Annotated in this window: 53 protein-coding genes (1 of these 53 running past the window's edge); 6 read left to right on the plus strand and 47 right to left on the minus strand. The window is 34.0% G+C overall.

Annotated features, from left to right (window positions below):
- Window positions 1-125: 125 nt before the first annotated feature.
- The 3 genes from GW534_RS01460 to GW534_RS01470 all read right to left on the minus strand — a co-directional run bounded on the left by GW534_RS01460 (window position 126) and on the right by GW534_RS01470 (window position 3709).
- Window positions 126-305: a hypothetical protein gene (locus tag GW534_RS01460; protein WP_161919279.1), complete on the minus strand. Its 180-nt coding sequence runs from the start codon at window positions 303-305 to the stop codon at window positions 126-128.
- A gap of 101 nt (window positions 306-406) precedes the next feature.
- A complete protein-coding gene (locus GW534_RS01465) occupies window positions 407-1189 on the minus strand; it encodes an HAD family hydrolase (protein WP_161919280.1) in 783 nt (260 codons plus the stop codon).
- 420 nt (window positions 1190-1609) lie between these two features.
- The gene (locus tag GW534_RS01470; protein WP_161919281.1) at window positions 1610-3709 is read right to left on the minus strand and encodes an ATP-dependent helicase; all 2100 of its coding nucleotides are present in this window, start codon (window positions 3707-3709) and stop codon (window positions 1610-1612) included.
- A 181-nt stretch (window positions 3710-3890) separates the two neighbouring features.
- Between GW534_RS01470 and GW534_RS16085 the strand changes: the two genes are divergently transcribed.
- Window positions 3891-4055, plus strand: a complete 165-nt coding sequence (locus tag GW534_RS16085; RefSeq protein WP_202630790.1) for a hypothetical protein — start codon at window positions 3891-3893, stop codon at window positions 4053-4055.
- A gap of 63 nt (window positions 4056-4118) precedes the next feature.
- Here GW534_RS16085 and GW534_RS01475 read toward each other — a convergent pair whose 3' ends face one another.
- A complete protein-coding gene (locus GW534_RS01475; protein ID WP_161919282.1) occupies window positions 4119-4424 on the minus strand; it encodes a hypothetical protein in 306 nt (101 codons plus the stop codon).
- Window positions 4425-4703: 279 nt separating this feature from the next.
- Window positions 4704-5036: an apurinic/apyrimidinic endonuclease family protein gene (locus GW534_RS01480; protein WP_161919283.1), complete on the minus strand. Its 333-nt coding sequence runs from the start codon at window positions 5034-5036 to the stop codon at window positions 4704-4706.
- A gap of 75 nt (window positions 5037-5111) precedes the next feature.
- On the opposite strand from GW534_RS01480, the gene GW534_RS01485 reads away from it, so the two are divergent.
- Window positions 5112-5657 (plus strand): hypothetical protein, encoded by a 546-nt coding sequence (locus GW534_RS01485; RefSeq protein ID WP_161919284.1) that lies wholly within the window; start codon window positions 5112-5114, stop codon window positions 5655-5657.
- A 14-nt stretch (window positions 5658-5671) separates the two neighbouring features.
- Here the strand turns inward: GW534_RS01485 and GW534_RS01490 are convergent, their stop codons facing one another.
- Window positions 5672-6289, minus strand: coding sequence for a hypothetical protein (locus GW534_RS01490; protein WP_161919285.1), 618 nt, complete (start codon window positions 6287-6289; stop codon window positions 5672-5674).
- A 212-nt stretch (window positions 6290-6501) separates the two neighbouring features.
- Between GW534_RS01490 and GW534_RS01495 the strand changes: the two genes are divergently transcribed.
- Entirely contained in the window at window positions 6502-6663 is a 162-nt protein-coding gene (locus tag GW534_RS01495; protein WP_161919286.1) for a hypothetical protein, read from the plus strand.
- Between the two features lie 164 nt (window positions 6664-6827).
- The gene (locus tag GW534_RS01500; RefSeq protein WP_161919287.1) at window positions 6828-7589 is read left to right on the plus strand and encodes an acyl-[acyl-carrier-protein] thioesterase; all 762 of its coding nucleotides are present in this window, start codon (window positions 6828-6830) and stop codon (window positions 7587-7589) included.
- A gap of 40 nt (window positions 7590-7629) precedes the next feature.
- On the opposite strand, the gene GW534_RS01505 is transcribed toward GW534_RS01500, so the two are convergent.
- From GW534_RS01505 to glgB, 7 genes are all read right to left on the minus strand, one after another.
- Window positions 7630-7905 (minus strand): YqhV family protein, encoded by a 276-nt coding sequence (locus tag GW534_RS01505; protein ID WP_161919288.1) that lies wholly within the window; start codon window positions 7903-7905, stop codon window positions 7630-7632.
- Window positions 7906-7928: 23 nt separating this feature from the next.
- Entirely contained in the window at window positions 7929-8072 is a 144-nt protein-coding gene (locus GW534_RS16300) for a transcriptional regulator SplA domain-containing protein (protein ID WP_161919351.1), read from the minus strand.
- A 215-nt stretch (window positions 8073-8287) separates the two neighbouring features.
- Window positions 8288-10723 carry a glycogen/starch/alpha-glucan phosphorylase gene (locus GW534_RS01515; RefSeq protein WP_161919289.1) on the minus strand — a complete coding sequence of 812 codons (2436 nt, stop codon included), beginning with the start codon at window positions 10721-10723 and terminating at the stop codon, window positions 8288-8290.
- 12 nt (window positions 10724-10735) lie between these two features.
- Window positions 10736-12166: a glycogen synthase GlgA gene (glgA, locus tag GW534_RS01520; protein ID WP_161919290.1), complete on the minus strand. Its 1431-nt coding sequence runs from the start codon at window positions 12164-12166 to the stop codon at window positions 10736-10738.
- A gap of 55 nt (window positions 12167-12221) precedes the next feature.
- The gene (gene glgD, locus GW534_RS01525; RefSeq protein WP_161919291.1) at window positions 12222-13328 is read right to left on the minus strand and encodes a glucose-1-phosphate adenylyltransferase subunit GlgD; all 1107 of its coding nucleotides are present in this window, start codon (window positions 13326-13328) and stop codon (window positions 12222-12224) included.
- Window positions 13325-14485, minus strand: a complete 1161-nt coding sequence (locus GW534_RS01530; RefSeq protein ID WP_281351944.1) for a glucose-1-phosphate adenylyltransferase — start codon at window positions 14483-14485, stop codon at window positions 13325-13327. Before GW534_RS01530 ends, glgD begins: the two co-directional genes overlap by 4 nt.
- Window positions 14482-16395, minus strand: a complete 1914-nt coding sequence (gene glgB, locus GW534_RS01535) for a 1,4-alpha-glucan branching protein GlgB (protein WP_161919292.1) — start codon at window positions 16393-16395, stop codon at window positions 14482-14484. The genes GW534_RS01530 and glgB overlap by 4 nt, the downstream gene beginning before the upstream one ends.
- 256 nt (window positions 16396-16651) lie before the next feature.
- Between glgB and pulA the strand changes: the two genes are divergently transcribed.
- Together pulA and GW534_RS01545 are read left to right on the plus strand one after the other, a co-directional pair.
- Entirely contained in the window at window positions 16652-18766 is a 2115-nt protein-coding gene (pulA, locus tag GW534_RS01540) for a type I pullulanase (protein ID WP_161919293.1), read from the plus strand.
- 145 nt (window positions 18767-18911) lie between these two features.
- The gene (locus tag GW534_RS01545) at window positions 18912-19790 is read left to right on the plus strand and encodes a CAP domain-containing protein (protein WP_246203842.1); all 879 of its coding nucleotides are present in this window, start codon (window positions 18912-18914) and stop codon (window positions 19788-19790) included.
- A 69-nt stretch (window positions 19791-19859) separates the two neighbouring features.
- On the opposite strand, the gene GW534_RS01550 is transcribed toward GW534_RS01545, so the two are convergent.
- From GW534_RS01550 to GW534_RS01715, 34 genes are all read right to left on the minus strand, one after another.
- Window positions 19860-20303: a YaiI/YqxD family protein gene (locus tag GW534_RS01550; RefSeq protein WP_161919294.1), complete on the minus strand. Its 444-nt coding sequence runs from the start codon at window positions 20301-20303 to the stop codon at window positions 19860-19862.
- A 46-nt stretch (window positions 20304-20349) separates the two neighbouring features.
- Window positions 20350-22899 (minus strand): helicase-related protein, encoded by a 2550-nt coding sequence (locus GW534_RS01555; protein ID WP_161919295.1) that lies wholly within the window; start codon window positions 22897-22899, stop codon window positions 20350-20352.
- A gap of 444 nt (window positions 22900-23343) precedes the next feature.
- A complete protein-coding gene (locus GW534_RS01560; RefSeq protein ID WP_161919296.1) occupies window positions 23344-24591 on the minus strand; it encodes a competence/damage-inducible protein A in 1248 nt (415 codons plus the stop codon).
- A 29-nt stretch (window positions 24592-24620) separates the two neighbouring features.
- Window positions 24621-25199, minus strand: a complete 579-nt coding sequence (gene pgsA, locus GW534_RS01565; RefSeq protein WP_161919297.1) for a CDP-diacylglycerol--glycerol-3-phosphate 3-phosphatidyltransferase — start codon at window positions 25197-25199, stop codon at window positions 24621-24623.
- A gap of 140 nt (window positions 25200-25339) precedes the next feature.
- Window positions 25340-26260 carry a helix-turn-helix domain-containing protein gene (locus tag GW534_RS01570; protein WP_161919298.1) on the minus strand — a complete coding sequence of 307 codons (921 nt, stop codon included), beginning with the start codon at window positions 26258-26260 and terminating at the stop codon, window positions 25340-25342.
- A gap of 19 nt (window positions 26261-26279) precedes the next feature.
- Window positions 26280-27056, minus strand: coding sequence for a DUF3388 domain-containing protein (locus GW534_RS01575; protein ID WP_407670429.1), 777 nt, complete (start codon window positions 27054-27056; stop codon window positions 26280-26282).
- Between the two features lie 161 nt (window positions 27057-27217).
- Entirely contained in the window at window positions 27218-27475 is a 258-nt protein-coding gene (locus GW534_RS01580; RefSeq protein WP_161919299.1) for a DUF3243 domain-containing protein, read from the minus strand.
- A gap of 118 nt (window positions 27476-27593) precedes the next feature.
- The gene (gene ymfI / locus GW534_RS01585; protein ID WP_246203843.1) at window positions 27594-28325 is read right to left on the minus strand and encodes an elongation factor P 5-aminopentanone reductase; all 732 of its coding nucleotides are present in this window, start codon (window positions 28323-28325) and stop codon (window positions 27594-27596) included.
- A 146-nt stretch (window positions 28326-28471) separates the two neighbouring features.
- A complete protein-coding gene (yfmH, locus tag GW534_RS01590) occupies window positions 28472-29761 on the minus strand; it encodes an EF-P 5-aminopentanol modification-associated protein YfmH (RefSeq protein WP_161919301.1) in 1290 nt (429 codons plus the stop codon).
- Window positions 29762-29763: 2 nt separating this feature from the next.
- The gene (gene yfmF, locus GW534_RS01595) at window positions 29764-31029 is read right to left on the minus strand and encodes an EF-P 5-aminopentanol modification-associated protein YfmF (protein ID WP_161919302.1); all 1266 of its coding nucleotides are present in this window, start codon (window positions 31027-31029) and stop codon (window positions 29764-29766) included.
- A 306-nt stretch (window positions 31030-31335) separates the two neighbouring features.
- Window positions 31336-32307, minus strand: a complete 972-nt coding sequence (locus GW534_RS01600) for an ABC transporter permease (RefSeq protein WP_161919303.1) — start codon at window positions 32305-32307, stop codon at window positions 31336-31338.
- A gap of 1 nt (window position 32308) precedes the next feature.
- Window positions 32309-33358 (minus strand): ABC transporter permease, encoded by a 1050-nt coding sequence (locus GW534_RS01605; protein WP_246203845.1) that lies wholly within the window; start codon window positions 33356-33358, stop codon window positions 32309-32311.
- A 1-nt stretch (window position 33359) separates the two neighbouring features.
- Window positions 33360-34928: an ABC transporter ATP-binding protein gene (locus GW534_RS01610; protein WP_161919304.1), complete on the minus strand. Its 1569-nt coding sequence runs from the start codon at window positions 34926-34928 to the stop codon at window positions 33360-33362.
- A gap of 328 nt (window positions 34929-35256) precedes the next feature.
- The gene (locus GW534_RS01615; RefSeq protein ID WP_161919305.1) at window positions 35257-35679 is read right to left on the minus strand and encodes a BMP family lipoprotein; all 423 of its coding nucleotides are present in this window, start codon (window positions 35677-35679) and stop codon (window positions 35257-35259) included.
- A 151-nt stretch (window positions 35680-35830) separates the two neighbouring features.
- Window positions 35831-38143: an FtsK/SpoIIIE family DNA translocase gene (locus GW534_RS01620; RefSeq protein WP_161919306.1), complete on the minus strand. Its 2313-nt coding sequence runs from the start codon at window positions 38141-38143 to the stop codon at window positions 35831-35833.
- Between the two features lie 145 nt (window positions 38144-38288).
- Window positions 38289-38504 (minus strand): YlzJ-like family protein, encoded by a 216-nt coding sequence (locus GW534_RS01625; RefSeq protein WP_161919307.1) that lies wholly within the window; start codon window positions 38502-38504, stop codon window positions 38289-38291.
- Entirely contained in the window at window positions 38501-39244 is a 744-nt protein-coding gene (locus GW534_RS01630; RefSeq protein WP_161919308.1) for a ClpP family protease, read from the minus strand. Before GW534_RS01630 ends, GW534_RS01625 begins: the two co-directional genes overlap by 4 nt.
- A gap of 82 nt (window positions 39245-39326) precedes the next feature.
- On the minus strand, window positions 39327-41000 hold the full coding sequence (locus tag GW534_RS01635; protein WP_161919309.1) for a ribonuclease J: 1674 nt from the start codon (window positions 40998-41000) through the stop codon (window positions 39327-39329).
- A gap of 628 nt (window positions 41001-41628) precedes the next feature.
- Entirely contained in the window at window positions 41629-42504 is an 876-nt protein-coding gene (dapA, locus tag GW534_RS01640) for a 4-hydroxy-tetrahydrodipicolinate synthase (RefSeq protein WP_161919310.1), read from the minus strand.
- A 5-nt stretch (window positions 42505-42509) separates the two neighbouring features.
- Window positions 42510-43787: an aspartate kinase gene (gene dapG, locus GW534_RS01645; RefSeq protein WP_161919311.1), complete on the minus strand. Its 1278-nt coding sequence runs from the start codon at window positions 43785-43787 to the stop codon at window positions 42510-42512.
- Between the two features lie 52 nt (window positions 43788-43839).
- Complete coding sequence (locus GW534_RS01650; RefSeq protein ID WP_246203847.1) at window positions 43840-44889, minus strand: aspartate-semialdehyde dehydrogenase; 1050 nt, start codon at window positions 44887-44889, stop codon at window positions 43840-43842.
- Window positions 44890-45085: 196 nt separating this feature from the next.
- The gene (dpaB, locus tag GW534_RS01655) at window positions 45086-45679 is read right to left on the minus strand and encodes a dipicolinate synthase subunit B (protein ID WP_161919312.1); all 594 of its coding nucleotides are present in this window, start codon (window positions 45677-45679) and stop codon (window positions 45086-45088) included.
- A gap of 2 nt (window positions 45680-45681) precedes the next feature.
- Window positions 45682-46581, minus strand: coding sequence for a dipicolinic acid synthetase subunit A (dpaA, locus tag GW534_RS01660; protein WP_161919313.1), 900 nt, complete (start codon window positions 46579-46581; stop codon window positions 45682-45684).
- Between the two features lie 197 nt (window positions 46582-46778).
- A complete protein-coding gene (locus GW534_RS01665; RefSeq protein ID WP_161919314.1) occupies window positions 46779-47033 on the minus strand; it encodes a YlmC/YmxH family sporulation protein in 255 nt (84 codons plus the stop codon).
- 116 nt (window positions 47034-47149) lie between these two features.
- Complete coding sequence (locus GW534_RS01670; protein WP_161919315.1) at window positions 47150-48388, minus strand: M16 family metallopeptidase; 1239 nt, start codon at window positions 48386-48388, stop codon at window positions 47150-47152.
- Between the two features lie 49 nt (window positions 48389-48437).
- Complete coding sequence (locus tag GW534_RS01675) at window positions 48438-49403, minus strand: polysaccharide deacetylase family protein (protein WP_161919316.1); 966 nt, start codon at window positions 49401-49403, stop codon at window positions 48438-48440.
- Window positions 49404-49640: 237 nt separating this feature from the next.
- Entirely contained in the window at window positions 49641-51749 is a 2109-nt protein-coding gene (gene pnp / locus GW534_RS01680) for a polyribonucleotide nucleotidyltransferase (RefSeq protein WP_161919317.1), read from the minus strand.
- Window positions 51750-51940: 191 nt separating this feature from the next.
- Complete coding sequence (rpsO, locus tag GW534_RS01685; RefSeq protein WP_161919318.1) at window positions 51941-52210, minus strand: 30S ribosomal protein S15; 270 nt, start codon at window positions 52208-52210, stop codon at window positions 51941-51943.
- 188 nt (window positions 52211-52398) lie between these two features.
- Window positions 52399-53343 carry a bifunctional riboflavin kinase/FAD synthetase gene (locus GW534_RS01690; protein ID WP_161919319.1) on the minus strand — a complete coding sequence of 315 codons (945 nt, stop codon included), beginning with the start codon at window positions 53341-53343 and terminating at the stop codon, window positions 52399-52401.
- Window positions 53344-53361: 18 nt separating this feature from the next.
- Window positions 53362-54291, minus strand: a complete 930-nt coding sequence (truB, locus tag GW534_RS01695) for a tRNA pseudouridine(55) synthase TruB (protein ID WP_161919320.1) — start codon at window positions 54289-54291, stop codon at window positions 53362-53364.
- Between the two features lie 309 nt (window positions 54292-54600).
- Window positions 54601-54960 (minus strand): 30S ribosome-binding factor RbfA, encoded by a 360-nt coding sequence (gene rbfA, locus GW534_RS01700; RefSeq protein WP_161919321.1) that lies wholly within the window; start codon window positions 54958-54960, stop codon window positions 54601-54603.
- A gap of 16 nt (window positions 54961-54976) precedes the next feature.
- A complete protein-coding gene (locus GW534_RS01705; protein WP_161919322.1) occupies window positions 54977-55255 on the minus strand; it encodes a DUF503 domain-containing protein in 279 nt (92 codons plus the stop codon).
- Window positions 55252-57579 carry a translation initiation factor IF-2 gene (gene infB, locus GW534_RS01710; protein ID WP_161919323.1) on the minus strand — a complete coding sequence of 776 codons (2328 nt, stop codon included), beginning with the start codon at window positions 57577-57579 and terminating at the stop codon, window positions 55252-55254. Before infB ends, GW534_RS01705 begins: the two co-directional genes overlap by 4 nt.
- A 19-nt stretch (window positions 57580-57598) precedes the next feature.
- A protein-coding gene (locus GW534_RS01715; protein WP_161919324.1) for a YlxQ family RNA-binding protein crosses the window boundary here: on the minus strand, window positions 57599-57671 show its final stretch. It continues 230 nt past the right edge of the window; only the last 73 of its 303 coding nucleotides appear in the window; the start codon falls outside the window, past its right edge; its stop codon occupies window positions 57599-57601.

The following is a 57671-nucleotide window of genomic DNA, read 5'->3' on the forward strand; positions in this document are numbered from 1 at the left end:
ATTTTTTCTTTTGTCTTTTCCCTTTTTGTTTTGAAGATCCTTGGGGTAAATCCATAAATTTATTTGCATTAATATTTCCGAATTCTACACCAAACTCAACTCGACTAATTTTTTCACTCGTTTTCTTATTCGATTGGTCTTTCATTATGTTTACCTGCTCTTCCCTTTTTGGAATTTCGATTAAATCCCTTCATTGGGTTTTCTTCTTGGGCAAATTCAGCTGTAAAATCGGTTTCTTGAATATTTTTCTTCGGGGTTTTTGTATGTTTGATGGCTGCATTTCGTTCAGCTTTCCGTTTAGCCATAGGTGATATAATCCTCCTAAGATAAAAGTTGTCACCAATAATATCCCTCTAAATTGAGAAATCATACAAATCCCTTTTCATTTTATTTCATAAGTACTTTCTTATAATTTTTCAATAATTCCAATCAGTTCCCTCAAACGGCTAATTTCAAATGTCGGTTTTACTTCGGTTGCCGTCATTTCATGATGGTTAATCCAGACAGACTTAATTCCTGTGCGATTTGCACCTTTAATATCAGTATTTAAATTATCGCCAACCATAATAACATCTTCACTTGTCAAGTTCATTTTTTGCAGGGCATATTCAAATATACCAGGGTCAGGTTTGCCTTTCCCATAATCTCCAGATATAACAATATGTTCAAAATACGGTACAAGTTCAGGTGTGATTTTTAATTTCGTATTTTGTAAATCCGGTGAACCATTTGTTAATAATAATAAACGGTATTCCTCTTTAACTTGATTTAAAACAGAAAATGTATCTTCATAAACAAACGGTGCTTTTTTACGTTCTTCCGGAAAACGTTCACCTAATTCGTAACCAAAATCTTCATCATCGATGCCAAGTTTTTTTAATCCTTCGGTCCATGTCCTTCTTCGGTATTCGGGTACAATTTCACTTAGTTGACGAAACTCCTTTGTATCATCTTTAAATTCTCCCCATAAACCTTCGAATGGATTAATCCCAATTAATTGTGTAAAGGAATAAGTTTCATAGGATGAATATAGTTTTCGTGCTTCCTCCCGTACTGCTTCTTCTAACTTTTTTGGATCTACTCCGTAACGTTCTTCTGCTACTTCACAAGTTGTTTGAAATGCTGTTGCTACACTTTTTTTGTCCCACAATAATGTGTCGTCTAAATCAAAGAAAATTGCTTTAACCATAGTTAACCTCACTTCTAGCTTTTGTTAAAAGTTTATCCTTTAGTACTGTTTTTGGCAATTAAAAAATGTATTAAATGGCAAATAAGTATATACAATTATCTGTATAAAATTTCATACCTCTTGTCGCTTGACATGGAGCCTCTGCGGGCATGCTTTCTGGCAAAGGGGGCAAGCCACAGGACTTTGCAAGGCATATCAGCCTATCATGCCCGCCACTCCATGTAAAGCGGTAAATATGCAATAATTCATGTATATGCTTAATTGCCAAACACTACAATTCTTAATTGCCATCAACAAGTACTTTATTTTAGCAAAAAGTATGTATGTTGTGTACAGAACTTAATTATTATTACGAAAAAGTGATTAAAGTTTAATTAATTCAAAAAATAGTATACATTTGATATTAAAAAAGCAATAGAGTTATCGCTCTATTGCTTCTAAAAGAAATCTTGATATTTTTGCCTTCTCAGCATGATAATTTAACGGAGCTGACATATATAATTGATTTTTTGCCCGAGTAATAGCGACATATGCCAACCGCCTTTCTTCTTCAATCGCTTCATCTGTTTTACTTAAATTTCCTTCTTTTTTCCTTCGGGTAATTCGATCTTCTTGCGTGTCAGCAAAAAGTGCAGCCTTATGTGGTAAAACATTTTCAACAAAACTAATTAAAAAGACTGTATCAAACTCCAAGCCTTTACTTTGATGGATTGTCATTAATTTTACAACATTTGCATCTTCCGCTGTTCGCATTTCTCCCATTTTTTGATGTGTCAAATTTATTTGATTAATAAATTGAAGATACTCGTTTATTGTTTTATGTTTTTTAGCAGAGTTTTCCAATTCATTTAATAATTCCATGACCATTTCCTTATGAAAGGTTAAACTTTTACGCTTATTCATTTCCAAATATTTTTCATAAGCAAAGACATTTCCTTTACGAATTTGACGAATTGCTTTTTCTGGTGTCATCTTTTTTAAAGACTTTAATTCTAATAGTTTTTCTTGCAATGCTGTAACTTGAAACGATCTTAATCGCTTTTCCATCATTTTAACGACATCTTTTAATTTGTTTGTACTCTGCTTTCCATCAATATACTCCATTGTCTCAATATGTTTTAGACTTCGTTCAACTTCATCTTTTTTCAAATAAAAGACTGAAGCAACTGATAAAATTGCTTCATCTACATTTGGATTTTGTGATAGCCGCAATATATCAACAATTGGCTTTACGAAACTATTGTTATAAAAAAGACTATCATTTCCATATGTGACGAAGGGAATTTTCCGTAATACGAACTCATCATAAATCGCTCGACTCGTAGCATTGGTCCGATAAAGAATCGCAAAATCTTTATACGATTTTTCACCGCTATTTACAAGGGACTCGATTTTGTCGGCGATGATTTCTGCTTCTTCACCAATATTTTTCGGTCGAATAAATTTTGGAAAATTCATTCCTTCTTTCATTGACTTTAAATGTTTTTCGATTTTTTTCTTACTTTTTCTGAAAATTTCATTTCCTAAGCCAACGATTTTACTCGTGGATCGGTAATTAATATCTAATATGACTTGATTTGTATTCGCAAACTCTTTATGAAAGTTTAAAATAAAGTCACTTTCTGCACCACGAAAACCATAAATCGTCTGGGCATCGTCCCCGACGACACATAAATTATTTTGAGGCGCTGCAAGTAATTTCATCAGTTCATATTGAATGTAAGATGTATCTTGGAATTCATCAACTAAAATATATTGAAACTTATTTTGATAATACTTTAATATTTCAGGCTCATACTTTAATAAAAAGTATGTTTCCAACATAAAATCATCAAAGTCAATATATTGATTATTTTCTTTCCAAGCTTCATACCGTTTATAAATTTCTTTTAATTCTTCATCAATCGGTGTTTTTGCTTTAATATCACTCGGTCTTAATATTTGATTTTTCCAATTCGAAATCATCGAAAGAATTGTTTCAGGTTGATAATCATCTTTTAAATTCATATCTTGTAAAATCTTCTTAATAATGACTAGTTTAAATTTTTCATTACTTAAAACCTTACGCTGATCACCTTGTTCACGTAAAATTCTTAAAAACACCGAATGAAAGGTACCAGTATAAAGTTGTCGATTCATATTAGGTGTAATACCGGGTATTGTACTAATTCGTTCTTTCATTTCCGTTGCCGCTTTTTTCGTATATGTTACAAGTAAAATATTTGCAGCTGGGATTTGTTTCACTGTTAACATATAACCGATTCGTGAAACTAGAACCGTTGTTTTGCCTGTACCAGCACCAGCAACAATAAGAAGCGGTCCTTCCGTTAAACGCACAGCAGCAATTTGATTTTTATTTAACTTTATATTTTTCTGCTCAAGTGAACGAAAATAATAGGAATCATGTTTATCATTTTGGACAAGGTCTACCGATGTTAACGGACTACCTTTTTCAGATATTGGTGCGTAGGAAAATACATCTTTTATTTCTTTAAACTTTTGCTCGATCACTTTCTCCACAAATACGTCCTCCAAAAAAACAATATGATTCTATTCTACTATACTTTTTACGAACTTCTAATTGAAAATGAATTATGAATTCTATTAAAAATAATACCTTATCTTACCAACGGATGTTAGTAATAATAGAAAGTATTAAAGAAATAATAAGGAACGAAAGATAAAAAGAAAGGAGCTTATTATGGCAAGAGGTAAAGCTTTTAAACATAAAAAGAAAGGACACCCTGGTCCCCTCCCTAAAGATCATATGACAGATGATAAATCTAGGGAAGCAATCGGAGATGAAGAACTTATTGTGACACAAGAAGCTTTTAAAAACCGGGTTCAAACGAAAGATTTTGGTTAAAAATTACTTTTCAAGATGGTGGGGAGTGTTTTTTCTTCCCACTTATTAGTTTACATAACATTATTATAGTTTTTCTTTTATGTTATTTCTAAGTTCTTGAAGTTCGTTTAATGATAAATTTTTCAATGACTTTTTTATTTCATCTTCAATGTTTTTTCGATTTTTTTCTTGATATTTATCCCACCACTCACGTAAACCTTCTGTATGGTCTAATAAATAGTCAAAATCAATGACTTCTACATCTTCATCCGTTATATAAGTTAAGACGCTTGCCAACATTTGATTAAGTTGCTCTATTTCTTTTTGAAGTATAGCTTCATTTTTATCTATTGTTTTATCGGATAAATTTTCAGATTGTTTTTTTGACATCCTTCCACTCTCCATAAAAAAATAAATTCTTTCTTATATAGTTTAACCAGAATTAAAGTTTAAGACTCAATTCATGCACATTTTTATAAAAAAAGAGTATGTATCCATATATTAGATACATACTCAAAAATCCCGTCTTTTTTATTTCTCTAAATCTATTAAACTCTCCCCAAAAAAATCCCCATTTGCTCGTTTGTGTAAACGATTACAAAACTATTATAACCAAATGTTAACAAATTTGTCAAACCCTATTCAATTTTTCTTCACATTTTTTACTTTTTACCATTGAATTGTAGATGAATTAATTCGACGAATTCCACGAATCGCGGTAAGTTCTTCTATTAAACGAAACATAGCTAAATTTTTTTGTTTAGCTTCAATAATACAGTCGAAATCTTGATTGAATTGTTTAGCCAGTTTTAAAACTGGAAGTACGAAATCTATATCGACAAAATCGGCATGGGATCTAATCTCTTTTTTGGATTTAGGTGAAGATAAATGAACAATAGGTCGCAGATTTCGTTTTGACCACGATTGAAAAATTCGCATTAGATAATCTTCTAAATCTAATCCCTCTTTATTCGCAATATAATGATGGTAATCTAACACCATCTTTCGGATTAAATAAGTTGCGGGGAAAAATTTATTTTTATAAGATTACTTATGGGAGAGGAGGCATTACATTTAATGAATTGGAAAAAAGTACTCGGTTGGGGTTTTGGTATTGTTATTTTTGTAGTTGGAATTATTAGTAGTTCTTATTTTCTTTTATCTTGGGGAGAAAAACCTGCTGAACAAACAAGCACAAATTCCGAGAATCAAGTAGAATCAACTACAATGAATAGTGAAAATTTTGATGAAGTTGTACATACACCAGCTGACCAGTCAATTATAACAATGGCAAATGGTTCAGATGGTCATTCATTTATTGCAAAATATCATAAATTTTATAATGATACACTCGGATGGAACCGAATTCATTCAACAGATTATGACGAACAAGTTAGAGTTGCCAAAGAAATCATCGAACAAATCGATGGTGCACAAATAAACAACGAAAAACTTGCGAATGATTTGGCAACTATAAAAGATTTGGCAGAATCATTAATTTCAAAAGAAAGTCGTCAAACGATGAGAAAATTACATCGATATTTTCACGATTTAGATATTTATTTGAACGGATATGACCGTGCTAGTACGTTCGGCTATACAGAATATAAAGGAGAGAATTAATTACATTTTTAAAATTAATAAATTGGGATCTCATACTCAAGGGATATACTTTCAATTGATTCAACATATTGATCAATTAATTCTCTTCCCTCATCTAATAATTCGTTTCCTTCAACAATTTTGGCTGGGTTTTGATTTTCAATTCCATCTACAAACAGATGAAATGCTTCTAACTGTTTTTCTGCACCACTTATATATAAAGCATGTAAATCATTTAATCTTGGATTCGAAACTTCAATCGAATATAATTCATCGATAAACTCAGTATAAATAGGAATTACTTCATTCTTTAATGCTTCAAGTGTAGTTTCGTCATCTGTATAATTTATTCCTGTAACTTCCTCATATGCTGTAATCGCTTCATCCTCTAAAATCATTGCATATCCTAAATCTACTAATAAATATGTGATTAAGTCATCCTCCATTGTGTCATTTTCCACTATGTCATCATTATCATCTTTATCTCCCTTTTTGTCTCCATCATTATTTCTATCCGTATTGTTTTGTCGGTCTTCTTTAGTATAAAATTGTTCATCTTTTTCATCTATTACCGTAATATCTTTAAAACCAGTTGAACAAGCTGTTAATCCAAGGAGCAATATAACGAAGATTATTAGGAAGTGTTTTTTCAAATTATAACCTCCTTCTTTTCTTAAAACGTATGCAGCGAACTTCGTCCAAAATGCCTCGTTTTAAAATTATATTAAATATACTTATTCATTTAGAGGAAATTCGTGTCTGTGTCTGTACATTAAAAATGGATGATTATAATTACATAACTAGGTAAATAGAATATTTATTAAAAAATGAGTTAACATAACAATATTACTAGGAGGTGAAGTCAATGGCACATGAAAAACATGGACATAATAAAAAAGTGAACAAACAAACTCTTGGTTCTGGAAACGAATATCATGAAACCCATGCAAGTAATGCACCAGGATATGGTGAAAATAGAGATTTAGCAGAGAGTCAAGTTAATCAAGACTCTTCAAAAAATCATTAAACGCCTTATTATAGGCGTTTTTTAATTTACTTTAATCTATCAAATTATAACTCTATCGTATTTTGTAGCTGAGAAGCTTCAGATACAAAATAGCAATGCGAATATATTTTTGTTACTATAATGTTAAAATGTATTCCTGAATGATTCGGAAAGGAAGTCAAATGATGGAACAAGTTAAAGATTTGATTTATAAGTCAAATATTCATGTTGACTTACGGGATGTTGATTTTTCTAGAAAGATGAAACTAAGCAATCTATTTAGTTATTTTCAAGATGTCGCGAGTTTTGCTGCGGACGAATTAGGTTTTGGAATCGAAAGACTTGCGAAGGAATTTGGAGTAGCGTGGGTACTTTTAAAAATACGTGTAGATATTGATCGTTTACCCGACTGGGATGAGGAAGTTACGATTGAAACATGGCCAATTCAACCGAAACGTGTAGAATTTCAACGGGATTTTCTTGTAAAAGATAAAAATGGTAACGTGATTATTCGTGCTGTTTCTGTATGGGTTATTATGGATATTAAAGAAAGACGGTTAAAACGGGCAGATATGATTGGTCTTCGTTATCCTGAATTATCAAGGGAACGTGCAATTGAAACGAGGCTTGGCAAACTGAAAGATTTTGGTCAGTTAGAAGAAGCTTATAAAAAAATTATTGGTTATAGTGATATTGATTTTAATGGACATTTAAATAATTCAAAATATGTTGATTTTATCATGGACTGTTTTACAATCGATGAACATGAAAAATACGAAGTTCAATCTATTGAAATGAATTTTATTAATGAAGCATTGTCAGGTAATACAATCACCCTCTATAAAGATATTTCAAATCGGCAAAATGGAATTGTATATGTTGAAGGAAGAAATGAAAATGACTATAATACAGTTTTTAAATCCGCAGTACGTATAAGAAAAAAATAATTTTTGAGGCTTAACTCCCAACAATGGGAATAGCCTCAAATTACTTGCTATTTACTCCATATAGAATGAAACAAATCCCGATAAAAATCCAAAATATTTTTGATATTGAAATTTTGTCAGCTAATCCAATTAATCCAATTGATGTCGTTAATATTAAAATTAACGGGCCAACAAAGGCCAACATACTATTTACGACTAATGCTTTTTCAATATTATTTAACTTTAAAATAATGATGGCCACTAAAATTTCAATTGTCCCTGAAAAAAATCTTAATAATGACATGCCGATAATGGCTTTATCCAAAAATTGAAACATGTTTGTCCTCTCCCCCTCTAAGACTAAATATATGACTTAGTAGGAAAAAGAAGGACAACTTTTAAACATGATATTTTATCTGGTTGTTCAGGATGGCGAACTACAGCAGCTTCTTGAATATTAGCTACATTTTGTGTATGTGGATTCCGGTAGACGACATATACGATGTCCCCTGGCTAATAGTGCTCATTCGTCTCGAATAAATTCATATCTTCACCTTCCTAAAATGCAAAATACTGTTTTCCCTTTCAACTTTAACTTTATTTTTCCATGAAACAACTTTAATATGAGTTCATGTTTATGGTATTTCTTAAACAAAAAATGGTCTAACTTACAATCCAATCATAAAATTGATTGGGATTGTTTGTTAGACCTTTTTTCCTTACTGTAACCTTTTTATTTTCCAAATATCGTTAACATATTCTTGAATCGTTTGATCGCTTGAGAATTTTCCAGAATGGGCAATATTTATAACACTTTTATGGGTCCAAACCATTTTGTCTCGATATGTTTGGTCAATCAGTTCATGGGCTTCTAAATATGGTTCAAAATCTTTCAATACAAAATAAGGGTCATTATGGAAAAGTATATGGTAATATATATCTTTAAATTCAATGACTTGCTTACCGAATTCACCATAATTTAACATATCCATAACTCTTCTGATGCGATCATCGGTATTATAAATATCTCGTGCATCATATCCACCATGTTCATAATATCTCAACACTTCTTCAGCCGTTAATCCAAATATGAACATATTTTCTTTACCAACAAGTTCACAAATTTCTACATTAGCTCCGTCCAACGTACCTAACGTTAAGGCACCATTCATCATCATTTTCATATTTCCTGTGCCTGATGCTTCTTTACTTGCAGTTGATATCTGTTCACTTATATCTGCTGCAGGAATAATTTTTTCAGCTAAACTTACATTGTAATTTTCTAAAAAGATAATTTTCAGTTTATCCTTTATCTCTGGATCATTATTTACTTTTGTAGCAACGGTGTTAATTAGTTTAATAATTTCTTTTGCAATATGATATCCTGGGGCTGCTTTGGCACCAAAAATAAATGTTCGTGGTGTTATGTTTAAATTCGGATTGTCCTTCAATTCATGATACAAATAAATGATATGGAACACATTTAACAATTGACGTTTATATTCATGAAGTCGTTTAATATGAACATCGAAAATTGATTTTTCATCAACTTTTATGCCCGTTTGATCATAAATATAACGAGCTAATGCTAGTTTGTTTTCCTGCTTTACTAAATGAAACTTCTCAAGGATTGCTTCATCCTTAGAATGTTTCAATAAATGAATTAATTGTTTCGGTCTTTGAATCCATTGATTGCCAATTAATTCGGATATTAAATTAGAAAGTTTCGGATTAATTTGTAATAGCCAACGCCTGTGTGTTATTCCATTTGTTTTATTGTTAAATTTATGAGGCTCAATTTTATAAAAGTCATTCATCACTTTATTTTTTAAAATGTTTGTATGCAACTTGGCAACTCCATTTACTGAGAAGCTTCCAACAATCGCAAGTCGTGCCATATGTATTTTATCGTAAGCGATAACGGCCATACTCGGTATTTTTTCACGCATCTCGGGATAATCGAACCAAAGCCTTTTACAAAAACGTTCATTAATTTCATGAACAATCATATATATGCGTGGTAAAAGATTTTTAAACAAATCAATTGGCCATGTTTCTAATGCTTCTTCCATTATCGTATGGTTTGTGTAGGCAAACACTTTTGTAGTTATCTCCCAAGCTTCCTCCCAGCCAAACCGCTCTTCATCCATTAATATTCGCATTAATTCTGGAATGGCGAGGGTTGGATGGGTATCATTAATTTGAATGACAACTTTCTCATGCAGTCTTGTTAATGGGAGTCTATAGTTCTTTTTGAACTGTTTAATAATACTTTGGATTGTTGCGGATGTTAGAAAATATTGTTGTTTTAAGCGTAACTCTTTCCCTTCTAAACTCGAATCATCTGGATAAAGAAAACCGGAAATTTGTTCGATTGAATGTTGATGATTAAGATCTCTAAAAAACATATCATCTAAACTATCCACTTGGTCATAGTAAATTGGTTCTGCACTCCAAAGCCGTAACGTATTTACAGTATTATTTTGATACCCGACAATCGGAACATCATATGGAACAGCTAATACTTTGTCTGTGTTTTCATATTTAAATTCCAGTGTGCCATCATTTCGTTTAAACATTTGCACATTACCGTGGAATTGAACAATAATCGCTTCATCTTCTCTCCGCGTTTCCCATGGATATGGTTCCGTTAGCCAATTATCGGGAAGTTCGACTTGGTTACCATGAATAATTCGTTGTTCAAATAAACCGTATCGATAACGAATTCCAAAACCATGACCAGGATAATTTAATGAGGCTAAGGAGTCGAGAAAACATGCAGCCAATCTCCCTAATCCACCATTTCCAAGTCCAGCATCCTCTTCTTCCTCTAAAATTTCATCAAGTATAAAACCTAGTTCTTCCATCGCTTCTTCAGTAACTTGTAATAAACCACAATTTAACAAATTATTTCGTAATAACCGCCCTATTAAAAACTCCATAGACAAATAATATAACTGTTTATTACTTTCTTCTTTATACCTTTTGTTCGTTTCTTGCCATTTTTGTCTAATTTCATTACTTACGATTCCTGCTAATGCAAAATACAACTCTTTATTTGTTGCATGTTTAATTGTTTTGCCAAATTGCTTAAAAACCGTTTCGGTCATACGGTTTTTAATCCATTCAGCCGAATAGGACGTATGTGTAGTCAAGGAAGCACCTCCTTATATTGTGATAGTTGACGGTAAAAGTGTTTCATATAACTTTGCATACTCCTTAGCAGAATTTTTCCAACTAAATTGACTTTTATTTACATTTTTCAATAATTGTTGAAAATGTTCAGGTCGGTGATATATTTCAAGAGAGTAACGTAACACATTTAAGAAATCGTGAGCATTGTAGTTTGTAAAACTGAAGCCATTTCCTTCCCCTGTAATCTCATTGTACGGCTGAATTGTATCTTTTAATCCACCTGTTTCACGAACAATCGGGACAGTTTTATATTGTAATGCAATTAATTGGGATAATCCGCACGGTTCAAATTTTGAAGGCATGACAAAAAAGTCTGCTGCAGCATACATTTTTCGTGCGAATTCTTCATCAAAAGTAATTAAGGCTCTAACTTTTTCAGGATAAACATGTTCAACATGTTTAAAGTAATTTTCAAATTGTTCGTTCCCGGTTCCTAAAACGATAAACTGAACATCATTTTGGATAAATTCATCAAAAATATGCATAATTAAATGTATCCCTTTTTGCTCAACTAAACGAGAAATTAAAATATAAAGTGGCTTTTCTCGATCGACTGGTAATTTTAATTCCTCTTGTAAAAGGATTTTATTATCTTGCTTTTTACTACGAGCAGATCGGTAGTTAATTGGGATATATGGATCGGTCAAAGGATTATATTCTTTCGTATCAATTCCATTTATGATTCCATGTATATCTTGTGCACGATGTTCTAAAATGGGATGCAAACCTTCACTATAATAAGGATATTTAATTTCTTCCGCGTAAGATGGACTAACCGTTGTAACTTTATCAGCATGGAAAATCCCAGCTTTTAGGCAATTTAACATACCATTCCACTCCATGCCGCTAATATGTTCCCGTGATAATAAGAAAAAGTCATGAAACGTATCAAGTGGCATCGTACCTTGATATTTAATATTGTGAATCGTTAAGACCATCTTTAAGTTCGGAATTGGTTGGATTATTTTAGCTAATGCAACAGCAATTCCTGCTTGCCAATCATGTCCGTGTAAAATATCAGGTTTAAAATCAAGGGCATTAAGGGCTTCTATTACAGCATGTGAGAAGAAAACAAATCGTTCCCCATCGTCATAATAACCGTAAATTCCTTTTCTCGTAAAATAATAGTCGTTCGCAACAAAATAATAGATAATTCCATTATGCTTTAAAGAATAGATCGTTGTTTCTTGATTCCGCCAGCCTAACTTCACATTAATTGTTGCTACATATTCAACTTTACTTTTCCATTCTTCACTCATTTCATCATAAAAAGGCAAAATGACACGAACATCCATATTTTCATTTTCTTTTAAACTATGAGGAAGAGAGCCAACAACATCCGCCAACCCTCCAGTTTTAATAAATGGTGCACATTCTGATGCGACAAATAGAACTTTTTCCATTTCTCTCTCCTCCCTACTACATAATGTTTTGACAAACCAGATTTAAGTATGAATACTAAATCACTTGTCTTTTCGCAACGACAAACGGTTTATCGGGTGAACCAATTAATTTTTGTCCTCGCGTTATATGAACATCTTTATCAAGGATGACATTTTCTAAATAAACATCCTCTTCAATCGTACATCTTTGCATTATAATCGAGTTTTTCACGGTAGCGCCTGTATGCACTTCAACACCCCTAAATAATACGCTATTTTCAATATCCCCATCGATGACACATCCGTTAGCAAGAATGGAACGATTTACTCGGGCATTCTTTTTATATTGAACAGATGGATTATTTGATAATTTCGTTCGCACAAAGTATTTCTGATAGAATAATTTTTCATAGTCTTCTAAAGAAAGTAAATTCATATTTTGTCGATAAAAACTTTCAACTGAATTAATAAAAGCACTATAACCCCGATAACGATAGTTTTGTATTTTTAATCCGTTAACTCTTTCTGCAATACCATTTACAAAGAAGTTATCTTTATGGTAGGCAATGCAATCATCTACGAGTTCCATTAGCAATTCCTTATTAATTATATAAACCCCTGTAAAAACTAACGGATTATGTTTATCATTCGTTATATTACGGACCCAACCAAGATCATCCGCTTCAACTCGGAAATATGGTTCATGTTCAGGTAAAAGTTCTTCAACTTGTGTTGAAATTAAGGTCACATCAGCCCCACGGTCTACATGAAACTTAAATGCTTCTTTATAATCCGTATTCGTAATAAATTGACTCCCACTAATTAACACATATTCAGCATTACTGCGGTGAAAATAATCTCGATTATTGTGGAAGAATTGTAGATCTCCTCTCGATTTATCGGAAGGGTCATGCCAATCCGGTGGTAAAATAAATAAACCACCGTTTCTGCGATCCAAATCCCAAATTTCACCCGTACCTAAATGGTCAAGTAAGGAGCGGTATTTGCTCCTAACAAATATGGCTACTTCTTCTATTCCTGTATTAACAATATTCGATAAAGTGAAGTCGATTAAACGATATCTCCCACCGAAGGGAATCGACGCTCCGTTGCGGAAATACGTTAATTCATTAAAAAATTGGTGTTCATGATCTAAGTTAATAAGTCCCATCAATCGCTTCATCGATTTTCACCACCAATTACAATAGATTTTTGTTCTAGAATCTCTCGGTTTACAACAATTGGGTCTTCATCACGGGTTGCTACTAGATGAGTTCCGTCTGGGATTGTTGTATTTTCCATAACAATTACTCTATCTAAAACACAATTTTTACCTACTTTTACTCCGGAGTGGACTATTGATTGGGTAATTATCGCATCATTATCAACTTCAACATTATGGAATAAAACAGATTGCTCAATTACACCGCCCAAAATTTTACATCCGTCATTAATAATTGAATTTTTTACTACTGCACGATCACAAATGAATTGAGGAGGAAAATTCGAATTATTCGTATAAATTCGCCAATTTTTGTTATCAAAATCAAGTTCACTATTTTCTTGTAATAAGTCCATATTCGCTTCCCAATAACTCTGTATTGTTCCGACATCTTTCCAATATCCTTCAAATTTATATGCATATAATTTTAAATCATCGTTCAACATTGCTGGAATTATATCTTTTCCAAAATCATGGCTAGATGATCTCTGTTTAGCATCTTTAATTAAATAATTCTTTAACACTTCCCATGTAAATACATAAATTCCCATTGAAGCTAAATTGTTTTTCGGATTTTCAGGCTTTTCTTCAAACTCGTAAATACTTAAGTCATCATTTGTATTTAAAATCCCAAAGCGTGATGCTTCATCCCAAGGTACTTCAATAACTGAAATTGTTGCATCAGCTTTCGTTTCTTTATGTTGATTTAATAGCTTTCGGTAATCCATTTGATAAATATGATCTCCGGACATGACAAGAACATATTTCGGGTTATATTGTTCAATGAAATGGATGTTTTGATAAATGGCATCAGCTGTACCCGAATACCAATCTCCACCATGTTTTGCAGTATATGGTGATAAAACAGTTACCCCACCATCACTACGGTTCATTTCCCACGGTTGTCCATTACCAATATGTTTCGTCAGTTCGAGCGGCGAGTATTGGGTTAATACACCAACCGTAAATATACTAGAATTTGTACAGTTACTTAACGTGAAATCAATAATCCGATATTTTCCACCAAAAGGTACTGCAGGTTTTGCCAAATGATGTGTTAACAATCCTAACCTTTTCCCTTCCCCACCAGCTAACAACATCCCGATACATTCTTTCAAGAGATCTCCTCCTCTTTTTCTACTTCCTTAATTTTTTTATATATTGTAATTGCTAATGGTGGAATTTTTACTTTAATGTGTTGGCTAAACCCATGCCATTTTTTTGGAAAGGTAAAATGTTTACTATCACTGGTCTGACCAGATCCACCATATTGCTTTTCATCCGAATTAAAAATTTCAATATAAGTGCCTTCCTTTGGAACACCAATTTTGTAATCGTAATATACAACTGGTGTAAAGTTACAAATAACAATTAATTCTTCATTATTTTTATTTCGACGAATGAATGCGATAATACTTTGATCAATATTATGCGGGTCAATCCATTCAAACCCCTTCGGATTGTGGTCTAATTCAAAAAGTTCTGAATGTTTTTTGTAAAAATGGTTCAATGATATGAAATATTGAAACATTTGATTGTGTAGTGGATAGTCAAATAAATGCCAGTCTAGCTGTTCTTTATCTTTCCATTCTGCGTATTGACCGAATTCTCCTCCCATGAATAATAATTTCTTCCCTGGGTGAGTATACATATATCCATACAACAAACGGAGATTTGCAAATTGCTGCCATTGGTCACCAGGCATTTTATCCAGTAGTGACTTTTTACCATGTACAACTTCGTCATGTGACAATGGTAGCAAGAAATTTTCAGACCAAGCATACATGAATGAAAACGTAATTAACTGATGATGCCATTTTCGATGGATTGGATCTATTTTCATATATCTCAACATATCGTTCATCCAACCCATATTCCATTTATAATTAAACCCTAATCCACCTAAATAAGTTGGTGATGTTACTAACGGGTAATCGGAACTATCTTCAGCCATCATTAAAAAACTAGGGTCCCGTTCGAAAACAACTTCATTTAATTTACGAATGAAAGCTAATGCTTCTAAATTTTCTTCACCGCCAAAAGAGTTGTAGATTTTTTCTTCCCAATCAGGACGGTCAAAGTTTAAAAACATCATACTGGCGACAGCATCGACACGTAAACCATCAATATGAAATTCCTCCATCCAATAAATCGCATTTGAAATTAAAAAACTTTGTACTTCAGGTCTTCCAAAATCAAAAGCAAGTGTCCCCCATCCATGTTTTTCAGCTTTTTTTGGATCTTGATATTCGTATAAAGGCTGACCATCAAACTTTCTTAATCCATGTGCATCTTTACAAAAATGACCAGGCACCCAATCCATTATGACACCAATATTATGCTTATGACATTCATTTACGAAGTATTTAAAATCATCTGGTGTTCCATAACGTGAGGTTACCGCATAATAACCGGTAATTTGATAACCCCAAGACAAATCAAAGGGATGTTCTAATAATGGTAGTAACTCAATATGTGTAAATCCTAACTTTTTAACATATGGTATAAGTTCATGTGCAAGTTCGCAATATGTAAGAAATTCTCCATCTTTCTTCTTCCATGTTCCGAGGTGAACTTCATAGATGGATATCGGGGAAGTGTATGGATTATACTTCTTTTTCTTTTTTTTCCATTTGACATCCGTCCACTGAAAGTTAGATGCTTTCGAAGTAATTGAGGCTGTTCTTGGTCGTAGTTCGGAACGAAATGCGTAGGGATCTGCTTTTAAAATCAATTCATCATCGGGTGTTACAATTGCATACTTATAATTTGAGCCTATAGGTATATCGGTGAAAAAGCCGACCCAGAGTCCTTCATTCGTTATTCTTTGTAATGGGTGACTTTCTGCATTCCAATCGTTAAAATCACCGACAACAGAAATATTTTTTGCATGTGGTGCCCAAGTTGAAAATCGAAATCCAGATTGACCATTCCAATTTATGAAATGGCAACCTAATATTTTATAACTATAATAATTTGTACCTTGATGGAATAAATAGATGTCTGTTTCTGAAATATTATAGTACAAATAATCCCACCTTCCACACAGAAAACATTCATGTAAAATTATTATGATTACTGTAAATTATATATGTTTTCCCAGTTATTTCAACATTTAGTATTCGACAAATTTATGTTATAAATCGAATTTTGTCAAAACTTTTTTTATTTTATTACCAATCTATTTTTATTATATAAAATAAATGTAAACGAATTGCAAATAGTGTGATAAATTTATTTTAAGATAATAAACCGTGAAAACGTATATAAACGAGGTGTAATTAATGAAACAACCTGTTGCTTGGATCGACGATGTTCATATGATGAGTGTATTGTTAGGTGACTTGACACATTTGACTATTGAAGATAATTTGCCTGTAATTTTTTGTAAAGAAAAAAAGATTCCCGTAAAGGTAAAAAAAATGATGAGTGATAAAATCGTTCAACTTTATTATGATGAAGCGCTTCCGTTAGGTGAAGAATTGTATTTAACTTGGATGAACGCGAAAATTCCAATTTATGCCGGTGCAATTGTAAGAACTCCTTGGTTTGAAGAACATTATACAAATAATGATGTGCAATTGGGAGCTACTTGTAGTAAAGACGAAACAACTTTTACTGTTTGGGCCCCTACTTCTACTTCTGTAAAAGTTATAATAAATGAAAAAAGTTTTCCAATGAATAAAAAAGAAAAAGGGATTTGGACAATTACTATTCCAGGTGATTGGCATGGGTTTTCATATGAATATGAGGTAAATGTAAATGGAAAGGTTAACCGAGTGATTGATCCTTATGCGAAATCAAGTTTAGCGAATACAAAAAGAGGAGTCATTGTTGATCTTTCACGTACATTTCAAAAAATTGAAAGTCGTCCTTTTAAAGGGAATTTACAAAATGCGATAATTTATGAACTATCGGTAAGAGATGCAACAATAAATAATAATAGTGGTGTAGTTAATAAGGGAAAGTTTCTCGGTTTAACAGAAAAAAATACAACGACAAAAAATGGTTTTTCAACAGGGCTAGACTATTTTTCACAATTAGGAATAACTCATATTGAACTGTTACCAATTAATGATTTTGCAAGAGTTGATGAAGAAAACCAGAAAAAAGATTATAACTGGGGTTATGATCCCCTTTTATATCAAGTACCAGAAGGAAGTTATGCTACATGTGTGAAAGATCCGATTAAAAGAATTAATGAATGTAAAAAAATGATTCATTCTTTCCATAAGTCTGGAATTGGTGTCATTATAGATGTCGTATTTAATCATGTTTTTATTAATGAAACAATTGAAGAGACAAATTTTGAAAAATTAGTACCAGGTTATTATTTTCGTTACCATGACAACGGTATCCTTGCCAATAGTACTGGTTGCGGTAATGATTTTGCATCTGAAAGAATTATGGCAAGAAAGTTTATCTTGGATACAGTCAATTTTTGGCTTAATGAATATAAAGTAGATGGATTTCGTTTTGATTTAATGGGGGTCCTTGATATCGAAACAATGAAAGAAGTAAAAAACAGATGTGAACAAGAAGATACACCAATTATGATATTAGGTGAAGGTTGGGATATGCCTACTGCTTTACCTGCTCATAAAAAGGCAACTAGTTTTAATTCAGAACCATTAAAAGGAATTCGATTTTTTAATGATTATTTTAGAGACACATTAAAAGGAAATTTATTCCACACTGGTGAGCGCGGCTATGTAAACGGCTATGGCCATTTTTTCGAACGAATCCCTGCTCTTTTATCGGGATCGTCTATACTAAAATATGGTCATACAGTAGTCTCGGAGCCGACACAAACAATAAATTACGTAGAATGTCATGATAACCATACCCTTTGGGATCGTCTCGCAATTACAAATGAATATGAGTCTGAGGACGTTCGAAAAAGAATGCATCAAATTGCGACTGGTATCACCTTACTTGCTCAAGGAGTGCCATTTATTCATGCTGGTCAAGAATGGTTTCGAACAAAATCCGGAGTTGAAAATAGCTACAATGCTAGCGATGAAATAAATGAATTAAATTGGAAAAAACGTGAAGAAGAAAATGATAATATCGAATATGTAAAATCATTAATCGATTTACGAAAAAAATACAAACATTTCCGCTTACAAACGAAAGAAGAAATATTATGGTGTCTTCATATTTTGAATACACCTGCACCAATTTTTGGTTATACCATTCTTGGTGATGACGAAGATTTTGTCATTTATATAAATCCAACTTCAGAAACACATAAACTTCACCTCCCATCATCAAGCCGATGGCACATTATGATATCAAATCAAATGGATTTTTATAAAGACAATCGAGAATTTAATGGCGAATTTATGAACATCCATCCATTTGAATTGATAGTATTAATGAAATCAGTAATTACTTAATTTATTAAAACGCCTAAATATGGCGTTTTTTTTTATTTAAAATAAACATCCCCTGCCATTTGAAAAATATTTTCCAACTATATTTTTTTCTAAACGTTGAAAGATATAAATGTTCCCATATAAATTTTGATAGGAGAGGATATAGTTGAATAAACATATAAGAAAGTTGTTTATCATTTTAACAACAGCTTTTCTTTTAACCGCTTGTAATGGGAATAACAACGCAACAAAAGATAATAATGATATTACAAATACAACGAATCCTACAACTGTAAATGAAAATCCATACAGATTTGTAAATAATCGTAATGGATTAAACGGTGAAGATGTTCGTGACAATTTTAATAAATATCACCATAAACGAAATGACGATGACAATATTTCAGCTTTATACACAACTCAGAATAGTAAAAATTATCCACATACGAAAGCAATTGTGATTCAAGAAGCAAAATATGATTTCGTAAAAGTTGATGGAGAACAAAAAGATCAAATCATTAATAAAATCCAAAAATATGCCGATAAATTTCAACAAAAAACAGGGCAGAAACAACAACCACCGGTAGACCAAAAACAACCAACACAACCAGAACAAGCTCAACCTGAAACTCAAAATAAAGAGCAAGCACAAAAGCCTGCAGCTGGTATTAGTGAATTTGTCCAAAAAGTGATTGATTTAACGAACCAACAGCGTAAAAGTAATGGACTTAAGCCATTAACAGCAGATCCTGCTTTAAGTAATGTAGCATTAAAAAAATCACAGGATATGGAACAAAATAATTATTTCTCCCATACTAGTCCAACGTATGGATCACCATTTGATATGATTAGGGACTTTGGTATTGATTACAAATCAGCTGGGGAAAATATCGCGCAAGGACAAAAAACACCTGAAGAAGTTGTAAAAGCGTGGATGAATAGTGAAGGTCACAGGGCAAATATATTAAATGCGAACTTTACTCATATTGGTGTTGGGTTTGAAGAATCCGGATATCACTGGACACAAATGTTTATAGGGAAATAAAAAATTATGGGTGCTAATTTTTCTCAGCACCTATAATTTTCTTTTTTTGGTTTACATAATAACATTATCTTACTCAGTTATTTTTTTACATAATTTAGTGAAGTTTTCAACAAATTTTTGGTCTTCTTCTACTGACCGTTTTTTAGGTCCCTTTAGTCGATTACCGGCTCGTCTAGCTTTTTGTGAAACATGTCGCATATGTAAAAGGCGCTCGATGTTTTCCTCTGTATAAAGCCAACCGTTCTGATTAATAACATACCCTTGTTTTGCAAGTGCCATTGCGGCTAAACCATAATCTTGCGTTACTACAATATCGCCCTTCTCAACGCGATTTACAAGGACAAAATCCACCGCATCAGCCCCTTTATCAACTAAAATCGTTTCAACACCATCGCGGTCAATGCGGTGAGAAGTATCACATATCAAAATAACTGGTAAACTAAACTTCGATGCAATTTGAATCGTTAAATCAACGACTGGACACCCGTCAGCATCTACTAAAACTTTAGGCAAGAGAAACACTCCATCCACTTTTTTATATCCATTATAACAAGTTTTATCAACTATAAAATCTGCGGCTGTAACAGCGGTCACAAATTGCATAAGGATGGTCATAAGGTAGTTTTTTACCACAACGTTTACACTGTTTTTTATACGTATCGATTGCTTTCTTTAAAAAGTCATTCGCTTCGTCACTAATTTCTTGACGTAGCCGTTCCCAGTATGTTGCCTCTGTTTTTCTCCCCAATTTATATAAAAACAATAGATGTAAACCAATCGCTTTATATGTTAATTCCACCTCTTCAAGGCTACCTCTTTTCACCGGTGGTTCTGGTAAATCTTCATTGTTTACAATTGCTTCCATTGTTTCCAACCAAAGTTCTGTCAACGCCTTTTCGCCTGAAGAAAATGGTAAATGTAAAAATCCGTACAAATCTACGATAGAAAACCTTGCTTCTATGTCAGTACCTTTAACTAACTCATATAATTCCTGTTCTTGTGCAAGAGTTGCCTTCACTGTACCTTTTGGATTATTAAATTTCTTCCATAGTTCAAAAAACTCACTGAGATCATGACGATACTTTTGGAATCGTTCCAGCATTGCATTCGTCGGTGCAATCGTAAATGTTTTAAGTGAAACGTCTTCTTTTAACAATAGTTCTTCCATTTTTTTATAATCATTAACGAAAGCAACTTTTCCAACGTTATAAATCCCTTTCCGGCCAGCACGTCCAGCAATTTGTTTTACTTCTTGAGATGTTAAACGACGCTTCCTTACTCCATCAAATTTTTCATTTTCTAAAAATACAATTCGTTTAATCGGTAAATTTAATCCCATACCAATCGCATCCGTCGAAACGACAACATGAGTTTCGCCGTTAATAAAACGCTCAATTTGACGCTTTCTCGTCTCAGGAGGCATACTTCCGTAAATCATACTTACTTTCTTTTTTCGTCTCTGTAAGAAACTCGCTGTTTCTAAAACTCGTTTACGTGAAAAGCAAATTAACGCATCACCTTTTTTCACATGTTCAATGGAAAACTTTTTCTGTTCAACTTTTAACGGAATGTCACGTTTATATTCATGAACAGTAATTTTTGAACCTTCCAATAGTTGCAGAAGCATTTCCTTACTATTTTTGCTTCCAATAATATGGACTTCTTTTGCATTAGCTCCGGTAATAGCACGATACCAGGCAAATCCTCTTTCTTTATCGGCGATCATTTGTGCTTCATCGATAACAATACAGTCGTAATCATCTTTTTCATAAAACATTTCAACTGTACTTGAAACATGCTTGGCACCTTCTGTTTCTTTTTCTTCCTCACCGGTTTTTAAATTACATGGAACGCCGTCTGCATTTAACTTTTCATATACCTCTAATGCTAGTAATCGAAGTGGAGCTAAATAACAGCCTGAAGCAGCTTCTTTTAACCGCTCCAAAGCTCGAAACGTTTTCCCTGTATTTGTTTCACCTATATGGAGAACATAATGGGTGGATTTGTCTCCTCGCGAATGAGTTAATTGTCCGAAAACATCGGCCATCATGCGTCTTTCTTCTTCTTGTTTCCGTTTTCTTTCAATTTCTTCTTGAATGCGGCGTTCTTCTTGACGTTTTTGATGTTCAGTTAATAGCTCTAAATGAGGAAGAACATCATAAGGAATCTCAGCCGTTTCCAATATATCTGGCACATATTCATAAGCAATTAATTTAGAAAATTCATCGGCTAATTTTTCTACATGTTCGGAAATGATTTTTAAAAATCTTTTTTGTTTCAATTGCTTGCCAGTTTCACGTTCATAAACCGTAAAAACATTTGAAAAGTCTGCTGCAAATTCATCAGTAAAAAGATCATAAGTATATTCGTTTATGAGATGATAATATCGATCACCATACGTTTCGAAATCCCAATACAACCTTCCCCATTCATATCCTTCAACGTAACCACCGGTAAACTCTTCGAAGAATTCATTTACTTGTTTAAAATCACCTGGTTGAATAAAACCATTTTCAATTAACCGTTCATTATCCCAGTTTTTCCCAACTAATTTGAATCGAGTATTTCGAACTAAATCTTTACTTAATTGCACAGCAGTCCGATATCGAACATAAGTATAAAAGTGATTAAAAAACTCATCTATTCTTCTACGAATTAATTTATGAATTTCAAACTCCACTGCTTGACGATTTTGTTCAAATTGCTGTTGTTCTTCTCTTTGATTTAATTTTTGTTTAGCTTCTTCATAAAGTTGGTCCCAAAGTTCCTCTGTCATATGTTCTTCTAACCACTGATCTGTTTGAAAAACATGTTCTTCTGCTATTGTATTAATAAACAGTTTTTTGACTAACTTTTTACTTGCATCGTCAAATTCAATCCCCTTTTCAATTAAATATTTCTTTCGTTCTTTTAGTGAAAAAGCACTTTGGGCTTTATTTGACCAAATATTGTTCCATATTTGTTGAATAAACTTGTTTCGATTTTGTAAGTAGTTAGCAAAACTCGGTTTTTCATCATGTAATTCCATATAACGTTTTATATCTTCTAAAATCTTTTCTTTCGTCCGTTCAACTGCTTGATTGTATAAGTCATTAATTTTTTCCTTCATTTATGTTCCCCTACTTGTTGACATTAATAATCGTTATAAATATAGTATGGCACTGAAATCTTATAAAAAATGTACAGAACACCACTTTCCAGAACGATTTTTATACTTTTTTAAAAAATATATTAGAAAATAGAAATCAGGGGCTATCCTTAAAAGTCACTTTTCCAAACACTTTTGAAGTAATTCGTCGTTTCGTTGGCGGACGCGCATCCAGTGGCACGGCCTTAGCCTCCTCAACGCGCATGCTCGTTTGCGCAGGTCTATAGGCTCGTGTGCCTGACGCTTCGCTTTCGGCACAAAGGCTTTTGCTGTTCCCGCAGGACTCTGAATATGCTTCACTGATTCTGCACCGCAGGAAAAATGTGAAACATTTTTGCGACTCGCCGCCAACTCCACGTCAAAATGTCAGGTGTTGGACTTATTGGACAGCCCCTGATTCTATTGTCAATCGATTTCACGTAATGCATTGTAAACTAACCATGCACCATGTTTTACAGAACGTACACGAACAGATTCGCGATTACCAAATAAATTAACATAATAGCCTTTCGTTGGCTTATTTTTTACTGAAACTCCGATATAAACTGTACCAGGCTCTTTTCCTTCAAGACTACCTGGGCCAGCAACCCCTGTAAAACTTAGTCCGAAATCAGTATCCATTAATTTACGGACATTTTCCGCCATTTCTTTTGCACATTCTTCACTTACAACACCATGATTTTCTATCGTTTCTTTTTTCACGCCTAAATTGTTAATCTTTACTTCAGGAGCATATGAAACAATACCGCCTTTAAACCACTTGCTACATCCAGCAATGGATGTCACTTCTTCTTGGAATAAACCGCCCGTTAAACTTTCAGCTACTGCAAGAGTTAGATTTTTCTGCTGAAGTAATTTGCCCATTTCATTTACAATTGTAGTTTCATTATAGCCATATAAGTATTTACCAACACGGACTAAAATCTTTTCTTCCGTTTCATCGAGCAAATGTTTTCGTTCATCATCTAACGCATGTTTTGCTGTTATACGAACGGTTACTTCTCCATCAACAGCTAGCGGTGCAATCGTTGGGTTCGTTTGTGTATCAATTAAATCTTCAAGTTCTACTTCTAGTTTTGATTCACCAATTCCATAAAAACGTAACACCCGGGATTCAATCTGCTCAACATTTTCAATTCCTTTTAAAATTTCCGGAATTGCATATGTTGTAAACATCGGTTGCATTTCACTTGGTGGTCCTGGTAGTAATATATAAGTCCTATTATTTTTTGTTAAAAACATTCCTGGCGCCATTCCAGTATCGTTTGGTAAACATTGTGAACCAGAGAAAATTAACGCTTGCTTCTTATTGTTTTCAGTCATTGGCTGATTTCTTTTTGCAAAGAAGTTTTCTATTGAACGTAATGCTTTTTCATCATATTCGAGATTTACCCCTAAGTGGTTGGCTAATGTTTCTTTCGTTAAATCATCCTTTGTCGGTCCTAAACCGCCAGTAAAAATAATTAAGTCTGCCCTAGTTTCAGCGACTTTAACCGCATTTAATAGACGATTCGGATTATCACCTACTACAGTATGATAATAAACATTAATACCTATCTTTGCTAAATGTTCAGATATAAATTTAGCATTTGTATTTGTGATTTGACCAAGTAAAATTTCCGACCCGACCGCGATTATTTCGCCATTTTTCATATATTCCCCTCCTAAATATGAGCAAACGACTACTTCGACTGTGAAAATGCTTGTTTATTTTTCACAAAATAATCCAATCCAGACCATAATGTAAAGAATAATGCAACATACAACATAATATCAGCGAATGGAAAATTCATATAAGAAAATGGCACATTTTCCAATAGTAAAGTGATGATGGCAATAATTTGTGTCCATGTTTTTATCTTTCCGAGCATATTTGCTGCGACAACTTCTCCGCCCCCTGCTAAAATAAGTCGTAAACCAGTAACAGCAAATTCTCGGCTTATAATAAGTATGACTACCCAAGATGGTGCTAGTCCAATTTCAACTAATATGATAAAAGCACTAGACACTAACAATTTATCTGCCAATGGGTCTAAAAATTTCCCTAAATTTGTAACGAGATTGTATTTTCTCGCATAATATCCGTCAATCCAGTCTGTAGTTGATGCAATGATAAAAATTGCAGTTGCTATTAATTGTTCAACGGAAAGAAAAACATCGCCAAATTGGACTTCTCCCCATGGAAAATCGATAACCATAAAGATAACAAAAATCGGTATCATACATACACGTGCTAAACTAATTTGATTAGGTAAATTCATTTATTAACCTCCAAAATATCTAAGATGCTTTTTTAGTTTTCCATATTATAGAAACCATACTATACATTTTATAACTAAAGTTATCCAATGGCAAAAAATTTTACATTTAAACAGAAGAAAATAGTCATCTATTTTGATGACTATTGTTCTTCATCTTTTTTAAATTGAATAATAATGTTTTGCACTGTAGCATCGATTGCGTACTCTAATTTTTCACCATTTATGAATATCTCAGTAACCCCTGTTGCACCAATTCGTAAACGTGCTCCTTTTTCTTCTGTAAGATCATAGGTTTGTGGATTAGCTTCGGTTATAATTTCTTTAAAAAATTGTTTTTCTTTTTCTACATTATAAATTTCAACCCAGGACTCTCCACCAGGGGCAACTTTTACTTCTAACTCAAACTTGTCCGCATTCGACAATTCGTAAGTAGTTGTTGTTCCTTCTGTCGTCACAACAGAAATTTGTTGTGTTACTGTTTTATTTTCTTCCTCTAATTCCTCATTTGATGAGTTTTCATTTTCTGTCTTAGATTCAGATTTTGACTCATCAGATTCATCTTCTGTTGTATTTTTATTCTCACTTTCCATCGGTTCACCTACCTCATTATAACTTACCGATGGGGATTGCACCTCATCTTGTGAATTTGCTACATTTTTATTATCCATTGATTTTGTGAAGAAATACCAGCCAATCACGATAATTGCGATAATCAATAGAGCAGTTAATATTTTTGGTAATTTATCCATAAATTTTGAAGAATCTTTGGCAACTTTTGCCCGGGACTGCGTTCTTGAAAATTGCTCACTCGTCGATACTTCATGAACGGTTGGTATTTCATGACGAAACTCTTCAAAAAGTGATTCAGGTTCTAAGTCAACAGCTTCAGCATATTGTTTAATAAAAGCTCGTACATAAAACTTACCTGGAATCGCTTCATATTTTCCTTGTTCGATTCCTGCTAGATAGCGTTTTTGAATTTTTGTAATTTCTTGTAAATCATCTAATGATAGTCCTTTGGCTTCACGAGCCTCTTTCAATCGATTTCCCAATTCTGTCAATGGTAACACCTTCCATATATTAAAAATCAAATCCAAAAAATGTGTTTTGTTTGTTTACCATTTCATATGTAATTTCTTCATCCTGATTATTTCGTAATTCAATTATATAATCAAAATCTCTTAATGAGTATTCGCCTTTTTGCACGAATAAATCCGGATGTTCAACAACTTTTATTGCTGGTAATTGCATAATCTCACGAATGAGACTCCAATGTCTCTCATTTCCTCTTTTTAACGAAACAGCTCCGTCTATTAAAAAAACAGACTCAGTATCATATTCGCCCTCAATTAGTTTATCGCGAATCGTTTGTTTTAACAATGTTGAAGAGATAAAAATCCACCTTTTATTTGCTGATACACTGGCGGCAACTAAAGATTCTGTCTTACCGACCCGCGGCATTCCTCGAATTCCGATTAATTTATGTCCTTCTTCTTTAAATATTTCACTCATAAAATCAACTAATAAACCAATTTCATCACGAACAAATCGAAAAGTCCGTTTATCTTCTTCATCTCTTTGAATATAGCGACCATGGCGTACTGCTAACCGATCTCGCAAAGTCGGTTCTCGCAATTTTATGAGTCGAATTGTTTCCATCGTCCTTAAAATTGGTTCAAGACGCTGAATTCTTTCCTTGCTCGATAAAATTAACAGCCCTCTTCTCCCACGATCTACCCCATTGATTGTAATAATATTAATTGATAGCATACCTAATAAGGAGGAGATATCCCCAAGAAGCCCGGGTCTATTTATATTAATTTCATATTCTAAATACCATACTAACTTCTTTCCCACCATCGTCACCCAATTCTTTACACATTATCACTATATTAAATAATAAATGATTTTTGGTGGTTAGGAAAGATTTAACAATCATTTTCTAGTATTTGTAATAAAAATATCATAGAATAGCAATAATTCAGAATCTAATCAATGAAAAAGAGAGGTTTCCCTCTCTATTTAGAACCGTTATTTTGTACAAGTTTAACCATCACATTTGCAATCGCCTGTTGCTCTTCTTCGTTTGCGACTGACCATAAATCAGAAAGGACCCGTTGTTGTTCATTTTTCGGATCAACATTACTTGCTAAATAATCGCCGACTTCCTGGGCTAGATTATTAATGACTTCCTGATCCAATCCTGCTTTTTGTGCTTGATGTAACTTGTCACCTAAAAAATCTTTCCATTGTTCCCAGTTATTTAAAACTCCCATTCGTATTGAACCTCCTTTTAAGTGTTCAATACTATTTTGCTTAGGAGGAGAAAAATTATACTTTTGGAAAAAATAGTTTATGTAAAGATTTTTAGTTTATGTAAAGATTTTTTAGCAATTAAACATACCATCCACCATTTACACTAATCACTTGGCCAGTGATATAAGAAGCTTTGTCAGATAATAAATATTCTACTGCATCTGCTACTTCTTCAGCTTTACCGAGTCTAGAAAGAGGAATTTCATCTATTACAATTTCTAATTCCTCTTCATCTAAATTGTTAAGCATATCTGTTTGAATCGCTCCTGGAGCAACACAGTTAACCCGAATTCCACTTGGGGCAACTTCTTTACTTAACGCCTTTGCAAAACTGATTTGCCCGCCTTTTACAGCAGAATACACCGTTTCACAAGAAGCCCCTGTTAATCCCCAAATCGAGGATACGAAACAAATAGATCCGCTTTTTTGATGAATCATTTTTGGTAATAGATTTTTAGTAATAAATATTGGTGCAGTTAAATGAACAGAAATTAAATCGTGAATTTCTTCAGGTAGCATTGTTGTTAATACTTTACTGACAGCAATACCACAATTATGCACGATACCGTGTAATTGATAAATTTGTTGTGTTAGATGCTTACAACCTTCTTCCGATCGCACATCTGCTTGGATTGGGATAAACTCTCCTTTTGGATTGATGTTTTGTAATTCATCCATCAACTCTTCAATTGATTTATTATTTTTATTGTAATGTAAATATAGGGATTGACCTTTTTCTGCAAGTTTTTTAGCAATTGCTCGGCCGATCCCACCACTTGCACCAGTAATTAAAACAAAAGACTTTTGCAATATAACTCCCCCATAAGATTTTAAAATATTTTCAAGCATAATTCTATTATAAAATACTTTTAAATTTAAAATTCAAAATTTCAGAATTAAGCTTTAGTAAATAGAAAGAGGCCGTCTTAAGTGACTGCCTCTAGAATAACGAAATTTCAATTTTTCGGCAATACTTTACATACCGTTAAACGTTCTTCGGCAATTAATGTAGTTGCCACTTTTTTTACATCGTCAAACGTAATTTCTTCTAATATCGGTACTACTCGGAATAGATCCATTTCATTAAAAGCGTAACGTGTGAATTGATTTGCAATAAATTCTGGTGAGTTTAATGCTCGTAAAAAAGTACCAATTTTATGCTTTTTAATTCTTGTAAGTGCTGACTCTGATAGATTATCATGTGTTTTTGCCTTTAATAATATTTCCTTAATCTTACTTTCTAATTTATCTGGCTCAGTTGTATCACCACCAACTAACACAAAACCAAAGCTTTCTTCTTGAGTATAATCATAGGAGAATGAATCATCAATTAATCCTTCATCGTATAAATCCCGATAATTTTCTGAACTACGACTAAATAGTAAATCAAGTAGAAGTTGTGCAGATAATTCGGTTTTGAGCATTTTATCGCCCTTTTGATTAACGAAATTACCTTTTAGACCAACCATACATTTCGGTGTTTGAACATTCATTTTCAATACTTTTTCTTTTTCCGCTACGGTCTCAGGTTCATCATCGAAATAGCGACGTATTTCTGGCTGATCGGTAAAAGGTCGAGCAGCTTGGTCAACACGAATTGTATCAATCATTTCTTTCGGATCTACTGGTCCAACGACAAATAACAACATATTACTTGGATGGTAAAAAGTATTGTAACATTCATATAATAAGTCACTCGTTATATCGGCAATCGATTCAATAGTTCCCGCAATATCAATTTTTACAGGATGGTTATGGTACATATTTTCAATTGTGCCGAAATACAAACGCCAATCCGGATTATCATTATACATTTGAATTTCTTGACCGATGATTCCCTTTTCTTTTTCGACTGTTTGTTCAGTGAAGTACGGTTGTTGAACCATATCAATTAACGTTTTTAAATTTTCATATACATTTAAAGTTGACGAAAATAAATAAGCCGTACGTGTGAATGAAGTAAACGCATTAGCAGAGGCACCTTGTTTCGTAAATTGTTGAAACACATCACCGTCTTCTTTTTCAAACATTTTATGTTCAAGAAAATGGGCAATTCCATCCGGTACTATTTTATATTCATTACTACCTAATGGGACAAAATGATTATCGACAGAACCGTATTTTGTTGTAAAAGTTATAAAAGTTTTATTAAATCCCTTTTTCGGTAGACAATATACATCAAGACCATTATCAAGTTTTTCATAATATAATTCTTCGCCCAGTTGTTTAAATTCAATTTTCTCCATTCTCACGCCTCCATTCCTGACAAAAAGTAAACCGTATCGAGTTGAACTTTTTCACCAACTTTAAGGACGTCCTCTTTTTTTACATCATTAATTTTTTCTTTCCATAATTCTTCTGTCACTTTTGCTTGACTAATCACATTATGATACATTACTTCAATATAACCACGGGACGTATCTAAAGTTTCCATCATTTGGTTTTGAATCATTGCTTTCGTTTGAACTAATTCTGCGTCGGTAAACTCTCCGTTTTTCATTGCTTGTAATTGTTTTTTAATAATAGTTAATGCTTTTTCAAAATTTTTTGTTTCGATACCAGTCATAACCATCATTAACCCTTTATGACTTTCAAGGCGACTAGCTGCATAATAAGCTAAACTAGCTTTTTCCCTAACATTTACGAATAATTTTGAATGAGGGAAACCACCGAAAAGTCCATTAAATACTTGTAATGCAAAATAATCATCATCACCATAACTAACATTGGTACGTAAGCCAATATTTAATTTTCCTTGTGCCAAATCTTGCTTTTCGATAACTACATTCTCTTTTTCTATTTTGCGTTCAGAAGTTTTTGAAATATTTTTCGGTTTACGTTCAGCAAATTGTAACTTATCGTTAACAAGGGAAACTACTTCATTTTCGTCAAAATCACCGACAATAAATAAGTCAAGTTCATCTTCTGCTAAAGATTTTTTATAGTAGTTAAATAAGTTTTTAGCATTAATTTGATCAACGTCTTCGAGATAGCCGTTGACAGGAACAGAATAAGGTTCGTTTTTACACATTTCTTGGACTAACCGTAGGTTTGCATAACGCATTTTATCATCGAAAACAGCTTGAATCCGCTGTTTTAATGTACGTTTTTCTTTTTCAACAATTTGTTCGTCAAAGCTATCGTTATTTACCGTCTTTGGATTTAATAATATCTCAGCTAAAAGTGAAATGCCCTTTTTTAATAATTGTTCATCACTTTTTAAAAATTTTTCATTCGCTAGTTCCATCGTTATAGAAATAACATGATATTCTCCCTTTTTTTGGAGATCAACATATAAAACAGCCCCATACAACTCTTCTAAGTATGTACGTAATTCCATCACACTCGGATATGTAGTCGTTCCACTTTGTAATACGTGGGGTAATAAGGCACGAATCGTTGCATCTTCTTTAGTTAATGGTGTTTTCATTTTAAAAACAATTGTATTTGTTTTATATTTTTCAGTTTTTAATAAATGTAATTTCAGACCACCATTTACGACAATTTTCTCCATTATTTTCCTCCTGTCACCATTATTAAAATAGCGTTCAAAAATATAAAAAATTGAATAACGAGTTAGAATTAGGTGCTTTAATTTAGTTATGTATAATCTATCTACTTCGTATTCATTGTATACCCGTTTATTCGAAATCATTGACATAATTATGAAAGGGCTTTTTAAAACTATGTCTATTTTCACTATACATTTGTTAGTTTCAACATTTCAAGTTTTGGTGAGTTCTATCCATAAAAAAATCTGATCCCTCGTTAACAACTTCGTTTTCATTGCTAATGAGAAATCAGATTATTTTATTTAGTCTTATCTTTGACCTTTAATATAAGGTTGGTTTAATGCTTTAGGGGCTACTGATTTACCAATGAAACCAGCAATCGCTAAAATTGTTAATACATAAGGTAAAATGTATAGATAAACAGTTGGAATGTCTTGAACAAATGGGATGCTAGTTCCAACTACACTTAAGCTTTGAGCAAAACCGAAGAAAATTGCAGCTCCCATCATACCTAATGGATTCCATTTTCCAAAAATCATCGCAGCAATCGCCATGAAGCCTTGTCCACTAATAGTAGCTGCACTATAGTCCAATGTGATTGTTTGGGAGAAGATAGCACCACCGATACCACCTAATGCTCCAGAAATCATAACACCGATATAACGCATCCGATTTACTTTGATACCCATTGTATCTGCTGCAGTCGGATGTTCACCAACAGAACGGATACGTAAACCAAACGGTGTTTTAAATAATACAAACCAGCCTAAGATTGCAGCAAGTACTGCTAAATAGGACGTAATATAAACATTTTGAAAGAATAACGGTCCAAGTACTGGAATATCTTCTAGTACAGGTATATCAAAACGAGTAATTGTCTCTTGGATATAAGGTGTTTGACCTTTTCCATCAAATATTTTTTTAACTAAAAAGACAGTTGCACCAGCAGCTAACATATTTAAAGCTGTTCCGGCAATAATTTGATCTGACCGGAAAGTTACAGAAGATACTGCAAGTAATAATGAGAAAATACTTCCAATAACCATTGCTATAATAATAGCTACCCAAGGAGTCATTCCTTTAAATGTATCAGCTAACATTAAGTTTGTAATGATACCTGTAAATGCTCCTATTTGCATAATTCCCTCTAAACCGATATTCGTTACACCAGAACGTTCCGAAAATACTGCACCTAAGCCCGTAAAAATGAGCGGAGCAGCATAGGATAAGGAAGTATAAAATACGAAGGCTATAATACCAATCAGTCCTAGTTCCTCCATATTACTTCACTCCTTTCTTTTTGGAAAACTTTTCGTACAGCCATTGGAATAAATAGGCACTTGCAACGAAGAAAATAATAATCGCAATAATAATAGTAATCATTTCGGATGGTATTTGCGCAGGTGGGTTTGGCATATTCAATGAACCGTATTTTAACGCACCAAAAAGAATTGCACCGAAGACAACCCCAATTGGATGGTTAGCTCCTAGTACGGCAACAGCAATACCTTCAAACCCGATTCCTGTAGTACTTGTTTTCGTAGCTACATATTCAAATGTACCAAGTCCTTCCATCGCTCCAGCAAGACCAGCTAAAAAGCCGGAGATTACCATTGAAATAACAATATTACGTGGTACGTTCATTCCTGCATATTTAGATGCATCCTGGTTAAAACCAACCGCTTTTAACTCATAACCAAGTTTTGTTTTTTGTAAAATGAAATAAATAATAATTACAGCTAAAATTGCAATAAAAATTCCCCCGTGCATTCGAGAATACATCGTAATTTCTTCAAAGAAAGGAATACGTAATGATGCAGTTTCAGCAATCCGATCCGTTGTATCCTTACCAGCAATTCCACGAATTAATGCGTTTGTTACGTGCAATGCTACATAGTTTAACATAATCGTAACAACAACTTCGTTAACCCCTAGGCGAGCTTTTAAAATACCAGGAATAAATGCCCATAAAGCACCGGCTAGTCCCGCAACAAGAATTGCAAACGGGATATGAAGAACTGCTGGCATATCAAATGAAAGACCGACCCAAACGGCAGCGAACCAACCAACTATTAATTGTCCTTCAACCCCGATATTAAATAAACCTGTTTTAAACGCAAAGGCAACCGCTAAACCTGCCAATATGTAAGGTGTAATTTGTCGGACGGTTTCACCCATTACGTAAGGATCACCAAAAATCCCTTCCCATAATTGTGTATATCCAACGACTGGATCATATCCACTTACCATCATAATTATGGCACCAACAATTAAGCCGAGCACAATCGCTAAAACTGGAATTAATAACGAAATCAAACGCTTTTTATTCAATTTATTCACCTTCTTTCATAGATGGAGAATTTTTATCTCCGTCCACTTCATTGTTTTTCTTATTAATTTTTTGACCTGCCATTAGAAGTCCAAGTTCTTCTTCTGTTGTTTCCTTAGGATCAACGATATCAATGATTTGACCTTCGAAAATTACCGCAATTCGGTCACTAACATCCATAACTTCATCCAACTCAAAGGAAACGAGCAATACTGCTTTACCGTTATCTCTTTGTTCAATTAAGCGCTTATGAATAAATTCAATCGCACCAACATCAAGTCCGCGAGTCGGTTGAGCTGCAATTAGTAAGTCAGGATCTCTTTCAATTTCTCGTCCGATAATAATTTTTTGTTGGTTACCACCGGAAAGAGCACGAGCAGGAGTATACTCGCTTTGCGTACGAATATCATATTGTTCTATTAATTCACGTGCTTTCGAATAAATTTCTTTATGGTTCAGTACGCCCATATTTGAGAATGGTTTTTTATAGTACGTTTGTAACGCGACGTTTTCACCAACCGTAAAATTAAGAACAAGTCCATGGCGATGGCGGTCTTGTGGTATATGACCGACACCTGATTCTGTCACTTTACGTGGTCTCATATTTGTAATATCTTTTCCATTTAATTTAATTGTGCCACTTTCTGATCTACGAAGTCCTGTAATCGCCTCAATTAGTTCTGTTTGACCATTTCCGTCAACACCGGCAATACCTAAGATTTCACCACGACGAACTTCAAGATTAAGCTTGTTTACTTTTTCAGTACCACGATAATCTTTAACAACTAAATCATTTATCGATAGTACAGGTTCCTTTGGATTTGCTGGTGTTTTTTCTGTAGTAAAAACAACATCACGACCGACCATTAAACTAGCTAATTCTGTCGGATTTGTATCAGAAACATTTAACGTTTTGATTCCTTTACCACGACGAATTACTGTTACGCGATCGGCAACTTCCATAATTTCTTTTAATTTATGGGTAATTAAAATAATTGATTTACCCTCTTGAACTAATCGTTTCATAATTTCAATCAATTCAGAAATTTCTTGAGGTGTCAATGCAGCCGTAGGTTCGTCAAAAATTAAAATATCTGCACCACGATATAAAGTTTTTAAAATTTCAACACGTTGTTGCATACCAACAGATATATCTTCGACCATTGCATACGGATCAACATCTAAACCATACAAATTCGACAACTGCTTAATCTCTTCAGCAGCTTCTTTAATATTGATTCTTCCGCCTTTTGTTGGTTCTTTACCTAAAATAATATTTTCTGTCACACTAAATGTATCCACAAGCATGAAGTGTTGGTGGACCATCCCAATACCTAAGTCATTGGCAACGTTAGGGTCTGAAATTTCAACTCGTTTTCCTTTTACTCTAATTTCTCCCCCGTCAGGTTGATAAAGTCCAAATAAAACGTTCATTAAGGTTGATTTCCCAGCACCATTTTCACCTAGTAGTGCATGAATCTCCCCTTTTTTCAATTGCAAAGTGATATTGTCATTCGCAACGAAATTGCCGAATACTTTCGTAATATTCAACATCTCTATTACATATTCCACATCGGTACCCCCCACTCTAATCCTCAATATGTATGGTTAGATATTATTCTTATAATTATAAATTTTATGGTGCGAAAAAATTACCCATAAAAACTTTACCAAAAAAAACAAAAAATAGATACTTTTTTGTTAAAAAAGAACGTTATTTGTCAAAAATTGCAAACAAAATTTTTTCCAGAATAATCTGAAAATAAAGTATAAAAAATAATGTGCGAAAAGACACACATAAAAAAATAAACTTAAATAAATTTACTTTTTTATGTGCCACTTTGTAAAGATTGAGGATACAGCATTTGCCGTATCCCCTTTTTTTGATTTTAATTAATAATTATTGGTTTAAAAACTGTTCTAATTCAGTTTTGTTTCCAGGTGGTGTAATTTCACCGTTACGAATTTTATCTTCATAATCTTTAACGGCATCTAAAGTTTCTTGAGACATATTGTCACCAGTTGTTGCTAAACTAACACCATCTTCTGCAAGACCATATGTTGATAATTCTCCACCTGGGAAGTTACCTTCTTTTGATTTTATAATAATATCTTGTACAGCAACGTCTACACGTTTCATTGCAGATGTTAATGTAACGTTATGGTCACCAACTTGACCTTCTTCGTATTGGTCACTATCTACACCAATAACCCAAATGTTAGCTTCAGGATTTTGTTCTTTTCTTTCTTTTGCTTCAGCAAATACACCATTACCTGAACCACCAGCAGCGTGGAAGATGATATCAGCACCAGCTGTATACATTTGGTTAGCAATTTGTTTTTACACTAATTTAAAAATCGATAAGTAAAATTATTCTATTTAATTTCACAATAATATATTATCCCAAAATTATCATTATTTCTGAATATTGTATTGGTAGAAATTTTGTTATTTCAAAAAAGTTTATACTAGTTTATATGCTTTTTAATTCTTCATCATCTGGCTTCGGAATCAATACTTGTCGCGGTTTACTACCTTCATACGGACCGACGATTCCCCGTTTTTCCATCTCATCAATGAGTCGGGCTGCTCGAGTATAACCGATTCGAAATCTCCGTTGTAACATAGATACTGAGGCCGTTTGTAATTCAGCAACTAATTGTACCGCGTCTTCATATAATTCATCATCAACTTCATCCACCGCGTCCGATGTATCATCAGGAATCATTTCTTCTTGATATTGTGCTTGTTGTTGTTCCGTCACAAATTTAACGATTTCCTCAACTTCTTCATCGGATAAAAAAGCACCTTGTATTCGAACTGGTTTCGATCTACCAGCAGGAAGGAAGAGCATATCACCACGACCGAGTAATTTTTCCGCTCCACCCATATCAAGTATTGTTCTTGAATCTGTTTGTGAACTAACGGCAAAAGCAATTCGCGAAGGAATATTCGCTTTAATTACCCCTGTAATAACGTCGACAGATGGTCTTTGTGTTGCAATAATTAAATGAATACCAGCTGCACGAGCCATTTGCGCAAGTCTCGTAATAGCATCTTCTACATCAGAAGGTGCAACCATCATTAGGTCGGCTAATTCATCAACAATAACAACGATAAACGGTAACAACGGATGTTTTTCTCCTGTTGCAGCATTGTATTTACGAACATATTCGTTATAACCTTCAATATTTCTAGTTCCTGACTCCGAGAACAATTCATAGCGACGCTCCATCTCACTAACAACTTTTTTCAATGCCTGTGAGGCTTTTTTTGGATTTGTTACAACTGGAGCTAATAAATGCGGCACACCATTGTATACATTAAGTTCAACCATTTTCGGATCAATCATCATCATTTTTACTTCATGCGGTTTTGTACGCATTAATATGCTCGTAATAATACCGTTAACACAAACACTTTTCCCTGACCCGGTTGCTCCAGCAATTAATAAATGGGGCATTTTATTTAATTCCGCTAATACAGCATCACCAGTAATATCCCGCCCTAAACCAATCAAGAGTTTTTTATCAAGTCGATCGAAACTTCCCTCTAGTACTTCTCGCAAAGTAACAACAGCAATTTCCGAATTTGGTACTTCAATTCCAATCGCAGATTTTCCTGGAATTGGCGCTTCCATACGAATATCTTTGGCAGCTAAAGCTAAGGCTATATCATCTTGTAAACTAACGATTTTACTTACCTTAACGCCTACGTCAGGGTGGACTTCATATTTTGTTACTGCTGGACCGATATGAACTTGGGTCACACGGGCTTTTACACCGAAACTTTGGAATGTCCGCTCTAATTTTGCAGCATTCGCATGAACTAATTCATACTCCCCACTTTGGTCTGTTTGTCTTGGCAATTTTAATAGAGAAATAGGAGGTAGCTGATAATCAACATTTTCCACCTCTGAAAAATTCATCGGCATCGGTTCTGTATCTCCATCATCAGCTTCCTTCTCCTCCTCAATAATTGGCTCAATTTCTTCAACTTCCACTTCTCGCTTCGTTCTCTCAGCAAAGTTAGAAATAATTGGCTCATCAATTACGTCTTCATCGTAACTGTCTGTATCGAACTGTTCTGTTTCAATCGGAGTTTCTTCTTTTTTCTTTTCCTCTTCTACTAAACGTTCTTCACGTTTCTCTTTCCATTTTTGTACGTCACCTTTAATTTCACTCGTTGTTTTAATTAAAAATGATTTTGTCTTATCAATCGTCTTATGTAAAAATTCACTAAAGGATTTTCCTGTAAGAAGAAGTAAGCCAACTATAATGGCTACATAAGCAAACATTTTTGCACCGGTAAAATCAAACAACACAAACAGTAGTGCAAAAGAAATAGCACCAATCATTCCGCCACCTAAATCGACGGTTGAGCTTTGACTTAATAAGTCATCCCAAAACAATTCCCAAGTGTTTTTTATTACACTTGGACTTTGTAACACGCCTTGATTTACTAATGGATTAAACAATGCAATATGAGTTAATAGTAATATTGCGATAAAAATAGTATAAATACCTACGAGCCGTCGATTTGAAAACTTTGGCCATTCCCGTTTCCAAATTAAGAACACACTTAAAACAATTAAACCTAACGGTAAAATAATATACCATTCACCAGCTAGAAACCTGAAAAAGTGGACAAGGCCCCTTCCTACTAAACCTAAATTTAAAATTGCAATAATTGATAAAGCTAGTAATATGAGTGAACCAGCTTCAAATTTTATCGTTTGTTTTAATTTTGCTTGGCTCTTCGTTCTTCTTTTTTTTCTTTTTACCATATGGATCACCCAAACTTTCTAATCAAAAGAATAAGGCTGTCTACAGCGCATGATTAAACTAGACCCTGTTGGACAGCCTCTTTTCGTTATTATATCATAATAGACTTTTTTAGTAATAATTAACATAAAAACATGTAAAATCTTTTTACCACATGCGTAATGTAGCACCTGGGTAAATATCAGAATGCAAAAAATGATTGGGATTCGTGCTCATTATTTTTGTTACTTGCCATACTTCATTGTTTAGGGGTTGAGCTGCAACGGGAATTCCTGCGTACATAAAGATTTGTTCACTCGTTTCTTCAGAAACTTCAGCTGATTGAAAAATTAGTTCTCCGGGTACGATTGTATGTAAAATCATTGCACAAGCCTCCCCCCATCTTCACTTTTCTTTTTCAATTCAATTAATTCATTTAATTTTTTCATTGCTTCACCGATGCCACCAACTTCATCTATTAATCCATATTTAACTGCATCTGTTCCAACAACATTTGTCCCGATATCTCTAGTTAAATTTCCTTTAGCAAACATTAAATCTTTGAACGTCTCTTCAGGAATTTTCGAATGTTTTGTAACAAAGGAAATGACACGATCTTGCATTTTATCCATATATTCAAAGGTTTGCGGAACACCAATTACTAGGCCGGTTAATCGTATCGGGTGAATTGTCATTGTTGCCGTTTCTGCTATAAAACTATAATCACAACTAACGGCAATTGGTACACCTATAGAATGTCCTCCACCAAGAACAATGGATACAGTTGGTTTGGATAGTGATGCTAACATTTCAGAAATGGCTAGTCCTGCTTCAACATCTCCACCAACTGTATTTAATACGACGAGTAGTCCTTCAATATTTGGGTTTTGTTCAATTGCGACGATTTGCGGGATAACATGTTCATATTTCGTTGTTTTATTTTGCGGAGGTAATTGCATATGTCCTTCAATTTGACCAATAATAGTTAAACAATGAATATTAGTATCTTTCGTCATCTGTGGTGTATTTGTTTGACCGAGTTGCTGAATTTTTTCAAGTAATGGACTTGCTGATTTTTGTTCGTCCTTTTGTGGTAATTCTTGTTTATTTTTATTATCGCTCATAACAAAAAAACTCCTTCCAAACATGATATTTTTATTATGAACGAGAAAAAATATTTCATGCTTTGGAAGGAGTACTGTTTATTTATATTTCCATAATTATTGGAATAATCATCGGACGACGTTTTGTTTGATTGAATAGGAAACCGTTTAATGAATCACGAATTTCTTGTTTCACATTTGACCATTCGAAAAATTGTCCGCGTAAATTTCTTTCCACGATTTCTCGTATGAGTTTTGTAGCTTGTCCTATTAGTTCCTCAGACTCTCGTACATAGACAAACCCCCGGGAGATAATCTCTGGTCCAGATGCAATTTTCTTTTCATTTCGGTTAATCGTTACAACAACGATAAAGATACCGTCTTGTGAAAGCATTTTGCGATCGCGGAGAACAATATTACCAACATCTCCGACACCACTACCGTCGATTAAAATATTTCCTGCTGTAACACGTCCATTACCACGAATTTTTTGTTCCGTTATTTCAACTACATCCCCTTTTCCAGGAATGAAAATGTTTTCTTTTGGTATGCCCATATGTTCAGCAATTTGTGCATGGCTAACGAGCATTTTATACTCCCCATGAATTGGGATAAAGAATTTAGGTTTCATTAAATTAATCATTAACTTTAACTCTTCGCGCCTTCCGTGACCACTGACATGAACACGTTTACCACTAATGACATTGGCACCAGCACGATAAAGCATATCTACAGTTCGGATTAAAAATTTCTCTCCACCACGATGAGGAGAAGCCGCAATTATAACTGTATCACCTTTTTGTATTTGTATTTGATTGTACGGTTTTTTAACCATGTTTTGTAACGCTTCAAGCGGTTCTCCTTGGTGACCGGTCATTAAAATTACTACTTCATCTTCAGCATACTCACTCAGTTTTCCTGCCGGAATGATTAAATCTTCTGGTACTTTTATATATCTATGCTTCGTTGCGACTTGAAAAACATTTTGTAACGTTCTTCCAATTATTGCTACTTTTCGTTCAGAATGATGTGAAACATTAATTAGTCTTTGAATTGCATTGATTTGTGACGCATAACATGCAAATATAATCCGTCCTTTAGCTCGTTTAAAAACATCATCAAGTTCTTTAGCAATCGTAATTTCTGAAGGTGTATAACCTTCTTTTTCAGATTCAGTGCTATCTGATAATAAACAAAGTACCCCTCGGTCACCAATTTTTGCCATTTTACTAATATGAGCCCTATATAAAGGATCAGCACTTTGGTCAAACTTAAAATCACCGGTATATACTATATGACCGTGTTTCGTTTCAATACAAATACCGACAGAATCTGGAATACTGTGGTTCACATGGAAGAAGGAAATATTTGCATGTTCAAATTTTAATCTCGTATTTTCCTTAACTTCACGAAAATCAATTTCCATTGATAAGCCCTGTTCCCTTAGTTTAACTTTTGTTAATGCTAAGGTCAGTTTTGTTCCATAAACAGGGACGGTGATATTTTTTAAAATGTATGCGATTGCTCCAGTATGATCTTCATGGCCATGGGATAAAAATATTCCACGAATACGATGTTTATTTTCGACTAAATAAGAAAAGTCAGGAATAACGATATCGATGCCAAACATTTCATCTTCGGGAAACATGAGTCCTGCATCAATGACAAATAAATCATCATTGACTTCTACCACATACATATTCTTTCCTAGTTCGCCGACTCCCCCTAAACAAATGACTTTAATTGATTGTGATATTTCATTTCCCAAGTAAAACATCCTCCTGTAACTAATAAAATTTATCTCTCGCATGAGTATGTCCATAAGGTTAAAATTTGTAAATTTCTTTTTGGATTAAATATTTGTTGGCGGACACGCATCCAGTGGCACGGCCTTATCCTCCTCGTCGCTAACGCTCCTGCGGGGTCTTCGGCTAGTGCTTGTCCCGCTGGATTCTGAATATACTTCACTGATTCTGCACCGCAGGAAAAATGTGAAACACTCTGAGCTCACTTCTGAGAATTTATATCGCACGCAAAAAAGCGATTTGCTTTTTTAAGGATTTTTGCGAGTCGACGCCAACTTCACTTTTAAACTACTACTTTTTAGACATTGGACAAACCCAAACGCAAATAATCATGGGATTAAAAGGAAAAGTAAGAACAAATATTTATAATAAAATTTAAATTTTTAAAGTCATAAATTATTTATATTATAACGGTTTCAACTTGCCGTTTCTAAATTATGTATATGACTATTATTAAGCCTTTTATTAAAAGGTTTGTCAACTATCTTTACTACAAATTTCACTTTTTTTAATAACGGTTTCAAAAAGTGTTTTAATTATTAATAAAAACGGCTATTCCACATCATCTTGTATGACTATGCGGAACAGCCTTCAACATATTTAATCTAAAGTTTTAAGGAGGTCTGTTAAATCATTTCTTTCATTTTCACTTAATGGTACTAAAGGTAAACGAACAGGACCAACATTCATTCCTTTAATTTGTAAAGCCGTTTTTACTGGTACTGGACTTGGTGCTTTGAATAGTCCTTTCATGATAGGTAATAATTTTTGATGCAATTTCGCAGCTTTAACATGATCACCTGCGAGAAATGCTTGAATCATATCTTGCATTTCATTCCCAATGATATGGGAGGCAACAGATACTACACCCGTTCCACCAATTGCTAAAATAGGAAGGGTAAAGCCATCATCTCCACTATATAATTCGAAGTCATCTGGCGTGTTGGCAATAATCTCAGTCATTTGATCTAAGTTTCCACCCGCTTCTTTGATGGCTTTAATATTAGGGATTTCACTTAAACGAATAACCGTATCAGGTTCCATATTAACAACTGAACGACCAGGAATATTATATAACATAACTGGTAAACTTGTACTTTCTGCTACAGTTTTGAAATGTTGATATAATCCTTCTTGATTAGGTTTATTATAGTAAGGTGCTACTAGTAAAATACCATCCACACCAATTTCTTCTGCTTTTTTCGTTAAGTCAACAGATTCTTTTGTATTATAGTTACCTGTACCTGCAATAATTGGAACCCGTTTGTTTACAACTTTTACAGTATGTTGAAATAACGCAATCTTTTCTTCTTTTGAAAGAGTTGGTGATTCTCCCGTCGTACCAGATACCACTAAAGCATCCGTACCGTTATTTAATAAGTATTCAATTAACTGTGTTGTTTTTTGAAAATCGACATTCCCTTTTTCATCAAAGGGTGTCACCATGGCAGTAACTATTCTTCCGAATAAAGCCATCTTTATCACTCCTTAAATCTTTTTAAAAATGAACTATGTTCATCAATGGAAAAAGCATCCATTTCAACATCCTCTAAGTGGAAGGCATCATGTAATGCGTTCACTGCTCTTTCCAAATCATCTTGTTTAACTAAAACCCAAATCGTTGTATAACTGTCTGCCGATTGTAAAATACGAATCCCTTGTTCTGAAAGTGCAGAAACAATTTTAGAGGCAACGCCTGGAACACCAGTTATTCCAGCACCAACAACTGATACTTTTGCACAATTTTTTTCTAGGTTTGGTTCATAGCCTTTTTCTTTAAGGATTTTTTCAGCTTTTTCCGCTAGATGATCCTTAACGGTGTATACAACATTATTAGGCGAAATATTGATAAAGTCGACAGAAATTTGTTCATTTGCCATTGCCCGGAAGACTTCTTCTTGCATATCCATCTGACCTTTTTTGGCTGCGACATTAATTTGAGTCACACCTGAGACATGAGCAATACCAGTTACTAACCGCTCTTTAACATCCATTCCTTGTTGCAGATGAGATAATTTAGTAACAAGCGTACCCGGAGTATCAGAATACGTTGACCTTACATAAATCGGAACATCTGCTTGCATCGCAATTTCAACTGCTCGTGGATGGATTACTTTTGCACCTTGATAGGCTAAATTACTAATTTCATTATATGTTACAACAGATAAAGGACGAGCCTTATTTGTAATTCTTGGATCGGCAGTCATGACCCCTTCTACATCAGTAAAAATATCGATCCATTCAGCTTTTAATGCAGCACCTAATGCAGCTGCAGAAGTATCGCTTCCACCTCTACCTAGAGTTGTGATTTCACCGCTTTCTGTAGCCCCTTGGAATCCAGCAACGACAATTGCATCCTGAGTTTCTAATGCTTTTAAAATTCGACTAGGGTCAATTTTTAATATTTTTGCATTGGTAAAATCATCATTTGTCTTAAATCCAGCTTGAGCGCCTGTAAATGCGGATGCTTTTATCCCATTTTGAAGTAACATATTTGTAAATACTACTGCGGATATAATTTCACCACAAGACATTAATAAATCTTGTTCTCTTTTTTCTATCTTCGTTGCATTTCCATCTACTAGACTTAGTAACGTATCTGTAGAATAGGGATCGCCCAGTCTTCCCATTGCTGAGACAACTATAATGGTTTTATAGCCAGAATCTATTGCTTTTTTTATATGATGTAAAGCATGACGTCTATTTTCTTCCGTTCTGACTGACGTCCCTCCAAATTTTTGTACAATAATTTTATCCATAAAACACCTCATAAATCATTCTCAATAAGAGATGATATAACATTTATTGCAATTATTTGCTAACAATTCTTTGCTCAATTAAACTTTCAGCTATCTGAACAGAGTTTAATGCTGCTCCTTTTAATAAGTTATCAGAAACAACCCACATATGGAAACCTTTATCTTCGTCTAAATCTTTACGAATTCTGCCGACAAATACTCCTTCTTTACCAGCAGCAGTAGTTGCTAACGGATAAATTTGTTCATTTGGATTGTCTTCTAAAACAACTCCCGGCGATGAAGCAAGTATATTTTGAATTTCAGCTACATCAACGTTTTCTTTTTCAACTTCGAAGTAAACGGACTCAGAATGCCCAGTTGCTACAGGAATACGTACACATGTCGCAGATACTTTTAGCTCTGGTAAATGCATAATTTTTTTCGTTTCATTGATCATTTTCATTTCCTCGAATGTAAAGCCGTTGTCTTGGAAAAGATCAATTTGTGGAATTGCGTTGAAGGCAATTTGATAATGTTTTTTATCAGCTTTAACCGGTAAAATTTCCGGTTTTACTTCTTTACCTTCTAATATATCTTTCGTTTGGCGATTTAATTCTTCAACAGCTTGGAATCCAGCACCACTTACTGCTTGGTAAGTAGATACAATTACACGGTTAAGTCCCAATTTTTGGCGAATTGGTTCTAATGCAACAACCATTTGAATTGTAGAGCAGTTAGGATTTGCGATAATTCCTTTATGATTATTTAAGTCTTCAGCATTTACTTCTGGAACAACTAATGGAACTTCTGGGTCCATACGATAAGCACTAGTATTATCGATAACAATTGCACCACGTTTAACTGCTTCAGGAGCTAATTGTTTCGAAATACTTCCACCTGCAGAAAATAATGCAATATCCACACCTTCAAAACTTTCAGGCTTGGCCTCTTCTACAACAATAGTTTCTCCTTTATATTGAATCTTTTTACCAGCTGAACGGGAAGAAGAAAGTAATGTTAATTTTTCAATTGGAAAATTTCTAGCTTCTAATACTTTTATCATTTGTGTTCCTACTGCACCTGTTGCGCCAACAACTGCAACATGAAATCCACTATTAGTCAATGTCAAAACCCCTTCCACATATATGAAACTTTTTAAAAAAGAGGAAATCGGACAAATGAATCCGATCCTCTTATTTTCATTGCTCATTACTACTTTTAATTTAACTTTTATTTTACCATACTCTACAAAAATATAAATATACTTTCTAAAAAACATTTTAAAGGAGCATTTATGATAATTCTATTAGAAATAACTTTTATTTATTATACCGCTCAATTAATACAGGCTGAAATTGTCGATGTTCTAATGCTGCTTCTATTGTTGGAATTAATTGGTCCATATCTGCAACCATTGATTTCGGTTTTTTCATTGGATCATCTTGACCGAACGGAATAAAGAATATATCTTTCGCAGCCATTAAACGCATTAAATTAACACCGTTTAAACCTAGGGCATCGTTAGTTGAGATTCCAAGCACAACAGGTCGATGATTTCTCATTGTTGCTTTTGCTGCCATAAGAACTGGTGAATCGGTAATGGCATTAGCTAATTTACTCATAGATGCACCTGTAAGTGGTGCAATAACCATACAATCTAAAGGATTTCGTGGTCCTAATGGCTCAGTTGCAACAATCGAATCTAACACTCTTTTACCTGTTATTTGCTCAACTTTTTCAATCCAGTCTTTCCCTTTTCCAAAACGGGTAGTCGTATTTTTAACAGTATGGGTAACAATTGGAACGACTTCCGCACCGACTTCAACAAGTTTTTCAATTTGTGGAACTACCTCTTCATACGTACAATGGGAACCGGTGATTCCGAATCCAATTCGTTTTCCTTCCACTTTCATCTTTATGATGACTCCTTCCTTTTCATTAAATCTTCACTCATTAATTCAGCCAAAACATTAGCTAAAATTTGACCAGCTGTTTTGGGAGCAACGATCCCTGGTAAACTCGGGGTAAGTATTGCTTTAATTCCTCTTTTTTCTGCATAACGAAAATCTGTTCCACCAGGTTTGGAGGCAATGTCGATAATGAGCGTATGATGGGGCATTTTTGATATAACACTGGCAGTGACAATTAAATGTGGGATCGTATTAATGACAATATCGGCATCTTTTACAACTTGTTCTAAATCTTTTATATGAAACGATTCTAGACCCATCTCTTCAGTTCTCGCGATGTGTTCCTTTCGCCTTGCTCCAACATGCACTTTTGCACCTAAAGCATGGAACACACGGGAAATTGTCATTCCATTTCGACCTAACCCTAAAACTACTGTTTTTGAACCGTGAATTGTAAAATCTGTATGTTGAATTACCATCATTAGTACACCTTCAATAGTTGGAATCGAATTGTAAATGGCTACATCATCACGTTCGAATAATAACTCTAATTTACGATTTGATTTTTTTACAATTTCATCTAGATAAGCATTGGAAATCCCAGAATAAATTGTACAATGTGGTGGTGTTTTACTTAAAATTTCTTCTGTTAACACAACCTTTTCATTGGAGAATATAGTTTCTACTTCCCCGTTTAAATTCGTTCCAGCGACAGGCAAAATAATCCCATCAAATTCCTCTAAATTCATATTATTAAGCTTTTCTTTGACGGCACCAGTAAAGGAATGGTCTAATTGTTCAAATCCAACTAAATATAATTTGACATCGAGTTCGTTCAGTTTTCGAATGATTTCAATCTGTCTTGCATCTCCTCCAATGACCGCGATCTGTAAACCTGTTAACATTTATATATTCCACCTTCTTTGATGCTGTTTTAACGAATTTTACATAGTATTCTTTGCTATACTATGAAATTTCTTGGGTTTTGTGATTGTTTAATTTTTAACTTAAGCCTAACTAATGAACAAAAAATTAAGCCTGACTCCCTTAAATATCTGAATTGATATTTAAGGGAGTCAGACTTAATCTTAATCGTTTATTTTTAATCCTCCTCAAGCTCCTCATCTGGAAAGTCAATAATGATCATATCCGTTCCAATTTTTTTAATATATTTCCATGGCACACGAATTTCTCCACTACTTTTACGAAATTGAAACCATTTTCCTGTAGGAATGATTAAGGCAACAATTTGTCCAGTATGCTCGTTTATTTCTAAATCAGTTTGACCTAACACACCTAATCGTTCTGCTTTTTTTATATCGACAATTTCTTTTCCTCCTAATTCACTTAACCTCAATTATCTCACCCTTTCCTGTCCTTCTTTTTATAATGTATTAAGGAAGTTCGCATTTTAGAATTATGAACAAAGAAAAATGCAGACTACATTTAGTCTGCATCTACATTGTTATTATTTTATTGTAATGCTTTCGGTAGTTTTCCGTTAGGACTGATTAATGATAGTGAAAAGTCTTTCGTAAAAATTCGTTCTGCCATACGATTTACATCTTCTTTAGTAATTGCATCTATAAGTTCAATTATTTCATCCGGCGTACGATGTTTACCTAATAATAATTCGTTTTTCCCATTTCGACTCATTCGACTATTCGTGCCTTCAAGTCCTAACATTAGATTTCCTTTTAATTGTTCCTTCGTATTTTTCAACTCTTTATCTGTTACTCCCTTTTCAACAAAAGTTTCGAGGGTTTGTTGAATTGTATCATAGAGTAAGTCTAGTTGATCCGCACCAGTTCCTCCGTATATGGCAACAATGCCGCTATCTTCATAGGATGAATGATAGGAATATACTGAATAAGCTAGTCCTCTTTGTTCTCGAACTTCTTGGAACAATCTACTACTCATACTGCCCCCTAAAATATTGTTCGAAATTATTAAATCATAAATATCTTCACTACCAACTGATAATCCTTCAAAACCTAGGCAAAGATGGACTTGCTCCGTATCTTTTTTTCTTGTTAACCAGTTTTTATTAAATACAGGTTTTGATTTGTTCGCTTCTAATCTTTCTCCTTGGTAGGAGCCAAAAATGTTTTCAATTTCCTCAATAAATGATTCTGATACATTCCCTGCAACAGAAATTACAACATTGTCAGGTGTATATGTATGTTGGATATATTGTTTCAACATTTCATCAGTAAACGATTTAAGTGTTTTTTCAGTTCCTAAAATCGGATAGCCTAAAGGGTGATTAGCATAAATGGCTTTACTTAATAAATCATGAACAATATCATCTGGAGTATCTTCATACATTTTTATTTCTTCAAGCACTACATTTTTTTCCTTTTCTAACTCTCGTTCATCAAAAACAGAGTTGAAAAACATGTCCGATAAGACTTCTAATGCATAAGAAGCATGTGTATCTAATACTTTCGCATAATAACATGTATATTCTTTTGATGTAAAAGCATTTACTTGCCCACCGATTGAATCAAAGCTTTCTGCAATTTCTCTTGCGGAACGAGTTTTTGTACCTTTGAAAAACATATGTTCAATAAAATGAGAAATACCATTTAATTCTGGGCTTTCATGACGTGACCCGTTTTTAACCCAGATTCCGATAGCTACTGATCGTAATATTGGCATTTCTTCTAAAACAATGCGAACTCCATTTTTGCAAGTATATTTTTTAATCAAGAAAATTTCCTCCTAATGTTGTTTTCTTTCATGCCTCGAATAATACATATTATTTATTATTCATTCTTTTTTCATCCAAAAGATTGGTAACCGTTCCTAATCGATAACCTTCGTCTTTTATTTTTGTTAATAATGTATCCAGAGCTTTAGTCGTTGATTCAGTTGGATGAGCAAGAATAATCGCACCATTATGAAGTTGTTTTGTAACTCGGTGAATTAATGTTTGTGGAGTAGGATTTTTCCAATCAATTGTATCAATTGTCCACATGATTGTTTGCATGTTCATATCATCAGCAATTTGTACAACTTGATCATTATAGCTCCCACTTGGTGGAGCAAACAGCTTCGGTGTTTTCCCTATTGTAGCTTGGATAATTTCATTGGTATCAAGTAATTGCTTTTTTATCTTCTCAGCACTTAATTGTTTCATATCCGGATGGGAATAGGAATGATTACCGATTTCATGTCCACCTTCATAAATCATTTTTACAAATTCTGGATTTTCTTTTGCCCATCTACCCTCGATAAAAAAAGTAGCATATACATTATGCTTTTTCAACGTAGCTAAAATGGGTGATAGAAATTCATTCCCCCACGCTACATTTATCGTAAGTGCAATCATTGGTTTATCAGGATGTCCTCGGAATATTGGTGCGGGAGGTAAATCCTTCAAATGAATTTTTGGTTGTACTTGTTCAAATACAAGTTCATTTTTAATAAAAACACCATCATCCTTCATATTTTCAAAAGATGCTTTAATATCTACTTTTAAACCATTGTAGCCTGGCATTTTTTTCCATACCTTGTCAATTTTAGCATCTTGTGCTGGAATTTCAAACTCAGAAGCTTTTTGTTCAATCTCTACTAAAAGACTATCTTTACTAGCAGAGGCTGTTACCGCATCCGATTTTAATTTTTCAACGTATTTGTCTGTAAATGAATTTTGAACAATAAAAAAGGCAAAAATTGGAATAATGATAAATAGTGCAATGCGCAAAAAAGGAAACTTTTTCATAAACATTCCTCCTTACAACATATTATGTAAGGAACGGACAAGTTAGAACGTTTATGAAAAAGACCTAGTTTGTTAGATTTTTCACAAATATGTATTGAATATTAAAAAGGGACCTTACTCAATTGAGAAAGTCCTGTTGTTATGTATTTAATGGGGGAGATCCAGAAGGATTGCCCCATTTCAAAGTCTTCTATTCCGGCCTTATTCTTATGAATAATGACTTGTGGAATTTATCATCTATTGATTATTCTGTTTTTGTTCTCTTAATACTGCTTTACGAGATAAATTAATACGTCCTTGTTTATCAATTTCAGTAACTTTAACTAAAATTTCATCACCGATTGATACTACATCTTCAACTTTGCCTACACGTTCTTCTGCAAGTTCTGAAATGTGGACAAGTCCATCTTTACCAGCAAATAGTTCTACAAACGCACCGAATTTTTCAATACGTTTTACTTTACCTAGGTACATTTGTCCAACTTCAACTTCGCGAACGATGTTTTCAATAATTTTTTGTGCTTTATCATTTGCTTCTTGATCTGGTGAAGAAATATATACTGTACCGTCTTGTTCAATATCAATTTTTACGCCGGTTTCTTCAATAATCTTTTTAACATTTTTACCACTTGGTCCAATAACATCACCGATTTTTTCTGGTTTAATATGCATAGATGTGATTTTCGGTGCATAAACTGAAAGTTGTTTACGTGGTTCACTAATTGTAGATAGCATATGTTCTAAGATTTCTGCCCGACCTTTTTTCGCTTGTTCTAAAGCTTCTTTAATAATTTCTTTTGTAATACCTTCAATTTTAATATCCATTTGTAAGGCAGTAATACCTTTAGATGTACCTGCAACTTTAAAGTCCATATCACCTAAATGGTCTTCCATACCTTGGATATCCGATAAAATTGTATAATGTTCACCTGACATTACAAGTCCCATTGCAATCCCTGATACAGGAGCTTTAATTGGAACACCAGCGTCCATTAATGCAAGGGTTGACCCACAAATACTTGCCTGTGAAGATGAACCATTAGACTCTAAAACTTCCGATACGAGACGTATTGTATATGGAAATTCCTTTTCGGATGGAATAATTGGTTCTAATGCTCGTTCACCTAACGCACCGTGACCAATTTCTCTTCGCCCTGGAGAACCCATACGTCCTGTTTCACCAACGGAAAATGGTGGGAAATTATAATGGTGCATAAAACGTTTCGATTCTTCAAGTCCGATACCATCTAAGATTTGTACATCACCTAATGCACCAAGTGTACACACACTTAAAGCTTGTGTTTGTCCACGAGTAAATAATCCTGAACCATGGGCACGTGGTAAAATACCGACACTTGATGAAAGTGGTCGAATTTCATCAGCTTGTCGACCATCTGGACGAATTTTCTCTACTGTGATTAGACGACGTACTTCTTCTTTCACAATTTTATCAAGTACATTTTGTACATGTTTCATTGTTTCTTCGTCTGCTTCTTGTTCTTCATATTTCGCAACAACTTTTTCCTTCACAGCATTAATCGCATCTTCTCGTGCATGCTTTTCTTTAACTTGAATGGCTTCGATCATTTCTTTTTCACAAATTTGTCGAACTGCCGTTTCAATGTCAGCATCAATTTCAAATAATTTAACTTCCATTTTTTCTTTTCCAACAGCTTGAACAATTTCCTCTTGGAAAGCAATTAAACGTTTAATTTCCTCATGGGCAAACATAATTGCATCTAACATCGTTTCTTCTGATACTTCATTTGCACCGGCTTCAACCATGTTAATCGCATCTTTTGTTCCAGCGACTGTTAAATGCATTTCACTTTTTTCAGCTTGTTCTACAGTTGGGTTAATGACGAATTCACCATCAACAAGTCCGACTACTACGCCTGCAATCGGCCCTGAAAATGGAATGTCTGAAATGGATAGAGATACAGATGCACCTAACATTGCAGCCATTTCTGGAGAACAGTCTTGATCAACACTCATGACCATAGCAATAACTTGCACTTCATTACGGAAGCCATCAGGGAACAGTGGTCGAATTGGACGGTCAATTAAACGAGATGCTAATGTTGCGTGTTCACTCGGTCTTCCTTCCCGTTTAATAAAGCCACCAGGTATTTTTCCTACTGCATATAATCGTTCTTCGTAATTCACAGTTAACGGAAAGAAGTCAACAGCTTTAGCATCCTTTGAAGCTGCAGCAGTAACGAGTACAGCACTTTCACCATAACGAATTAAACAAGAGCCGTTTGCTTGTTTAGCAAGTTGTCCTATTTCAACAACAAGCGGACGTCCTGCCCATTCGATGGAAAATGTTTGTTTTTCACTCTCCATATAAATATAGTCTCCTTTCTAGTCTTACAAAACAATTTATTTCCTATTATTTATTATGTATTGTAAACAATACAAGATTGGTCATAATGGTAAGTTTTTTCTATATATATTGTGCAATATTGTCTTTAACGTATAATTTATGTATTTAAAAATTTGCTAATAAAAAAGCGGGAAAATTCCCGCTTTTCTTTTTATCTGCGTAGACCTAGTTTGTTAATTAATTCACGGTAACGTTGAACGTCTTTATTACGTAAATAAGTTAATAGGTTACGACGTTTACCAACCATTTTCATTAATCCACGACGAGAATGGTGGTCTTTTTTATGAGTTTTTAAATGCTCATTTAAAATGTGGATTTTTTCAGTAAGAATCGCAATTTGAACTTCTGGAGAACCAGTATCTCCTTCATGAGTTCTGTATTGCTTAATAATCTCATTTTTACGTTCTTGTGTTAAAGCCATTGATGTTCACCTCCTATTTATTCAACATCCCCTCAACCTAGCAATTCGTCGGAGTAGTCGAAATGCCAAGCAAAGGTTCATATCACGGTATTTAGAATACTACTTTTTCACTAAATTTGCAAGTAATAAATTAAGAAAAAAATTTTCTAGCAATAGTATATCCAATGTGAAGCTAATACAGACATTTGTTAACTCATTTGTTTAAAATAATTTCTTGCATCATGTTCATCTTGTTTCATTTGCAAAATCAAATCATCAATTGAATCAAATTTTAATTCATCACGTAAATATTTACGCCATTCTAAAATTACACTTTGTCCATAAATATCATCATCAAAATCTAATAAATAAACTTCAACAAATCGTTTTGTTTTTTCTTCATTGAAAGTTGGATTATAACCGATACTAGCTACACCGTTTACCCAAGTGCCATTTACATATAATCTGACTACGTATACGCCATTTCTTGGATAAACGTAACGATCATCAATTTGTAAATTTGCAGTCGGAAATCCTAATTTTCTTCCGCGCTTCTCACCATGAACGACATAACCGGCCATTGTATAATGTCTACCTAAATATTCGTTTACTTCTTCAACTTTTCCTTCAGAAATAAGAGAACGAATTAAAGTAGAACTAATTTTTTCTTTGTTTTTTGTAACTTTCCCTACAGTTGTATGATTAAATTGACCTTTACTATGGTCTCTAATCGTTTCCATTGTTCCTTTGCCAAATTTACCATATGTATAGTCAAAGCCAGCTGTTAGATGTTTTACGTTCAACTGAATAATATAATTATCAATAAAATATTCAGGGGTAAATGAAGCTAATTCACGTGTAAATGGCACGATAAATAAATAATCCAAACCTAATTTTTCAATAATTTCTATTTTTTCATCAAGTAATGTTATATATTTAACATTTTCCGGATTTTTGCTAAGGACTTCTTTTGGTGACGGATCAAAGGTCATTACAGCACTTTTCCAATTGTTTTCCTCAGCAATTTTCTTAGCTGTCAAGATGACTTCTTTGTGTCCTATATGTATTCCATCAAAAAAACCGATAGCAATGGACAATGGGGGTAGCGATTCACTTTTTAAGTTATTTGGAATTCCTAAACGTATGACTTTCACTGTTTTACGCACCTTTCATTATTCGAAGACTAAAACTCGATCTGGTTTCATCATACCGATTTTTGTTGGGTGTTTTCTATAAATAGCTATAATTTTTTCATTATGAGATATTGCAATCGGACCTTCTTCTTGTAAATAGGGTTCTGGTAGAGGTAAAACTGCGCCATTTCTAACCCTACTTGCTAATGTATCATGAATTACAAGTTTCGGCAATTCATTAAGAGCGGCTTCAATTGGAAGAAATATCTCATCTAATTTGTCATGATTAATTTTATCCTCGATTTCTTCAAATGTAAAACAGTCATTTTTCTGAATTCCTGCAGAACTTGTCCGAACAAGTTTTGACATATGGGCAGGATATCCTAACATCTCCCCAATCATCACAGCTAATGTTCGAATATAAGTTCCTTTACTACATGATACTTTTATTGAAAAACGAATAGTATCGCCAGTAAATTCCTCATCTTGATCGAGTAATTCCAATTCATAAATAGAAACAGTTCTTTTCGGTCTTTCTACTGGAATTCCTTCTCTAGCATATTCGTATAGCCGTTTTCCTTTCACTTTTACCGCCGAAAACATTGGTGGAATTTGTTCAATCTCACCCGTTAACTGTTCAAGGACAGCTAATATTTGTTCACGTTTTACTGGTGAAGAAATGCTTTTTTGCTCAACAACTTCTCCATCTGAATCTTCTGTCGTTGTGGAAGTACCTATTGTCACTTCACCAATATAACTTTTTCCAGCATCAGTTAAATATTGAACTACTTTCGTTGCTTGTCCAACACAAATAGGTAAAACCCCTGTCACATTTGGATCAAGAGTCCCAGTATGACCGACTTTTTTTGTTCTTAATAACTTGCGAATCTTCATCACACAGTCATGTGATGTCATTCCTGCTGGCTTCCATAATGGAACAATGCCGTTTAATTGTTGTTTCTCTGCCATATAACACACCTGCCAAATTTACAATTTAATAACTTTTTATAAGTAGTTGAGAAAATAAAGCGAGCGGAAATTGATAGGGATATGAAGTGAAGGTGGCGGCGACTCGCAAAAATGTTTCACATTTTTTCTGCGGTGCAGATTCAGTGAAGCATATTCAGAGTCCTGCGGGAAAAGCGTGAGTCTTAAGACCCCTAGAGACGTGTCTTGCAAGGCGAGGAGGCTCAAAGCAGCCCCTAGGAAAGCGTCCGCCACCGGAACATTGCCTAAAAAACTACTAAGGGGCTGAGTTTGGACAGCCCCTTAATATTATTATTCATTATCTTTATTTTCTTCACGTTGAATTTGATTTAACAAAGTTTCAATTCGATTTCCATAATCAATTGATTCATCAAATTCAAAAAAGATTTCAGGTGTTTTACGCAGTCTTATCCGTTTACCAATTTCCGAACGGATAAATCCTTTTGCTTTAGATAAACCAATTAATGTCTCTTCTTTTTTCTGTTCGTCACCTAAAACGGAAATATATACTGTTGCTTGTTGAAGATCACCAGTCACTTCAACATCTGTCACTGTAACGAATCCAACTCTTGGATCCTTTATTTTGCGACTAATAATTTCGCTTAATTCTTTTTTCATTTGTTCGCCAACTTGTTTCGAACGAAAAGACAAATTAATCACCTCTAACTTAAAGCCAGTCTACATGAGTTACCGTTCTTTCTATTTCAGGAAAAGAGTCAATCAATGTTAGTGCTTTTTGAAACTCTTGTTCCGCAATATTTTTCGACGAAGAGACTGTAACGATTTTAATTTTTGTTCGTTGCCAAACATTTTGATGGTCAACTTCTGCTATCGAAATGTTAAATTGATTTCGAAGTCTTGTAATAATCCGTTGTAAAACTGAACGTTTTTCTTTTAACGACTGAGCATCATAAATTAAACATTCAATTTCAGCGGCCAAAATCATTTCGGTGCAACTTCCTCCATTATATACGCTTCGATGATATCTCCTTCTTTAATATCATTGAAGTTTTTAATCGTAATACCACACTCATAACCTTGTGCCACTTCTTTTACATCATCTTTATATCGTTTTAATGTATCAATTTCTCCTTCAAAAATAACAATTCCGTCTCGAATTAAACGAACTGAACTGTCACGCGTAATTTTTCCATCTGTAACATAAGAACCAGCAATCGTACCGACTTTAGATACTTTAAATGTCTGTCTAACTTCTACCTGACCAATGACTTTTTCTTCATATTCAGGGTCAAGTAAACCTTTCATCGCTTGTTCAATTTCTTCGATAGCTTTATAAATAATCCGGTGTAAACGAATATCAACATTTTCCTGCTCAGCCATACTTTTTGCATTTGGAGTCGGACGAACATTAAATCCAATAATGATGGCATTTGAAGCAGTTGCCAAAATGATATCAGATTCAGTAATCGCTCCAACACCATTGTGAATAATATTCACTTTTACACCTTCAACATCAATCTTCTGTAAAGAGGCAGTTAATGCTTCAACAGTACCTTGAACGTCCGCTTTAACGATAATATTTAATTCTTTAATGTCACCTTGTTTCATTTGTTCAAACAAAGTATCTAAACTTACACGTGCAGATTCACTACGTGTTTCTTGTAGAGCTTTCTGCGCACGTGCTTCACCAATTTGGCGAGCTGTCTTTTCATCATCAAATACTACAAAACGGTCACCAGCTTGTGGAACTTCATGAAGTCCAGTAATTTCAACTGGAGTCGATGGGCCTGCTTCTTTTACTCGTCTTCCGAGATCATTGACCATCGCTCGAACACGGCCAAACGTATTTCCTACTACAATCGGATCTCCAACTTTTAACGTTCCATTTTGAACAAGTAACGTAGCAACAGAACCTCTTCCTTTATCAAGTTTTGCTTCAATGACTGTACCGTAGGCATTTCGATTTGGGTTTGCTTTTAATTCTTCCATTTCAGCAACAAGTAATACCATTTCTAATAACTGATCAATTCCTTCACCAGTTAAAGCAGAAATCGGAACAAAGATTGTATCGCCGCCCCAATCCTCTGCAATTAAACCGTGTTCAGTTAATTCTTGCATTACTCGGTCAGGGTTAGCAGTTGGCTTATCAATTTTGTTTACTGCAACAATAATTGGTACTTCTGCTGCTTTTGCGTGATTAATAGCTTCGACAGTTTGTGGCATAACACCATCATCAGCAGCTACAACTAAAATTGTAATGTCCGTTACTTTTGCACCTCTAGCACGCATAGTTGTGAACGCAGCGTGTCCAGGTGTATCAAGGAACGTAATTTTCTTGCCTTCCGTTTCAACTTGATAAGCACCGATATGTTGTGTAATACCACCGGCTTCACCTTGGGTTACTTTTGATTGACGAATAGAATCTAGTAATGTTGTTTTACCATGGTCAACGTGTCCCATAATCGTTACAACTGGTGGACGTTCTGATAATTCATCTGGATTATCTTCGGTAATGAAGGATTCTAGATCAGAAGCATCAATGCTTACTTTCTCTTCTACTTCAACACCGTATTCACCAGCGATAAGCTCAATCGCATCTTTATCTAAGTCTTGGTTAATAGTTGCCATTACACCAAGCATAAATAATTTTTTAATTAATTCAGATGGTTCACGATGTAATTTTTTCGCTAATTCTGCTACTGTTAAGGAATCTGTAAAGGTAATTTTTTTTGGGAGCTCTTTTTCCTTTTTCGGAGCTTGGTTTTGTACAACTTGTTTTTGATTGTTTTTCTTAGTGTTTCCAGCTTTTCCTTTATTTTTATTACGATTGAATGCTTTTTTCTCTTTAGATTTGAACTCTTGATCGTATTTTTTTCCTTCTTTAGCCTTCGGAGATGCTGTTTTTACTTTTTCCTTAGATGGAGCTACAACTTCATCTAATGCTTCCTTATCCGCAACAATGCCAGGTTTTACTTTTTTAGGTGCTGGCTTTACTTTTGCAGGTGCTTTTTTAGCAGGTTTTGTGTTTGATTGTGATTTATGGTTTGATCTATTTTGTGAATTTTCGTTGGAACGAGAGTTGGGCATACGTTGTTCATTTCCCCTGTTCTGATTTTTGTTTGAAGTTTTACTTTTATCTTGCACCTGCTTTGAACGTCCGAATGTTTGATCTAATTGCTTAATGACGTTTTCTTCAATCGCCGTCATATGATTAGATACTTCAATATTTAATTGTTTTAATTTTTCAATGACATCTTTACTAGTAACATTAACTTTCTTGGCATATTCATATACGCGCATTTTTGTCATTGTTTCACCCCCATTAAATTTAATCGAGCAATTGTTTTATCTTTTCAGAGAATCCTTTATCTTTAATTCCGATCACAACACGTGCTTCCTTG

It is taken from the genome of Pallidibacillus pasinlerensis (assembly GCF_009996845.1).
GTDB lineage: Bacteria > Bacillota > Bacilli > Bacillales > Caldibacillaceae > Pallidibacillus > Pallidibacillus pasinlerensis.

Excerpts from the sequence above, each read along its gene's own strand:
- GW534_RS01460 (WP_161919279.1), bottom strand. The coding sequence starts at position 305 with ATGGCTAAACGGAAAGCTGAACGAAATGCAGCCATCAAACATACAAAA.
- GW534_RS01465 (WP_161919280.1), bottom strand. The coding sequence starts at position 1,189 with ATGGTTAAAGCAATTTTCTTTGATTTAGACGACACATTATTGTGGGAC.
- GW534_RS16085 (WP_202630790.1), top strand. The coding sequence starts at position 3,891 with ATGGCAAGAGGTAAAGCTTTTAAACATAAAAAGAAAGGACACCCTGGT.
- GW534_RS01475 (WP_161919282.1), bottom strand. The coding sequence starts at position 4,424 with ATGTCAAAAAAACAATCTGAAAATTTATCCGATAAAACAATAGATAAA.
- GW534_RS01480 (WP_161919283.1), bottom strand. The coding sequence starts at position 5,036 with ATGGTGTTAGATTACCATCATTATATTGCGAATAAAGAGGGATTAGAT.
- GW534_RS01485 (WP_161919284.1), top strand. The coding sequence starts at position 5,112 with ATGAATTGGAAAAAAGTACTCGGTTGGGGTTTTGGTATTGTTATTTTT.
- GW534_RS01495 (WP_161919286.1), top strand. The coding sequence starts at position 6,502 with ATGGCACATGAAAAACATGGACATAATAAAAAAGTGAACAAACAAACT.
- GW534_RS01500 (WP_161919287.1), top strand. The coding sequence starts at position 6,828 with ATGGAACAAGTTAAAGATTTGATTTATAAGTCAAATATTCATGTTGAC.
- GW534_RS01505 (WP_161919288.1), bottom strand. The coding sequence starts at position 7,905 with ATGTTTCAATTTTTGGATAAAGCCATTATCGGCATGTCATTATTAAGA.
- glgA (WP_161919290.1), bottom strand. The coding sequence starts at position 12,166 with ATGGAAAAAGTTCTATTTGTCGCATCAGAATGTGCACCATTTATTAAA.
- glgD (WP_161919291.1), bottom strand. The coding sequence starts at position 13,328 with ATGAAGCGATTGATGGGACTTATTAACTTAGATCATGAACACCAATTT.
- pulA (WP_161919293.1), top strand. The coding sequence starts at position 16,652 with ATGAAACAACCTGTTGCTTGGATCGACGATGTTCATATGATGAGTGTA.
- GW534_RS01555 (WP_161919295.1), bottom strand. The coding sequence starts at position 22,899 with ATGAAGGAAAAAATTAATGACTTATACAATCAAGCAGTTGAACGGACG.
- GW534_RS01560 (WP_161919296.1), bottom strand. The coding sequence starts at position 24,591 with ATGAAAAATGGCGAAATAATCGCGGTCGGGTCGGAAATTTTACTTGGT.
- pgsA (WP_161919297.1), bottom strand. The coding sequence starts at position 25,199 with ATGAATTTACCTAATCAAATTAGTTTAGCACGTGTATGTATGATACCG.
- GW534_RS01580 (WP_161919299.1), bottom strand. The coding sequence starts at position 27,475 with ATGGGAGTTTTAAATAACTGGGAACAATGGAAAGATTTTTTAGGTGAC.
- yfmH (WP_161919301.1), bottom strand. The coding sequence starts at position 29,761 with ATGGAGAAAATTGAATTTAAACAACTGGGCGAAGAATTATATTATGAA.
- yfmF (WP_161919302.1), bottom strand. The coding sequence starts at position 31,029 with ATGGAGAAAATTGTCGTAAATGGTGGTCTGAAATTACATTTATTAAAA.
- GW534_RS01600 (WP_161919303.1), bottom strand. The coding sequence starts at position 32,307 with ATGGAGGAACTAGGACTGATTGGTATTATAGCCTTCGTATTTTATACT.
- GW534_RS01615 (WP_161919305.1), bottom strand. The coding sequence starts at position 35,679 with ATGTATACAGCTGGTGCTGATATCATCTTCCACGCTGCTGGTGGTTCA.
- GW534_RS01620 (WP_161919306.1), bottom strand. The coding sequence starts at position 38,143 with ATGGTAAAAAGAAAAAAAAGAAGAACGAAGAGCCAAGCAAAATTAAAA.
- GW534_RS01625 (WP_161919307.1), bottom strand. The coding sequence starts at position 38,504 with ATGATTTTACATACAATCGTACCCGGAGAACTAATTTTTCAATCAGCT.
- GW534_RS01630 (WP_161919308.1), bottom strand. The coding sequence starts at position 39,244 with ATGAGCGATAATAAAAATAAACAAGAATTACCACAAAAGGACGAACAA.
- GW534_RS01635 (WP_161919309.1), bottom strand. The coding sequence starts at position 41,000 with ATGTTTTACTTGGGAAATGAAATATCACAATCAATTAAAGTCATTTGT.
- dapA (WP_161919310.1), bottom strand. The coding sequence starts at position 42,504 with ATGGCTTTATTCGGAAGAATAGTTACTGCCATGGTGACACCCTTTGAT.
- dapG (WP_161919311.1), bottom strand. The coding sequence starts at position 43,787 with ATGGATAAAATTATTGTACAAAAATTTGGAGGGACGTCAGTCAGAACG.
- dpaB (WP_161919312.1), bottom strand. The coding sequence starts at position 45,679 with ATGAAAGTGGAAGGAAAACGAATTGGATTCGGAATCACCGGTTCCCAT.
- dpaA (WP_161919313.1), bottom strand. The coding sequence starts at position 46,581 with ATGTTAACAGGTTTACAGATCGCGGTCATTGGAGGAGATGCAAGACAG.
- GW534_RS01675 (WP_161919316.1), bottom strand. The coding sequence starts at position 49,403 with ATGAAAAAGTTTCCTTTTTTGCGCATTGCACTATTTATCATTATTCCA.
- pnp (WP_161919317.1), bottom strand. The coding sequence starts at position 51,749 with ATGGAGAGTGAAAAACAAACATTTTCCATCGAATGGGCAGGACGTCCG.
- rpsO (WP_161919318.1), bottom strand. The coding sequence starts at position 52,210 with ATGGCTTTAACACAAGAACGTAAAAATGAGATTATTAAGCAATACAGA.
- truB (WP_161919320.1), bottom strand. The coding sequence starts at position 54,291 with ATGGCAGAGAAACAACAATTAAACGGCATTGTTCCATTATGGAAGCCA.
- GW534_RS01705 (WP_161919322.1), bottom strand. The coding sequence starts at position 55,255 with ATGATTTTGGCCGCTGAAATTGAATGTTTAATTTATGATGCTCAGTCG.
- infB (WP_161919323.1), bottom strand. The coding sequence starts at position 57,579 with ATGACAAAAATGCGCGTATATGAATATGCCAAGAAAGTTAATGTTACT.